Origin of the sequence: uncultured Pseudoteredinibacter sp. (assembly GCF_947500695.1) — a bacterium.
Classification (GTDB): Bacteria; Pseudomonadota; Gammaproteobacteria; order Pseudomonadales; family Cellvibrionaceae; genus Pseudoteredinibacter.
This window is the reverse complement of the sequence record NZ_CANMSS010000002.1, coordinates 287,806-345,476: the sequence shown is the minus strand read 5'-3', so window position 1 is coordinate 345,476 and position 57,671 is coordinate 287,806. Positions and strand designations below refer to the sequence as shown.

Here is a 57,671-nt window from a genome sequence, read left to right as displayed (position 1 = left end):
ATTAGGCTGTCATTCTTATCCAGTGGATTGGGCCAGACATAATGGCTGTTATTTGCAATAAGCTTCCAGTCACCTAGGCGAATCGCTTCTACATCATAATCATGAAAAAAATACAGAGGTCTCTGAGAAAATTCCTCATGGCTTTTGCTCGGCTCTTTAAACAAGGGTAAAAAGCTCTTTCCATCGATGATCCGATCTTGAGGTAAAGAAACTCCGGCTGCTGCAGCAAAGCTAGGCAAGAAGTCGATATTCATCACGGAAACATCAATTTTTGTACCAGCAGGTATCTGATTTGGCCAGCGGGCCAGTAGTGGAACTTTGAACCCGCCTTCATAGCTTTGCCCTTTTCGCCCTCTTAAGGAACCAGCGGAGCCTTCATACCATGGTCCATTATCTGAGGTGACTAATATCAGAGTATTTTTGTCGATACCTTGCTTTTTTAAGGCCTCAAGTACAGCGCCTACACTCCAGTCAAACTCCTCAACAGCGTCTCCATAGGGCCCGCCCAATGACTTGCCTGCAAAGTTTTCAGAAGGGAAAAACGGTTGATGCGGATCCTTCTGGGAGAGGAAAATAAAAAAAGGCTCTTGGCTTTCTTGCTGAATAAACTTGATGGCCTCCTCAGTAAAAAGCTTGGTGTAGTGAGCTTGATCTAAACCAATATCGCCGATCATTTTTTCTTTATTGCGGTAAAAAGCAACTGGCCAGTCATCGTTGGACATATTAAAACCCACAAAATGATCAAAGCCATGTTTATGCGGGTGATACTCTGGCCAAGCAGTAAAGTCACCTAAGTGCCATTTACCAAAAACCGCGGTTCGATATCCAGCGCTTTTCAGTAGCTCTGCAATAGTGATCTCGTCGGCTGGGAGCCCTTTTACTGCATTGCCGCCACCAATCATATCGATGGCGGCAAGGTTACTAAAGGCAACCGCTGCTTTATAAGAGGCTTTGCGGGCAAAGCTGTCGCCGGCAGCTTGAATGGGGTGAATAATACCGCTGCGCAAAGGATAGCGGCCGCTGAGTAATCCTGCTCTCGAAGGTGAGCAAATGGCCGCGCTTGAATAGGCTTGACTGAAGTTAGCGCCTTCTACCGCGAGTTGATCAATGTTGGGCGTTTTAATAGCCTTGCTGCCGTGTAAACCTATATCGCCATAACCTAGATCATCGGCCAGAATTACAACAATGTTGGGGCGCGCTTGTTCGTCTGTGTTTTTAATTGAAGTAGCTGAAATTTCTTTATTGTCTTGGCTTTTAAATATTTCAGCTTCCATACCATAATTAAGAGGCTTAGAAAGCTGGACTGCCGATATTGCTAATAGAACGATCACAAGTGAACAGGCGATAAATAGTGTGCGAAACATTATTCCTTTCCTTCAGTAATACGACTCAACAGCCGCTTTGCGAACTCTGCTTGTTTAGTTAAATTATCGTCAGTTGAGGCAATGTGGGTTTGAAAAGTCTGCTCTATAAGCTGCCAGGCCTCCGGCGATATTTCTCCGGCGGCTATAGCTTTTGGAGCGACATGTCGACATTGTTCAAATAATGCTTCTACCTGATGCCGTTCATCTCGAATTGAGCCTGGAGCTTTCGCCTGCCATTGTGCAGCATTTTCTAGTCGTAGCTGAATGGCCCATAGTGCCTCTTTTATTACTGATAAATAACTATTGGGCTTAAAGCGGCTGATACCACCTCTAGGCTTCGCCGGGCTGTGTTGATCGCCCAATATTGCCCGCCCCAATACTCTGCGAAGGGGCGAGTTGCCAACGTAAATGCTACCATCCGGAGCCGTAACTGTAGATGAAACAGAATCCTCTGCACCATCGGCGAAGTATCGAATTTTTCCAGTTTGTCTATCGAGCAATCCGGCACCTAAGCGCATAGGAAACTTTTGCTTGCCATGAATCACACCGACAGCGCCAGTAAAGGCAACTCCGTTTGCGGTTATTTCTGCCCCCAAGCCTTTGAAGTTATCCTGTAAAAATCCGCCCTGATACATATCAAGTTTTGCTTTCCAACCTAATGTGGCACGGTCGCCTTGGTCTATTAACTGAAATATGTCGGTGCGAGTATTGGCGTAAATTTCACCGTTGTCGACGGCTACATCAATTGAGCCTGTGACTTTATCACCAACTTTGTATTGCCAAATGATATCGCCACTTTGGGCATGTATTGCATAGACTGTGTCGTATGCATCGGCAATATAAATTCGTTGGCCATCAGCGCTGATAGCAGGAGTAGATGCGGTTCCACCAGGAACTTTAGTGATGCTTGCTATACGAAGCTCAGCGACAGCTCCATTGCGAACCAAGTCAATGCCATAGAGGGCTGCATAATCTGAGAAGCCATCAACTTCGCCATCTTCTTCATCAGCTATCGTGGCCGCCAACCAGATTCTTCCGCTATTGCTATCAATAGAAAAAAAGTTGCTGACTTTTTGCAATTCTCCGGCGGCACCATGAAGCACTGCGCTAATAGCATCATTGTTACCATTTATGCCTGAACTTGGCACCATGTGGGCAATATCCGCATTTGCTCTATCTAAAACACGCTTTGGTACAGTGAAATTGCTTAGGCCGGTTGGTGCCCCTGGCAGCATAAATGGTTTCTTTAAGAGTGGACTACCGGTTTTGCGATCGACGATATAGAGGTGCCCGTCTCCAATGCTGGTGATCAGGCTGTCACTGTGAATATGGTAGTTGATACCAAAGCTGTGGTGTTTGCTAAGGTAGTTGCCATTTTGGATGGCGGGTAAGCCGCTAGCACTTTGCCAAATGATGCTACCGTTTGTATCGATGGCCATAGCCGTATCGTAGCTACCTAGATAAATAATATCTTCCCCTGTTTCTGGGTCCTCCAGTACTAGTGGTGTACCGGCACCAGCTGCAGCGCTTGGGTGGGTGATCGCCCAGCGTCTATGTCCATGCTCAGGCTCTAGAGAAACAATTAAGCTGTTATCCACTGGGAAGATAGGTGAAAAATAGATATTACCTTGCTTATCGAAGACAGGCCCTTCGCTAACAAAGAGATTTTCTTCAGCATGCCAAGCAAGCTCGAAGCTGGGCGCGGTAACTCCCATAACTTCATCCGAACCATGTAAGTCACTATGCAAGGCCCTGCCAAAACGAAAAGGTCTCGCTAATGGGTGTGGATTTTTTGAATAGAGGCGAGGTGCCATAGGTCGCCAGCTGCTGAGCTTCGGCTCAGCGTAGATGGTAAACTTTGCGTTGCCAGTGAATAGTGAATAGGCTACTAGGCGCATGGGCTTATGAAATAGGATAAATACCACTAAAATGGCCGCCGTACTGAACAGCAATGTTTTACGTCTTGGCATAGGCCTACCTTATGTTGATACTCGCAAGCTTATTGCTAGTGTTGGATATGTAATTTTTTCACTAAGCATAAGATAGAACGCAAGTAGAGGGGTCCGAGCCAATTGGGGCGCACGCTAAAGCGGCTTTTTAGGGGCAAAATAAGTACTGGCGGCTAGCGCTTTGAAATTGACTTTGCCAATGTAGTCAGTGGAGTTTGAGTTGAACATCTATCATTTGTTTTTAGGCTTCGGGGCTTTGCAAGGCGGCATTATGGCTGTTTTGCTACTGGTATCGCCAAGTGGCGCTAAACTGGCTAATCGTTTTATGGCGGCGCTGCTTTTTGCGATGGGGCTGCGTTTATTGCAGCAGCTGCAAGTTTCGGCCGATTATCTAAACGACTTGCACTGGTGGACACTGTTAATAGCCAATCTCCCTTTTTGTTGGGGGCCTTTACTGTTTTTATATTCAGCTGCCTTAACAGGCAATAATCTCTCCAAATCGCATGGCTTACACTTTTTACCTTATCTACTCTTGTGTGTGGCAAGCGTTGAGTACTATTTCTATGAGCCCCAACAGCAACAGCTGTTAGTTGACTACCTTTGGTACTTTAGAGGTGAGTTAGAAATGGAGGGGCGAGTCAGTGAGTTCTTATCACCATTCTGGCAGCTCTGGTTTAAATATCGACTCAATGCCCATTTGTTCATTTTTCATTTTGGCTTTTATTGTTATCTGGTATTCCAACAAACAAGGCAACATGAGCAGCTGATGCAAGGCCACTTTTCATCTCTGGAGAGTATGAACCTTAAGTGGTTGCGTACCTTGAGCCTAGTCGGGATGGTATACCTTATCGTAATGCTAAGTTTTAATCGCTTGCCAAGGTTGATATTTGAAAGTGATATTGCGACACAGGGCTATCCTTTTTTGTTCTTGGTTTTGCTGATTTATGCAATGGCGATCTCTGCGATGTACCAGCCCAGTTTGGTACAGCGGGTTCTTGCTGCAAGGGCCAGCAGGCAGGCGCTATTGCCTACTCCAGCACAAGTATTGGCTGCAGAAGACAGCACTTCAGCCAATACCGAACCCAAATATCAACGTTCCAAGATTAGCCAACAAGATGCTGAGCAATTTAAACATCGACTAATGCATGTTATGGAAGAAAAGGAGCTTTACTTGGATAGTGAGCTGACACTGGCAGAACTTGCAAAGGAGGCTGACCTTAGTGCTCATCAGGTATCGCAGGTGCTCAATGGTCAGCTGGGCCAGAACTTTTTCACCTTTGTAAACAGCTATCGCGTAGAGAAAGCGAAAAGCTGCTTACAGGATTCATCTCTAAGCCACTTAGCCATCGTCGATATTGCAATGGAAGTCGGATTTAAATCGAAATCCTCATTTTATGATGCATTTAAGCGGTCGATGGATATGACGCCTAGCCAGTATCGTAAGCAGTTTTCTGGCTGAATTGGCTTGATAAATGTCTTTATAAAACTATTTTGATCGTAAATTTATCCGAACCAATAGGTTCGGACGCTCTTTATTATGAGTAAAACTAAGATTTTGGCCATTAATTAATAATAACAAGCATAGGGCCACATCCATGTTGCAGCAGCTACCCTTTCCTCTTCGATTATTAGCCGTTAGCTTGCCTTTGGCGGTTAATGTATATGGGCAATCCGATTCGCAAAGTAGTCAAGCCGTTCTGGAAGAAGTCATAGTGACAGCGCAAAAGCGCGATCAAGCTATCCAAGATATTCCAGCAACTGTGAATGCCATTAGCAGTGAGGCATTAGAAGATTTCAATATCTTAAGCTTTGAATCTTTGGAGCAGCTTGCCCCAGGTCTAGATACTCGCAGTGTAGATGGGCGTTCTGGGTCTATTGCTCTGCGTGGTGTCGAATACAACCCGAACTCTGCTGCCGCTCAGGCAGTGGACGTTTATTGGAATGACACCACGCTAGGCAGCAACAGCAGTGGTGCCATTTTTCAGCAACTGTTTGATTTAAGCAGTATTGAAATTGTACGTGGTGCCCAAGGTACATTGCAGGGTCGTTCATCTCCAGCAGGAGCTTTAAAGCTGAATACCGCGAAAGCTCAGCTGGATAACTTTGAAGGCTATGTGCGCAATAGCTTTGCTGAAAACGCGGCCAGTAATACTCAGCTAGCGATTAATACCCCGCTAATCGAGGGTAAGTTAGCGCTAAGACTAGCAGCGGTCTACGATGACAATGAGCTGCAGGAAACGAGAAATCTGCTAGATGGCAATGTTAGCGACAGCCAAAGTCGGGCTGGGCGTCTCTCTATGGCGTGGCAGGCCAGTGAAGATATACGTGTTGATCTAAGTTACCAATACCAAGAAAGTAACCTGGATCGTGTGACAAGGGTTCAAGGTAGCAGCAGCTTACCGCAGCAAGCCATTGCGCTTCCAGTTATTGAAAGCCAGGATAATTTAGGTATTCAGGTTGCGCCAGATATTTATCAAGGCCGATTTGAGGTGGCTACGCTGCGAGTAAATTGGGACTTTGGTAATCATCAACTTGATTGGGTATCAGGATATTCAGAGCTTCATTCCAGTGAAAATTTTGATAACAGCCAGGGTAATAGCAATCCAAATGTAATAGCGGGATTTGCTTCGCCCACCCGCTTTGTGGACGCAGGTTTTGCAAATTCACATGAGTTTCGAATCAGCTCTAGTGATAGCGATGATTGGCAATACATATTGGGTATTTACTATGGTGAGGAAAATGGACAATTCGATCGTTATCAATACTTAGGGCCTCAAGGGCCAAATCAAGGCTCAATACTATCTCCCTTAGGCGCAGAAGATATCGGTATATTCACTCATCATAGTTATCAGTTTGGTGATAATTGGAACACCGAAGCCGGTATCCGCTGGCAGCGTGCAGAGCGATTTAATGCCTCGGATATTTATCTTGCTAATGGCATGCTGCTAAGGCCGCTGCTAGCTCAAGAGGTACGCAATCGCAGCGAAGAGGCCGTTACAGGTAATTGGAGTCTTAGCTATCGAATGGATGAGCCTGATACGGTAAGTTATTTTAGTATTTCTAAGAGCTTTCGCCCCGGTGGTGTAACGGTAACGTCGGTGAGCTTAGCTGATCTGGCCACTTATGAAAGTGAGGATAGCATTGCCTATGAGCTAGGCATGAAGTTTAAATTGTTGGATGGTCGGTTGAACCTCAATACCGCAGTGTTCTATCAAGATTTCGATAATTATATTACTCGCCTCTCCAGAATTGCTGTAAATGATAGAGGGCTTGCCACTCGACCAAGATCCAGTGGTATAACAACGACGGGTGATGCTTTAGTAAAGGGTATAGAAATAGAGTGGCAGGCCCTATTGGCCGACAACTGGCAGCTTAATGGTGGACTGAGTTTTACCGAAGCTGAATTTAAAGATGGAGTAAATCTACCTTGTAACAATGGTTCGGCAATACCGAATGGGCAAATTGCAAACTATTGTGATGTCTCTGGTTTAGAGCTAGGTATTCAGCCAAAACTCAGTGCGAATCTTGCTTTGTTTAATCAGCAAGATTTTGGCTCCTTTGAGTTGTATCAGCAGTGGTTATTACGCTTTGTTGGCAGCCGAACAGAAGTGGACGCTGTGGGAGGAGAATTAGCTTCCTATTCAACAGCTGATTGGCATATTGGCCTTCGCAGCAACGACAATGGCTGGGATGTCGCTGTTTTTGCTAAAAATCTATTTGATAAAAATGCAATCAATAATATTCAACCTCAATTTAGAGCGCGTGCTGGTTTAGCGACAGGTTATCAACGGGTTGATGCCATCGACGGCCGCACTTTAGGACTTAGTTTCAAATATCACTTCTAAAGGGCGCTAGAGATGTACTTACGAAATTTCGTTTTAGTTTTAGCGTGTGTCTTGTCGGTCTGTGCTCAGGCAGACAAGCAGCCCAATATTGTTTTAATGTTGAGTGACAATCTCGGCTTTGGAGATTTGGGCAGTTACGGTGGTGGCGCCCAACGCGGCGCAGCCACACCACAGCTAGATCAATTGGCGCAAGATGGCTTTCGCTTCACCAATTTTATGGTGGAGGCTGAGTGCACGCCATCACGTTCGGCTTTAATGACGGGGCGTATGCCAATACGCTCTGGCACCACGCGTGCCGTTCCTGTACCGGGTTTGCCTCAAGGCTTGTCGCCTTGGGAGGTCACTATTGCCGAGGTGTTGCGCGAATCGGACTATCAAACGGCAATGTTTGGTAAGTGGCACTTGGGTTACGACCAAGAGCGTTTACCGACAGCGCAGGGGTTCCAGCAGTGGTGGGGTTTTCCATTTAGCACTGGTATCTCTGATTTTCCCAATCATGTGGGTTATGAGCATAGCGGTTTGAAGCCCGCTAGACTCTGGCAGGGAAACGACCGCGATGGCGCTCATGCTGGCGAAGTTTATGACCGCGACATGAGGCCACTGATTGATGAAAAAATTGCTCAAAGGGCCGTAGAATTTATTCATCAAGCTAAAAAAGACAAACCGTTTTTCCTCTATCTACCTTGGTCTATACCACACCATCCTTCAATACCGCACCCTGATTTCCAGGGCAAAACCGGTCATGGACGGTACGCAGATGTTCTAGCTGAGCATGATCATCGCGTTGGTCAGGTTTTAGCGGCGATTGAATCGGCGGGTTTACGTGAAGACACGATTGTTATCTATGCCAGTGACAATGGCCCTGATCGTGCTGAATATCCTTGGATAGGTGATACCGGCCCCTTTCGCGGCTATCTAGGTACAGTTCATGAAGGTTCGGTGAGAACGCCATTGATCATGCGTTGGCCCGGAAAAATCGAAGCGGGTCTCAGCAGCAATGAAATGGTTTCTATGGTTGATTTGTTTCCGAGTCTTGCAAAATTAGCGGGTGCTTCAAAACATGTGCCAGGTGATCGTGTAATCGATGGAATAGAAATGAGTGAGTTCTTCCTCGGCAAGCGTGAATCATCAGGTCGAGATAGTGTAATTCTATTTTCCGGCGAAGATCTTAGAGCCGTGAAATGGCGTCAGTTCAAAGTGTACTTTCAAGGCGAAGGAACCGCGCCAGGTGAGCAAAAAATAGATCAATTATGGGCGCCAGAAATATACAACACAGTGGTCGACCCCAAAGAAGCCAACAATATCGGTGTCAATCGCCTTTGGGTTATGTACCCCATATTTAAAACTCTGATGCCCTTTGCCTACTCTATCGATAAATATGGAATCGTCGAGGCTGGTGGTGAGAAGCCAAGTCGCTATGAGGTTAATATCCCATTTTTTCGTTGGGAGCAAATAGAGAACAGTTTGGGAGAGCTAAAAAAGCAAAAGCTCAAGCAAATGCTTAGTGAAAAACTAAATTCCATAAGCCAGCAGATTAAAGGTGAGGCACAAGACTGATGAGATTGAAATCTATTATTTGCACTGTGCTAAGTTTGATAGCGCTTCTTGGAAGTCAACACAGTATGGCTCTATTTGAAAAAGAAAAGCCGAAAAATGTTGTTGTAGTTATTTTGGATGATTTGGGTTATTCGGATCTGGCAAGTTTTGGATCTGATATTAAAACAGACAGCATAGATGCTTTAGCCAACGATGGTGTGCGCTATAGCAACTTCCATGCTACTCCAACCTGCTCACCAAGCCGGGCTGCGTTGTTGACAGGCAGGGATCCTCATCGAGTAGGCATGGGCTTAGTTTCGCGCTTTGATTTCGGTGAGCGTTATCCCGCGTTTCGTGGTCGTATCAGTGAAAATGCCGTAACCATGGCTGAGTTGCTTGCTGAAAATAACTATGGCACATACGGAGTTGGTAAGTGGCATTTACTACCCCCCTCTGATATGAAGCCATCTGGTCCATTTACACATTGGCCATCGGGTAAGGGGTTTCAACGGTTTTACGGTTTTCTTGCGGGTTCAACTGATCAATTTAAACCAGAGTTATTTGAGGACAACCATTTTGTAGAAAGAGAGTTTGACGAGGATTATATTCTTACTCGAGATCTTATGGATAAGGCGATTAAAATGTTGCACAACCATGTGAGCTATTCGCCGGAGCGACCTTTCTTTATGTATATCGCTACTCCGGGCATGCATGCGCCTCACCAAGCCTCTAAGCCGTATTTGGAAAAGTACCGTGGGGCATTCGATCACGGTTGGGATGAAGAAATTCTGCAACGTTTACAGCGGCAACAAGATATGGGCTTATTGCCTAAGTCCATCACGCTACCAGAAAAAGATAAGCGCGTTAAGAACTGGTCTACTTTGACTGCTGAACAGAAAAAAGTTTATGCGCGGCTACAGGAAGTCTATGCTGCATTTCTCGAAGAAACGGATGTTGAGCTTGGTCGCTTCTTTGAGCAGCTGAAGCGACTGCAGCAATACGATAACACCTTAGTGGTTTTGTTATCAGATAATGGAGCCAGCCAAGAAGGAGATGTTAATGGAAATATCAATCATAGCAGCCACTACAGCGGCAATATAGAAACAGTCAGCGATATCTCTTCGCGTATTGAAGAAATAGGTGGCCCGCGTACTGCGAGTAACTATCCATTGGGTTGGGCGGCTAGCAGTAATACGCCGTTTCGATATTTCAAACAGGATACTTATAGTGGTGGTGTGAATGTTCCGTTAATTGTTAAACCAGTAAAATCACAAGCGCGGAAGCTTGAAGCCAACAGTGTCCGTCATCAATACCATTTTATTAGCGATATATTTCCGACCGTAATGGATTACTTGGATATTAAAATTCCAGATCAATTTGATGGTCGCAGACAGCTTCCATTTGATGGTATATCAATGCGTTACAGCCTAGAAAAGCCTTCGGCAGAGGACCAACGTGAGACACAGTTTTATCGCATGGGTTTTCATCGAGGTATTTATGCCGATGGTTGGTCAGCTGTTTTTCGTCATCAACAAGGTGAAGGAACTGAGAAAAGCCAATGGCAGCTGTTCAATCTAAAAGAGGATATTGCGCAAGCTAAAGATTTATCGAAACAGTTTCCCGATAAGCTGAATAAACTGAAGGGTATTTGGGAGACAGAGGCAGAAAAAGTCAATGCCGATGGCATGCTCAATCCCAAGGCACTTAAAGTGCTGCGCACTGCTAAACAATTGTTCGCCCCCAATAACAAAAGCAAGACGTATCGTTTTTACCCTGAAACAAGCTATGTGGTTGAAAAGTCGGCCCCACAAATTGTTGGAAAATCGTTTGATATTCGAATAGATATTGAGTCCGGGGCAAATGCAGCAGATGGTTTGTTGTTTACCTACGGCAATCGAGACTCTGGTTTCATTTTATACATGGATAAAGGGAAGCTTGTTTTCGAATACAACTACTTTGACAATATTGCCAGTTTTGGCAAGCAAAGCCGATTTGTTTCATCCAGTTCTCTTGATAAGAGCGTGTCAAAGTTTGAGTTGCAGTTTCGTCAGCAAGATAAAGACCAAGCAATAGTCAAAATTGTCCAAGCAGGCAAGGTGCTCGCCGAGGGCCGGATTCCCAATACTATTAGTGGGCGCCTGTCCCATGAAGGTGCCAGTATCTTGAAGGAGTGGGCGGTATCGGTATCCGATCATCCTAAGGCCAAAATTCCTTTTAACGGCCAGCTTAAATACATTGAAGTAGAAGTTCTGTAGAGCGGTAGGCATCACCGTTACTTGGGCCTTCTAGGTCCTTTTTTTCTTTTTACCTACTGTAGTAATCAAAATTCCTATTTTGATTACTACGTCGCCCTCTCCGAGCTGGCGCCGTTGTGTGAAACGGCTTGCTCGAAGTGGGCTGGCATCAATGTGAGCGCCTAGGTCGGCTTTTTTGACTAAAAACGGTGCAATTTTGCCAATAAGACAAATGTGGCCATTTTTCTGATCTTCATCTCGGAATTCCTCTCTGCTTGTCATAAACTGAGGCCATATGGATTGCCATAATAACAATAGAAAATAAGCCTATCGCCACACACTCGTGGCTGACAGCTACCGGAGACTGCCATGCCTTTTGCTGCAAAGTTAAAACTTGCTGTTCGTAAACTCGCTGTTTCTCTTATCGCTCAACCCAAGCCTATTACCTATGTTGGTGAAGGATCTTCCTTAAAGCTTTGTGAAGCCGTTGATCAATTTGACGTGCGCAAAGTTCTTATCGTAACTGATGCTATGTTGTGTGAGTTGGGTTTGATAGATCCATTACAAAGAGCCTTGAGCGATGCAGGTGTGGAAAGTGTTGTGTACCAAGGTGTGACCCCAGATCCCGTGTGGACGGTCGTCGAAGAAGGCCTCACCCTACTCAATGGTGAGCAGTGCGATGGCGTGATCGGTGTCGGTGGTGGTTCATCAATCGATGCTGCGAAAGTGATTGCTTTGGCGGCCACGAATACCAGTATTCCTCCACGCGAGTTGGCAGGCTTTAAAAAGGCCAAACAAGATGGTTTGCCTTTATTTGCTGTTCCGACCACAGCCGGTACTGGCTCGGAGGTGACTATCGCTGCGGTTATTTCAGATCCTGAGACTCACAAAAAGGATCTCATCGGCGATACCCGAGTTATTCCGAAAGTCGCCGCCTTGGATCCTTCACTGATGTTGGGCTTGCCGCCAGCCGTTACGGCGGCCACCGGTATGGACGCCCTAACCCACGCTATTGAATCTTATATTGGCGAGTGGGCTAATGAAGAAACCGATGCATTGGCCAAAAGCGCGATCAAATTGATTTTCGACAACTTGCCAAAGGCTGTTGCTGAAGGAAGCGATGTTAAAGCACGTGAAGCTATGGCGCTTGCTTCTTACTACGCTGGTTTGGCTTTCACCAAGGCAATGGTGGGTTATGTCCATGGTATTGCTCACCAGCTGGGTGGGAAATACGGTATACCTCATGGTCTTGCAAATGCCGTTGTGCTTCCTGAAGTGCTTAACTTCTCCAAAGATGCTGCTTCCCACCGCTTAGCAGAGTTAGCTATTCACACCGGCTTAGGTGAGCACTATGAAGGTGATGCAGCGCTCAGCCAGAAGTTTATTGATCATATTAAAGCAATGAATGAAGAAATAGGGATTCCTGTGGGCTTTGAACAAATTCAAGCCGCCGATATTCCTGAGTTAGCGACAGCGGCATTGGAGGAATCCCACGGTACCTATCCAGTACCAGAATATATGAATCAAGCAGAGTGTGAGGCGATGATTGGGCGTTTAATTTTACGTCCTGCCTAGCCCACTCTCATCAAAAGCTCTGTTTGAATTCTTCCAGAGACTGGACGCCCAATTAGGGTGTCCACCTTTCATGATACGCAAATTGCTTCACCCTCTCTTACTTTGCATAGTTCTTTTGGCTTTTGGGGATTAGCTTCTTGGCCTAGTTAGTTGCGCGCCTCTAAAAATTTCATACTTGCCATTGAGGCGGTTCTAAATAATAATTTTCAGCTGATGTTGAATGCTGAAATGGAATAACATTAAAACTATGAATAAGGATGTCCAGGAGTTTATTGGGGCTCGCCAATCTACAGCCTATATGATGGTGATTCTTTCTCTGGGTTCGGTCAGTGTTTGGGCCCTTCCCCAGATTGTAGAAACCTTTCAAGAAGGGGGCTTTGTCAAAGCACTGTCGCTAATAGCTATTTTAGCTTTCATCTCTGGATTAGCTTACTATTTTGCACCAAAACTGAGCCCCAAAAAATCAATTCGCGTTAATCAAAAGACCTTGAGCATGAGGCAAGATGGAGCAATTCACTGGCGCATTGAATTGTCTGATATCGGCCAGTGCGATATCAGTAGGCGTGAGGAAACTGCCTTTAAAGATCGATCAAAAATGCTAAACGTTCATAATAAAAACGGTGAAAAGCTGATAGAGCAAGAAGTTGAATTTCTAGCTGCTGAGCAGCAGAGGTCACTACTGAAGCTGTTGCTACATCGTGTAGAAAAAATCTAAAGCTTAATCTTCTGATTTAAATGGTAGATAGCTTTCGGCGTCTTCTTTGTAGAGTTCTATATGCTCACTTTCTTGCTTAAGAAAATCCTCAATTGCAGGGCGAAACTCCTCAGATGCAATCCAGTGAGCTGAATGAACATAGCTGGGTTTAAAGCCGCGTTGAATTTTATGTTCACCTTGAGCACCTGGATCAAAACGTTTTAGTCTGTTTTCAATAGCATACTCGATACCTTGGTAGTAGCAGGCCTCAAAGTGCAATGCATCGAAATCATCTAAGCAACCCCAATAACGCCCATACAAGGTTTCTGAATCTTTAAAATATAATGCGGCGGCGACCATCTGTCCATCGTAATGAGCTTGCGCCATCATGATGGAGTTTGCGCAGTTTGTTGCTAAGCGTTTAAAAAAGTCGTGATTTAAGTAACCCTGTCTACCACTGCGTTTTAAATAGGTTAAATGGTAGCAGTGGTAAAATTGCTGCCATTGATCGGCGCTTATATCTGCACCTTCTACGCACTGAATTTTTACACCTTGTTGATCCACTTTTCGTCGCTCACTCTTTAAACTCTTTCTCTTGCGTGATTTAAAGCTGGCAAGAAAATCATCAAAGTTCTTATAGTCTTCATTTATCCAATGAAACTGTACGGCATCGCGTTGCAGTAGTTGGTGATCAGTTGTTAGGCAGTTTAGCTGATGAGAGCTTGGGAATAGGCTGTGAAAGCTAGAAGCTTCAAGCCTTTGGCACTCTTGCTGTAACTGTTGCAGCATGATTTGACAAAAAAGAGCTTCATCTAGGCCTTCAGCCAAAGCATAGCGTGGCCCGGTAGCTGGAGTAAAAGGGATGGCATTTAGCAGCTTGGGATAGTATTCAACGCCATACCGATGATAAGCATCAGCCCAAGCCCAATCGAAAACGTACTCCCCATAAGAGTGGTTTTTTATATAGAGGGGCATGGCGGCTAATAACTCGCCTTTATCGTCTTCCCGGTCTTCAGACCACAATAAGAAATGATGGGGAATCCAGCCGCTGTCTTTGCTTACACACTGGCTTTGCTCTAGCGATTGCAAAAACTCATACTGAATAAAGGGGTAATCACTTGCCCAAATGCTTTGCCAGCTATCTCGATCGATAGCGTCAATAGAGGGAATAAATTCGACAAGCATTATAAGGCACTTTTTCTAATTGGCCTCACATCATAACGGCTCAGGAGTGCTTGGCAAGCCCAATTACTATTGGGCCAGACCGCTTGCTTATGTCAGTTGCTCAGCAGGTTCTTCTTGCTTGTCCTTGTCTAATATTTGTAGACGATCTCTTGGGAATATACAGCTAAATGTACTTCCCTTACCCGGTTTGCTTACGATACTTAAATGCGCATCGTGGCGTAACAAAATATGTTTAACGATGGCGAGCCCTAGGCCAGTTCCGCCTGCATCTGAGTTGCGGCTGCCATTATCTACACGATAAAATCTTTCGGTTAGGCGCGGTATATGAATGGGGTCGATACCATCGCCTTGATCTTTCACAGAAAAAGTAATGGCTGATTCGTCAACACTGATGCTGAGCTTGATTTCGGTGTCGGGGCTGGAGTATTTAACGGCATTAAAAGCAAGGTTTGAAAAAGCGCTGTGCACTTCCTTTTCATTGGCGAGCAAGGCAATATCACTCTTACATTTCACAGTAATATGATGTTGGCCGTCACTTAGTGCAGTAGCGTCGGCGGCTATCATATCCAGTAGCGGTTTCAATGCCACTGGCTTTTGATTACGCTCATTGTCTTCGGTTTCTAAGTTAGAGAGCGTCAGCAAATCGTTGATCAGCAGATTCATGCGATCGCTCTGCTGTTGCATTTGCCCAAAGGCGCGTTCCATTACTGGGTTTAAGTCGGGCGCCATGCTTAAGGTTTCGATATAGCCGCGCAATACCGTTAGCGGTGTGCGCAACTCATGAGAGACATTGGCCACAAAATCCTTACGAACCTGTTCCAATCGGTGCACGCGAGTTACATCACGGACAACCACTAAACGCTCGCCTTTACCAAAACGATTGATTTGGTACTGTAGTTGTTTTGATTCATTGCGCGGAGATGGCAAATCTAGCGGGTCTTCATACTCGCAGGCATCAAAGTATGCAATAAAGTCTGGGTGGCGAATAAAATTAACCAGTGGGTGCCCTTGGTCGATAGGTTGTAAACCCAGCAAAGTTTCGGCAGCTTGGTTCCACCAATTTAGGCAGCCATTGGCGTCCAGTAGCACCACAGCATCACGCAGAGCAGCAGTAGTTTGTTGCCCACGTCGAATCATACCTTGCAGGCGGCGGCGTTCTTTTTCATGGCGCTTTTGCATGCGATAAATATTATCGAAAATTTCGCCCCATATACCGACGGTATCAGGGGGTGGCTCGCGGCGCTTAGAGGTTACCCATAAATAGAGCTGACGGATTTGTAATAGCACCCAGCCCATATATAGGCCGCCGCCAATAATCAGCGTCCAGCTGATATAGCCGTTCAGCCAGCCAAAAAAGAGGCAAATCAGAGTAAAGAATGCAATGCGCTTGAGTTCAGCGCCTAAGCCCTGGTGCAATAAAGTATCCGCCCTAGGTGATGGGAGTTAGTAGCCTAAAGTGTAACAGGCTCGATGTTACGACAAGAAGACGGGGTCTTAATTGACCGCCGTCACCTTGGTAGAGAATCGGTAACCGGTTCCTCGCACAGTTTGGATGAAGCGGTCGTGATCGTCCAGTGTTAGCGCTTTGCGCAGACGGCGGATATGCACGTCGACAGTTCGCTCTTCCACATAAACGTTACCGCCCCAAACATGGTCCAGTAATTGGCTACGGGTGTACACGCGCTCTTGGTGGGTCAAAAAGAACTCTAACAAGCGATATTCTGTCGGGCCCATTTGTACAGGAGAATCGCCGATAGTGACTCGGTGGCTAATTGGATCTAGGCACAAGTCGCCAACCACAATTGGCTCAGCATCTTGGTGATTGTCGGTGCGACGCAAAACAGCTTTTAATCGTGCAACCAGCTCGCGGGGTGAAAAAGGCTTAGTGATATAGTCGTCAGCACCGATTTCGAGGCCTTGTATTTTATTATCTTCCTCGCCTTTGGCGGTCAACATAATGATTGGGGTGCGGGCTGTTACCTCATCGCGTTTGAGGCGGCGAGCAAGCTCAATGCCACTGGTGCCGGGCATCATCCAATCTAACAGTACTAAATCGGGTTTCTCGTCGATGATTAAGCTGTGTGCCTCTTGGGCATCTGCGGCTTCCAGGCACTGGTAGTCGGCCATCTCTAGGGCGATACGGAGCATATCGCGAATGGCTTTCTCGTCATCGACGATCAAGATGGTTTTATTAGGCATGGTAGCCCCTCTATCAACGGCGGGGCCTTACACAAAGGTAATGCCCTAGGGTCTGTTAAGAAGGCATTATTAAATAAAGGTTTTGTTGCAACTTTATGACAATTTCTTGTCTGCTTATAGCCCTCTGGTCAAATAAACTCCAAATAGGCCTTAAAGTGCTAATTAATATAGCTAAGTGCAACACCCGCAAATATTGCTGCGCCCACATAATTATTGCTCAAGAAGGCCTTAAAGCAGGCTTGGCGCTCGCGCCCGCGAATCAAAACCTGTTGGTAAACAAACAGGCCTGTGGCCACAGCTAGGCTTATATAAAAAGCAAAGCCAAGATCAAAGCGATTGGCTAAGACAATCAAGGACATGATCGTAAGGCCTTGTAAGCAGCCGATAATCATCTTGTCTTGCTCGCCAAATAAGATTGCTGTCGACTTAATGCCAATCTTGAGGTCGTCATCCCTATCGACCATGGCATATTGGGTGTCGTACACCACTGTCCACAACAGATTAGCGGTAAAAACTAACCAGGCTGTAGGCGGCAGCTCGTTCAGGCTGGCGCTAAAGGCCATGGGAATGCCCCAAGAGAAAGCGGCACCCAATACCAGCTGTGGAAGATGGGTATGGCGCTTCATAAAGGGGTAGCAGGCGGCCAGCGCAATACCGCCAAATGAGAGTGCGATGGTAAAAGTGTTCGTGAGGCAGACCAATACAAAGGCCAGTATTCCTAAGCCCGCGAACAAAATAAGGGCGTTACGGGGCGCTATTTTGCCCGCCGCTAAGGGGCGGTGTTGGGTACGTTCTACGTGGCCGTCAAAGTTTCGATCGGCATAATCGTTAATGACGCAGCCTGCGGCTCGCATAATGAAGACACCAGCGGTGAATATCACTAGCAAATGCCAAGGCGGCATCCCTTCATTGGCCAGCCAAAGTGCCCACAGCGTAGGCCATAACAGTAGAAGCGTGCCAATGGGGCGGTCAATTCGCATTAATTGAGCATAGGCATAAAGCTTATCTTTCAGGCTTGGTTCTGGGCTGGCATTGCTGCTCATAAATGATCCTTAATGAAAGGTTGCCCTTGATAAAAGTGCTCGAAGCTAGGTAAAAACACCTCAGCAACTAATAATGGCTTTTGATCCAAGCGAAATACCGATCGCCTAGACCAGCAGGCTGTAGTGCTGGGGTAATTAAAATTGTGCGGCTCTAAACGGCTAATTTCAATGGCGCTGCGCTGCATTGTTGGATCTTTGAACAACAATGCTCCCAAGGGCCGGTTATCCAAGGTTTTGAGCTGCCTTAGGCGACCTGTCAGTGTGCTTAGTGGCAGCACTGAGCGGGCAAAAACCCAATCTTGCCCTGCTCCGGACATCACAATCTCGCGAATAAGCGCCTGTTGGCGTGCTGGTAGCTTTAAAGCTTTGGCTTCGTCGACTCTGGGAGTGGCGAGGCCTTGTCGCAATATCCGTAAAGAAAAGTCCCCTTGGCTGGCTTCTATCAATTTTTGGGTCAGGGAGCCTGTGCCTAACAGCCATTGCTTTTGTTGCTGACTAAGATCAGGGCTGGCTTGCTTGTGCCAGCGCGGGGCATGTGTTCTCAAACGGGGGATTCCGAAATCTTGCGGGCAATAGTCGCCGCATCGTTATATTACAAAGGCGCTATTTTAGTGCTCATTGACCTATGGTGCCAACACCGCATTTGTTTATCGGCAAGATATTCTTTCAAAGCTTGGTTTATAGGCCGGGCCTTGGTTTAATGTGGGGCCAATCCAACAGCAATAACAATAGGATAATAACTATGCACAAAACTGATTTAGTGGCTGCAGTGGCCGATCAGGCGGATCTACCCAAAGAAAAAGCGGCTGATGTGGTAAATGCCATATTGGATGAAATCACCAATGCAATGAGTCGCGATGATACCGTGAGCCTAGTGGGCTTTGGTTCATTCAGTCAGCGTCATCGCGCTGCCCGCACTGGCCGCAGCCCAAAAACTGGAGCCAGTATCGAAATTGCGGCCAGTAATACCGTTGGCTTCAAGCCCGGTAAAGCGCTAAAAGATGCGGTTAACAGTTAATTTACAATCCCCTTCGTGCCCTCGCGGGCAAAGTAGTATTTACTCTGTAATTATTTATTACTAGCTTGGAGCTAACAGCGCTCTAAGCTAGTATTTAGTCTCATAGGTTTTTTATGACGTTAACAACACGAATCCTCTTAGCCATGGGGCTGGGTTTGCTGGTTGGTATCAGCTTTAAGATGATCATTGACGGCGGTGGTGACTTTGGCCTGTGGTTGCAGGCCTATATGGTTGAAGGGCTTTTCGATGTTGTAGGTCAAATATTCGTCAAATCCCTTAAGCTGCTGGTGGTTCCTCTAGTATTGGTCTCCCTTATATGTGGTTCAGGTGCCTTAGGTGAGCAAGGTCGCGTAGGCCCAATGGCGGGCAAAACGGTTGGCTTATATCTCTTAACTACCTGTATCGCAATCACTTTTGCGCTGTTTGCCGCAATGATGATAAGCCCTGGAACGGGTATGGACCTGCCGACGACTTCTGATTATGTCGCTAAGGAAGCGCCGCCGTTTAAACAGGTATTGATCGATATTTTCCCAAGTAACCCCGTCGCTTCGATGAGCGCTGGTAATATGTTGCAAATCATCGTATTTGCGCTGTTGTTTGGTATCTCAATGTCTCGCGCTGGCGAGGCCGGCAAGCGCTTGCTGTCATGGTTTGAAGATGTGAATGAAGTGATCATGAAAATGGTCATGATGTTGATGAACTTTGCTCCTTACGGCGTATTTTGTTTGTTGGCCAAGCTGTTTTCCGGTTTGGGGTTTGACGGCATCAGTAAACTTGCGGCCTATTTCTTTACGGTATTTGGCGTGCTGGTACTGCATGGTATTGTGGTTTATCCGACCTTATTACGCGTATTTGGCGGTCTAAATCCGGTTATTTTCCTGTCCAAACTGCGCCCTTTAATGATGTTTGCCTTTAGCACATCATCGTCGAATGCCTCGATTCCAGTGACTCTGCGAACCGCTGAGGAGCGTTTAGGTGTTGATAACCGTATTGCCTCATTCACTGTTCCTTTGGGGGCAACAATCAATATGGATGGCACTGCGGTAATGCAGGGTGTTGCTACCGTCTTTATTGCTCAAGCATACGGCATTGATATCGGCCTAACAGGCTATTTGATGGTGATTCTGACAGCGACTATGGCTTCGATTGGTACCGCGGGTGTGCCAGGCGTTGGCTTAATTACCCTGGCTCTGGTTCTGGAGCAGGCTGGTCTGCCAGTAGAGGGTATCGCCTTGATTATCGGTGTCGACCGTCTATTGGATATGGCTCGTACTGTGGTGAATGTAACAGGTGACTCCGCAGTTACGGCTATTGTTGCCAAAAGTGAAGGCGCTTTAGACAAAGAGTGCTTTGATGGTCCGGTTAAGCCAATGCAGGATCACTAAAATTAGTGAGATATAGAAAGAAAAAAGGAGAGCTAATGCTCTCCTTTTTGGTCCTTTGGGCTTCATTACGAACTAACGTGCCCTAAAAGTTGCTCCCTGCACCCTTCCTTGAAAAGTTTTCGTCACGGTCCTTGTGACAGACCTTTTCCTTTAGGACGAAAACTAATTCACAATCTGTGGATTTCCATTTCAGATAAAGCGCAAAAGCTATGTGCCTGCCGAGCAATGCACTGCAAACTTCCTGTATCGTGCGTCTTCCTTGTAGCTGCGCTCTACTGAATGTTTTGATCGCTTCCGAAGAAGAGCCGCTTCCTTTTGGCTAGGTGATCACAGCAGATTGTGAGGATTGAATATAGAACAACTGGCGTTTTTTCTGTATTACAGCATATTACAACTGGGCGTGTATTGTGGTGTAATAAAGCTTCTTAATGACTTACATAGCAGCCATCTTACTCGTTGCAGATAACCGACTGAGGATGAAAATGTAAGCTGCTTTAATCAGTCCGCATTGAATCAGTAGTGCCTTATATTAATGGGCCCAGGCTGAATGGAAGCTGACTGTAACATTGCTGGTATTTCAAGCAATAAGGTTTAGCTACATCATAAGTAGCGAACCAAAACACTACCAAGGACTTCGGGAGTTATTACATGGCGCAAATGCGGGATCTTGGATCTGGCCGCGTTCAGCCTTTGCGTGCTCATCACACATTTGGTCGCTTGCAAGATCAAGTAGACAGCTGTGTTGATTTGGCCGCGGTATCAAGAATTCATGCCGCCATCGAATGGAATGGTGTCTCTTGGTTGCTGCGTGACTTAAGCCGAAACGGCACATGGTTAGATGGTGAAAAACTATCTACCGGGCAGCCCTGTGCGCTTAAGTTGGGGCAGAAAGTTCACTTTGGTTCACCCGATCAAATGCCTTGGGTCGTAGAAAGCCTCGAGGCTCCACAAGATATTTTGTTTTCCTTGCAAGATAATAACAGCTATAGCTTACAGAACTATCACTTATTACCTGATGATGATAAACCAGAGCTAGCACTAAGTTTGAGCGCAGAGGATGGTCAGTGGCACCTTGAGGATATTGCTACAGGCGAAACTCGAGTACTGCGCCATGATGATAAATTCCACTGTCAGTCTCAGCTTTGGCAGTTGTTTCTGGTTGAGCAAATCGCCGCTACTGAACAAGTTAGCATTAAGCCAAGCCATTTTTCGGATTTCGATTTTCGTTTTGAAACAAGTTTAGATGAGGAAAATAGCCGCCTGAGTTTATGTACGGGCTCAGGGGATATAGATCTAGGTGAACGTTCACATCATTATGTATTGTTGCATCTAGCACGGCATAGGGCGGAAGACGCCCAGAGCGGCTTAGATATTAATAGCCAGGGTTGGGTAGATACTGAAATCTTAGCAAAAGAGCTTGGTTTAGATGCTGGACATTTAAACATTCTAATTTTTAGAGCTCGCAAGCAACTCGCAGAGGCTTTACCTGCAGTGACAGGTTTAAATAAATTAATTCAACGAATGCGAGGCCGCCTGCGCTTTGGTGGCAGTCGCTACAGTGTTTGCAAAGGGGTAGAAGTTACCCACCGTTTGGACGCTACTGTCGACTTGTGATTTATGAACAGCAGTGAACACCCTAAAACAATAGAAAACTACCGTGTTCATAATGTCATTGGACAGGGTGGCATGGGGGTGGTGTATCTTGCGGAAGATGATCGCTTGCAAAGACAAGTGGCCATTAAGTGCATCAATGAACACATAGCTGATGAAGTCTTGACGGAGCGTTTAAGACATGAAGCGCAATTGCTGGCTCAGCTGAACCATCCCAATATTGTTCAAGTTTACGACTTTATTGATAACCAAGATAACTTAGCCTTGGTGATGGAGTATGTTGAGGGGCGTACTTTAAGGCAATATCTGCGTGAAAATCTATGTGATCAAAAACAGAAGCTGTTATTTCTAGCGCAAATAGCTGATGGTTTAGCGGCCGCGCACAACGCAGGAATTGTCCATCGAGATCTTAAGCTGGATAACATTTTAATAAACCGCCAAGGCTTATTAAAGCTTACCGATTTTGGTATTGCTAAATCCCAAGATCCTGATGTAACAAATCTTACTCAGCATGATGCTGTATCTGGAAGCTACAGCGCCATGTCACCCGAGCAAATTCGTGGCGAGAAGGTTGGCCCTGGCAGTGATTTGTTTGCTTTTGGCATTTTAGCTTGGCGCATATTACTGGGCAGGCACCCCTTTGGTGATGAAGCGGGCCAGCTATTAATGATTGAGAAAATACTCAATAACACGCCCCAGCGCATGTCCGAGACTGAGGCAGATCTCCCCGCCGAGCTATGCCAGCTAATCGATAGTTTGCTTATAAAAGATCCTAAGCAAAGACCTTCCAGTGCGACTTGGTTGGCAAGGCAGCTGCAAGTGTTATTGCCACAGGTTTCCGATGAGCTAAGTGGAGAAATGACGGCGCACAACATACTGCGCTCGGATTTCAATATTCCCTCCCCCAAAGTTAGCTACTGGGGGCGATTTTCCAAAATAGTCGGGTTTAGCCTTGTGTTGGCTGTAGTTGCTTATATTGGAATTCGATTCAATCCGTTAGAGTTTCTCTTTAAGCACCCAGTAATGCATATTGCCGTGGTGGAGCCAGAGCTAGAAGCCCGCGACCCTGCACAATTTGAAGATTTGAAAGCATCTGTGTTTTTGGCACTCCAAGATGGCGTTAGAAGTCTGCCAAATAGCCATTTGATTTCACCAAGTGAAGTTAATTCTGCACGCCGAAGTGGTGGCAAGCTAGGTACTGCTGTAGGTGCCGATATAGTTTTAAGCAGCCAGTTAAGTTGTGAACAGCAAAGATGTCAATTAACGCTATCGGAATTATCAGGTGATCGCTGGGCCGTTCAACAGCAGAATCGTCAGGCATTGCTGAACAAGAAGTTATTGGAAGTACATGGTCGCGGCCAAGAGGCGGTTAGGAAGCTGATGAATGCGAGTGGCACGGCAATGCCGCTTGTGGAAGTGGTTTCCGAAGCGGATTATCAACAGTTTCTAGAATTAAAGCAGCTGCAAATAGACGACTCTAAATCTGCACTTGAATTACTTGATAAATTAGAAGCGATGCAGCGCCGGGCGCCACGGTTTTGGCAGCTTTACCAACTTTATGCCGATGTGAGCTTGCAACAGTACCGCGCTCAGAGCAGCGAAGTGATCTTGAGCAAATTGCAAGAAATACTGAAAAAGGCAGGGCCGCTATTTTCACAAAGTGTTGATCTTCATGAGATCTGGTTTGATATCTATTTGCTGCGTAAAGACTACACCAAAGCTGTAGGTAGCATTGAATTAATGTCAAAACTATCCTTAGACCCATGGGATAGTGAGCGAATGTTGGCCCAAGTTGAAATGGCCCGAGGTGATACCACGGCGGCAATAGAAAAATTTAGTAAGCGATTGCAGCTGCGAAGCAGTAGCCAAGCGTACAGAGACTTGGCCGAGGCATACTGGAAGGCGGGTGACAAAGAAGAAGCGGTAGCCAATGTTCAAGAAAGCTTAAAATACAGCCCTGAAGACATGCAGAGCCACAGCTTGTTGGCGAGCATTTTTATGGCCAGTGGTGATTTCTCTGCTGCTAAAGAAATGTATCTAGAAATATTAGCAAAACATCCGGTTGTTAGCGTTTACGAAAGTCTTGGTCTATTGGCTCTGTTAGAAAGAGACTATAGCTCGGCAATAGATTACTTTTTAAAGGCAAAACGACTAAAGCCAAAGGAGCGTTTATATTCATTGTACCTTGGCGACAGTTATCTCTTGTCTGGCAATCTGCAAGCTGCGCAAGCAGAATTTGAAAATGTAGCATCTTTCGATGTTGCAGAGAGGAATGCTAGCGAATTGAGTTATCAGGCTAGGTCTTTGATTCAAATGGGTGAGACTATGGCTTCCTTGAGAATTCTTCAAAAAGCACAGGCGGTGGATGCTTCCAATAAAAGCGTAGCTTTTGCATCGGCGCTTATCTATAGCAAAGTTGGTAACTTAGATTCTGGCCTGTTATGGATTGAGTCAGCGATAGACATTGGCGTGCAAAAAAACTGGTTCGCTCTTCCGTGGTTTGATGTTTTCTGTGAAGCAGAAAAATCAAGTGTCGAATTTGAAAAAATCACTAATCTAAGTTGCCCTCTTCAGAACTCTTCAAAGGCTGCCCCATAATTCGTTCCATTAGTAAGGCCTAGAGAGCCAGAAGTTTGATATGAACCATATAGAGCGCCCTGATAGTATTTCCCACTATAAAATCTTAGACACGCTAGGCCGCGGTAGTATGGGTATTGTCTATTTGGCCGAGGACAGCCGCCTAAAGCGTAAAGTGGCCATCAAATGTTTATACAAGCAGCAGTCAGATGCCCTACTGGAGCGTTTGAGGAGAGAAGCAAAAGTCCTCGCTAAGTTGAACCATCCTAATGTTGTAAAGATTTACGATGTGGTCGATCAGGAAGACGGTTTTGCCTTGGTGATGGAATATGTGGGGGGAAGATCTCTTCGCCACTATTTAAAAGAGAATCACCTTAGCCAGCGGCAACAATTGGCATTGCTGGTGCAGATTCTCGATGGAATAGCCGCAGCACATAGCGAGGGTATTATTCATCGTGACTTAAAGCTGGATAACATTTTAATTGATGCGCACGGGCGCGCAAAAATTGGTGATTTTGGTATTGCTAAGCATCAAAGTGGAGATACGGTTGAGCTGACCAAACACAATAATATTTCCGGTAGCTTGGCGGCGATGTCTCCCGAGCAAATTCGTGGTGACAAATTGTCGCCGGCCAGTGATGTATTTTCTTTTGGTATTCTGGCATGGCAAATATTAAGGGACTGCCATCCTTTTGAAGCTGACAGTGACCTTTTAAAGGTCGAGAAAATTCTTAATTCAGCCGCCCCCTCATTGGCTGACCATTCGTTGCCGGCAGGTTTTAGCGAATGCTTAGATCGATGCCTAGAGAGAGACCCCAATAAGCGCCCAAGTGATATACCAGGGCTTATTCGAAACTTGAAGTCGTTTGTAGCACAATTGAGTGACGAAATAGATGACCCTACCCTAACGGTTTATGGTAACCGTTTTAGATCAAGCTCTGATTATGGGCCCTGGTTTAAACTGGCGGGCTTTTTGGGAGCTTTGCTGTTATTTGTCTTTGTGTGTACCGAAGTTTACCGATGGGCTCAACCCAAACCTAAAGCAGTTTATGTGGCTGTGTTACCGACAAAATTAACGGCTTCAGATGATCTCAATTATGATGATGTTAAAAAAACCGTTAACTACGCGCTTCAAGAAGGTGTTATAGATTTAGAGGGTATCTTTTTAATTCCCACGCAAGAGGTGGAAGATTATCTTGGGGAAGAGGATCAGCTATTTTCTGCTTTGGGTGCAGATGGCGTTTTGAGTAGCGAGTTGTCTTGTCGAAACTTTCGCTGTGATCTACATCTTTTCTTAAAAAACTCTTCCGGGGATAAACTGAAAATAAATGATCATATAGTAGACCACAAGCTTTTGGAGATTTACCGATTAACACAGCTAAATTTGGCGGAGCTGTTTCCAGGGCGTGAAGGTTTGCTTGCATTGAGTGATGTAATTAGAGAATCTGATTACAGTGAATATGTAAGACTGAATGCATTCGTGCAAGAAAGTGAGAGCAATTATGCGGAGGTGGTTTTTGAGCTACAGGCCCTAATTGCCAGGGCGCCGAATTTTGAGCCTCTGTATGAATTGTTGATAAAGATTGGACTCGATCAGTATTCAGAAACTAAGGATGAGAAACTGATGGAGGCCATTTTCAAGTCTTTGGAGATTGCGGAAGACTCTAAAATTAACCGCAATAAATTGCGATTATTACGTGTGGAAGCCCTCGCAGAGCTTGGTCAAGCGGATAGAGCCTGGAATGAAATCAGTTTGCTAGAGGAAGGTTTTGGGGATGCGAGAGAAATTTATGTTTTAAAAGGAATTGTAGAGGAGAAACGCGAAAATTATAGGGCAGCAATTGCTCACTTCCAAGCGGCCAATGAGCTTCGTCCAAGTGTGCGTTCTTATAGAGATACCGCTATTAACTACTGGTTTCTTGGGAATGTAGACGAAGCTATAGCGACACTAAAAAAGGCTTTGAAAATCAACCCTAGAGATATACATGCAGGCTTATCTTTGGCAACTTTTTATATGACCAAAGGACAAATTGATAAGGCTGAAGAATTGTATCTTCGCTATGAATCGAGATCGCAAATTGGCACGACTCTCAGTAACCTTGGCTTGATTTACATGTTAAAAAGAGACTATAAGAAGGCAGAAAAGTACTTTTTATTGTCAGCCGAAAAGAAAAAAGACAATCGGTCTTGGTATCTTAATCTTGCGGACAATTACCTTTTGCAAGGTGATATGGAAAACGCTAAAAAGAATTACGAATTTGCTATAGAGGACTTGCGAGAAAAACGAGATTCAAAGAGTCTCGCCTTATTGGCCCAGGCTTATATTCATACTGGTCTGAAAAAGCAGGCTTTAGAGGCTCTTAGAGGTGCTAAAAAAATATCTCCGAATAATTCAGATATCCTTTACGCTGAGGCGATCATCTATACTAAGCTCTCAGATTATCCTTCGGCATTAATCGCTGTAGAAAAATCAATTGAGATGGGATTAGGTAAGGTATGGTTTTTGCTGTCTTGGTTTGATCCAATTTGTAATGATAGTAACTATAGAGCCCAGTTTATTGAGCTTACAGCGAACACATGTTCAGCATAATTCAGGCCTTTGACGTAAGGCCTGAAGCTCTTTGGGTGCGAGAGTTAACGTCTATATCCCTGCCGGGATCCGGTAATTGGTAGGCTGTGGTGGTACCGTCTTCGGTAACATGTGCGGCCACAAAAGAACAACCAACTTTTTCATCTGGGTTATCAAGAAATTTTGATAAATGATGTTATTACTTTCCTGTTGTTGCTAATTTCAGGGGTAATGTCATACGTCGAACCTGCATATTTGAATCGCTACTACCGCTCTATATTCATTTGACTAGTTGCGTTATATAAAGAGTGCAACAGGTATAGAACCCTACATTAGCAAGATTTATGAAAAGGGCTTGGCGTGGCTAGATAGCAATACGTTAACTGAAGCAAATGTTCGGCTCCCAATTTAGGCTATATATGTCGGTGTTTGTGATCAGGGTTTATAGTAAGATCAACTCTTCTGGCGTCTGTGGTGCTACAGTGCCTGAGTATTTAAAGTACATTTGTGTGAAATAACTCACAATAAGAAGAAACTATGAAGCACGCTGAGCAGCCTGAATATATTTCCCACTACAAAATTCTGAAAACCCTTGGCCGCGGTGGTATGGGGATCGTGTATCTGGCCGAAGATGGTCGTTTGAAACGCCAAGTGGCCATCAAATGTCTATACAAGCAGCAATCAGATGCTCTACTGGAGCGTTTGAAGAGGGAAGCAAAGGTCCTCGCTAAGTTGAACCATCCTAATGTTGTAAAGATTTACGATGTGGTCGATCAGGAAGACGGTTTTGCCTTGGTGATGGAATATGTGGGGGGAAGATCTCTTCGCCACTATTTAAAAGAGAATCACCTTAGCCAGCGGCAACAATTGGCATTGCTGGTGCAGATTCTCGATGGATTAGCCGCAGCACATAGCGAGGGTATTATTCATCGTGACTTAAAGCTGGATAACATCTTAATTGATGCGCACGGGCGCGCAAAAATTGGTGATTTTGGTATTGCTAAGCGTCAAAGTGGAGATACGGTTGAGCTGACCAAACACAATAATATTTCCGGTAGCTTGGCGGCGATGTCTCCCGAGCAAATTCGTGGTGACAAATTAACGCCGGCCAGTGATGTATTTTCTTTTGGTATTCTGGCATGGCAAATATTAAGGGACTGCCATCCTTTTGAAGCTGACAGTGACCTTTTAAAGGTCGAGAAAATTCTTAATTCAGCCGCCCCCTCATTGGCTGACCATTCGTTGCCTGTAGGTTTTAGTGAATACTTAGATCGGTGCCTAGAGAGAGACCCCAACAAGCGCCCAAGTGATATACCAGAGCTCATTCGAAACTTGAAGTCGTTTGCAGCACAATTGAGTGACGAAATAGAGGACCCTACCCTAACGGTTTATGGTAACCGTTTTAGATCAAGTTCTGATTATGGGCTCTGGTTTAAGCTGGCTGGTCTTTTAGGTGCTTTGCTGTTATTTGTCTTGGTGTGTACCGAAGTTTACCGATGGGCAAAACCCAAACCTAAAGCAGTTTATGTGGCTGTTTTACCGACAAAATTAACGGCTTCAGATGATCTCAATTATGATGATGTTAAAAAAACCGTTAACTACGCGCTTCAAGAAGGTGTTATCGATTTAGAGGGCAGCTTTTTAATTCCTACGCAAGAGGTGGAAGACTATCTTGGGGAGGAAGATCAGCTATTTTCAGCTTTGGGTGCAGATAGTGTTTTAAGTAGCGAGTTGGATTGTCGTAGCTTTCGATGCGATTTGAAACTTGCTCTAAAAGATTCCTCTGGAGAAGAGATTGAAAAGGAGGATCATATTGTTGATCCGAAGCTGCTGGAAGTTCATCGATTAACTCAGCTGAATCTGGCTGATTTGTTTCCAGGGCGCGATGGATTATTGGCACTGAGCGAGGTGATAAATGAGGTAGACTACAAAACCTATGTGGCCCTAAACTCTGTTGCACATGAGAGCGAAAGCGACTATGCCGAAATTTTTGACGATCTTCAGGTCCTCATATCTAAAGCCCCGAACTTCGAGCCACTTTATGAGTTGCTTATAAAAATTGGACTTGACAGATACTCAGAGACAAATGACTACAATCTGGTCGATGTTATATTTAGCTCTTTGGACGTTGCGGAAGAATCAAAGATCGATCGCGATAAGTTACGACTATTGCAAATAGAAGTATATGCAGAGTTAGGGCAACTGGATAAGGCTTTAGTAGAGTTAAAAAAACTAGAAAAAGGATTTGGTAATGCAAGGCAAATTCATGTTTTAAAGGGGCTTTACGAAGAAAAGAGGGAGAATTACAAAGAGGCAATTACACATTTCAAGGCAGCAAATGAACTTCGTCCGAGTGTACGCGCTTTAAGAGATGTGGCGATTAATTATTGGTATCTAGGCGATGTAGAGAAGGCTATTGAATCTTTAAATAGAGCTTTAGAAATTAATCCTAGAGACATGAGGGCGGGCTTGTCCCTGGCAACTTTTTATATGACCAGTGGAGATCTTGATAAGGCGGAGCAAATTTTTCTTAGCTTAGAGGCTAATTCTCAGGTTAGTTCGACAGCAGCTAACATCGGCCTTGTCTATATGCTTAAAAGGGACTATGAAAAAGCAGAAAAATACTTTTTACTGGCTGGTGAAAGAACTCTTAAAGAAGGAATTTGGAGGTTGAACTTAGCTGACAACTACCTATTACAGGGTGACTTAGAAGAGGCTAAGAAGAACTATTTGTCACTGATAAACACATTAGATTCTAAAAGAGATATTGATAGCTTGCCTTATTTGGCACAGGCTTATGTTCACACTGGTCAAACAAAAAAAGCTCTTGAAGCGCTTCATGGCGCAAAACGCATTTCCCCGAACAACTCAGACGTGCTCTATGCAGAAGCCATCATTTATATCAAACTGAGGGATTTCCCTTCAGCATTAATTGCCATTGAGAAGTCGATTGAATCTGGGGTTGGGAAAGTTTGGTACTTATTATCTTTATTCGATCCAATTTGTCAGGAAGAAGAATACCGGCCTAAATTTACCGAGCTTACTGAAAATCAATGTGGTAGATAATTCAGATCCCTCAAGAGATCTGAATTATTTACGTATTAACGTCGGATGGTAGTACCAGGGTCTGGTGACTGAAAGATAGTTGTTGTTCCGTCGTCTGAAACATGCGCTGCCACAAAAGAGAAGCCAATGGTCTCATCTAGGTTGCCGAGACTCTTAACGAATGAAGTCAACACCTTTCCATTACCGCTAATTTCCGAAGTAACATCATGTAACACATCCGCTGTGTTTGAGTCATTCTTGCAACTCTTAGTTCCACCCAAAGCAAAACGCCAACCGGGCTTGTTCATAGTGACAACCAAAACACAGGTTTCAGATTGGCGTTGTAGCCAGTTTGAGTTTTTACTAAAAACAATATCTAGGTTTTCAATCTCCTGCGTGTTTCCATCGCCATCGATTGTTTTAAAATGCCAAGTACCTGGCTTGCCATTTTGGGGGAGATTAGGTTCTAAAACGAAATATTGAATGCTACCTTGGCCTTGAGGTACATCAATGGTTAGGCTGTCTGATACAGACATAGCAGTCTCCTTTTTGCTGTTGTAAAAATTTTGGGAGCAGCAGGGAGCCTACTTAGACGGCTTCCCTGCGGCCATTACGAGTTATTACAGCCCCTTACAGTGGGCTGTAATAATTTGAGGAATAGTTATAGTTTTTAACAAAGCTCTTTCACTATTGAGAGCAGCTCGTCTTTTGATTCGGCGATGCTTTCAACGGCTTCTTCGATTTGTTCTCGCGATAAGTGCAGCTCTTTTAATAAGCTGTCCTCAACCGGCAAGTTAGGGCCGTGGATAAGATTCTGTTTACACAGCATGGCTCTAGCGACATACACCAATTGAGCGTAAACAATTTGCTCATCTTCGGCTTGTGGCATGCCTTGTAAGCGTAAAGCGGCGACCACTTCAGGTGGCATATTCCATAAATCCATCAGCCAAGAGCTCAGCTGATCACGGCTGATTTTCAATACGTGGCGGTCAACGGCTTGATAAGGAATGTGTGGGTTGGCTTCTTGTAGGCGGCAAATGTCGCTGTAGTGAGGTGAAAATACTTCAGCCATTACCAGTGTGCCAAAGTTGCTGAGCAATCCTGACAAATAAGACATGCCAAAGCCAGGTCGATGCTCTCTCGGGATCTTGGTGACTAAGGCCTCGACCATGGCCGCGGTAAATACAGACTGATGCCAATAATGAGTAGAACCAGCAGGCCCTTCTTGGGGCATGTTTAAGGTTTTTCCAAGCGCAAGGCCAAGTGCTAGGTTTAACACCATATCAAAGCCTAAAACTCTGACTATGGCATCGTGAATCGATTTAATTTTTCCGGGTGCTGAGTAGTAGGGTGAGCTGGCCCAGCTGACTACCTGTGCCGCTAAGCTTGGGTCCATCTCGACGATACTGGCTAGATCGGAGATGTCGGCATTAGGGTCTACCCGTAAATTGATAATGCGCTGAGCTGTTTCAGGCAGCGAAGGCAGTTCAAGTGTTTCTTCTAAACGCTGCTCGATGCGTCGCTTGGTAAAAGACTGCACGGATTGAGTTATTGCCGCTGCATCATCGACTAGAGCATCTGCGCTTATCGGCAAGCTTATATCACCAATTTCGGCATCGTTCATGGCCAATTTGAAATCGGAGGTGCTGACGGCCAAAACTTCACCTAGGCTGCCAGAAGCTAGCAATAGCTGATCGGTTTGCAGCAAGCTGGCATCAACGATAGTGGGCATTCCAGCGAGCTTTGGTAGTGCTGGAATATTCTGCAGCTTGTATTTATCGAACAGTAACTGCAGCTCCTTTTGCTTGGTAGCGCGTAGATCTCGACCTAATATCTCATTGACGAGGCGAAGGTCTAACAATCGATCGGCTGGCAGGAGTGCTTGCAGCTGGCCAAGATTATCCTGCAAGATAGTGGCGCGCACTCGGCGACCGCTACCTGGGGGGAATTTGGCGCTAGCAATTTGATAGCCGATATTTTGAGTGTCCAGTTGTTCCATAACACTGGTAGGTACGCTAGACAATCTGACCTCCTTACGTCGTTGTGCAAAGCTGGCTTAGTAATGCATAGCCTGTCTTTAGATTTCGGCCTAAGTCCCTTAAACCTGAGCATATTCTTCAACTTGGCCTAACCATCGTTGAATAATGGGATCTATCAGCTCGGGGTGCTCGGCGCTAATTGCCCTGGCTGTGTCGCGAATTCTCTTAATTAAGTTAGCATCTCGTTGTAAATCTGCCAGTTTAAACTGCATTTCACCGGTCTGTTTTGTGCCGAGAACTTCGCCCGGGCCCCTTAACTCCAAATCACGTTCTGCAATCTTAAAGCCATCATTGGTTTCGCGCATAGCGCTGAGTCGTGCGCGGCCATATTCTGAAAGTGGTTGCCCATACAACAGTACACAGTGGCTGGCCGTGCTACCACGGCCAACTCGGCCGCGCAGCTGGTGTAATTGGGCCAAGCCGAGGCGCTCTGGGTTTTCAATGATCATTAGGCTGGCATTAGGAACATCAACACCCACCTCAATTACGGTGGTGGCCACCAGCACCTTAATCTCCCCAGCTTTGAACTGAGCCATTACCGTTTCTTTTTCGCTAGGCTTTAGGCGCCCATGAATTAGCCCGACGGCTAAACCACTGAGTTGCTGCTGAAGATCGTTGGCGGTAACTTCCGCGGCCTGTGCTTCCAGGGCTTCTGACTCTTCAATTAAGGTGCACACCCAATAGGCTTGCCGCCCTTCTGAACATGCGGATTTGACTCGGTCGATCACTTGCTGACGCCGCTCATTGGCTACTAGGGCTGTGCTGACTGGGCTACGCCCGGGCGGCAGCTCATCAATCACCGAGATATCGAGATCGGCGTATGCACTCATGGCCAAGGTTCGTGGTATCGGAGTTGCGGTCATCACTAGCTGGTGGGGGCGGCCTATACCGTGTTGCCCTTTGGCTCTTAAGGCCATGCGCTGATGCACGCCAAAGCGGTGTTGCTCGTCAATAATCACCAGGCCTAAATCCGCAAATTCGACCTCGTTCTGGAATAGTGCATGGGTGCCGACAATGAGTTGGTTTTCACCGCTTACTGTGGCGGCTAGCTGTTCTTTGCGGGTGCTGGCTTTCTGCTTTCCGTTCAGGTGCCCTACTGTTACCCCTAAAGGTTCGAACCAGTGGCTAAAGTTTTGCCGATGCTGCTCGGCTAAGATTTCTGTCGGTGCCATAAGAGCAACTTGGTAGCCATTGGCAATTGCTTGCAGAGCCGCTGCCGCTGCAACCAAGGTTTTACCCGAGCCAACATCACCTTGCACTAAGCGGAGCATTGGCACGGGTTTATTAATGTCGTGGCTGATCTCTTGAATTACACGCTCTTGTGCCCCGGTTGGCTTAAAGCTTAGGCTGCTTAGGAAGCGTTCATGGCTTAATTCGTTGTCAGGGAGTCTTGGGGCTTGGCTAGATTGAATCTTGTCTCGTACGCGCAGCAGGCTTAGGTTATGGGCGAGTAGCTCTTCAAAGGCAAGACGTTGCTGGTACGGGTGCAGGCCGTCCATGAGTAAATCTACGGCGGCGTCTACCGGCGGCTGGTGCAGATATTGAAGCGCTTCGGCTAAGCTGATATCGGCATTGCTGCTTGGCAATAGCTCCGGCACATTTTGTTTGTTTACTTGCGGTAATAGCTGGCTGATTAGGCCTCTTAATCGAGATTGGGTAATACCTTCGCCAACCGGGTAAACCGGGGTTAGGCTGTCCGGTAATACGAGTTGAGACTGCTCATCGTAGAACTCGTACTCAGGGTGATACATCTCCAAACCCGAGGAGCCTCGGCGCGCTTCACCATAGCAGCGCACATGGCTACCGGGGGTGAGCTTAGCCTTTTGGCTACCAGAGAAATGATAGAAGCGCAGGGTTAATGTGCCGGTGCCGTCTTGCAGGCGGCACATTAGGCTTCGTCGCCGTCCATAAACTACGTCGCTGGCTTTGATAATGCCTTGAATTACAGCGTTCTGGCCAGGTTGAAGGGCTCCGATAGGGGTGATTTTAGTGCGATCCAAATAGCGGCTGGGCAAATGGAACAGCAGATCTTGCAGGGTGTAGATATGCAGCCGGGCCAGTTTTTCGGCCAGTTGCTTGCCTACACCTTTTAGTGCCGTGATATCGATTTGGGCGAGGCTAGGTAAAGCCTTCTCACTCATCGCCTTTAGCGCTCCAGAATTGTGCAAATGCCATGACCATCACAGATGGCACTGCGCAAGGCATCAATAGCTTGATGGCGCGGAAAGCTCGCACGCCATGCAAGCCCAACGGTCCTAGTGGGTGCTGGGTCGGCGAATGGTCTTGTGGTTAATACGCCGGGTGCATAATAGCTGGTCCCAGCCGCTGATTGCGGTAGTACCGTAATGCCTAACCCAGAGGCAACCATATGGCGTAAGGTTTCCAGCGAGCTACCTTCGGTGGCCGCTTGTAGAGTATTACTGCTGTTATCGAATTTGGCTTGCAAGTTGGGGCAAGCTTCCAATATTTGATCGCGGAAACAGTGGCCCTCGCCAAGCAATAAAACATTATATTCGTCTAGGTCACTGGGCTCGATATGAGTCTTTTCCGTGAGTGGGTGGTCGGTAGGCAGCAGAACTTCGAATGGCTCGTCATAGAGCGCTTGGGTGACTACATCGGCCTCGGTAAAAGGTAGCGCTACGATGATGACATCCAACTCGCCATTACGTAAGCGATGGCGCAAGGTGGCGGTGTACCCTTCTTCGATATACAGCGGCATCTGCTTTGCACTGCGCTGCAGCTCGGGAATAAAGTGCGGGAACAGATAGGGCCCGATGGTAAAAATTGCGCCAATCTTTAGCGGGCTGGCCAACTGATCTTTACCGGCTGTAGCAAGATCTTTAATGGCCGCGGTTTGCTCAAGGGCTATTTGTGCCTGGGCGACGATTTTCTCACCCAAAGGTGTTGGGTGGACTCGGGTCTTGCTGCGCTCAAATAAGGCAACATCTAACTCTTCTTCAAGTTTCTTTACTGCGATACTCAAGGTGGGTTGTGATACAAAGCAGCGTTCGGCAGCGCGCCCGAAGTGTTCTTCTTGCGCTAAGGTCACAATGTAGCGAAGTTCGGTTAAAGTCATGATTAAATCTCGCAGCAAACAAATAGATGATTTAGAATTTAACTATTAATGGTTTAAAGTCAATAGCTTTGTTTAAAGCACCGCAATTGATTCTGCATTCTTGGAACTAAAATGAAAGAAACTCCTGAGCCTATTCGCCTCGCCGTGCTTGGCTGTGGCGATATTGGTCTACGTCTCATCAATAAGCTGCAAGGCCAAGCCCGTGGTTATGCTTTCAGCCGCAGCCCAAAGAATTTACCTGATGGCTTTGAATGGCATCAGGCTGATGCTGGAGATGTGCATAGCTATGGCCGGCACCTTGCAGCGCTTGATGTGCTGCTAATTACGCTTACCCCAGCAGATCGAGGAGATGAAGCTTATCGCTTGGCTTATGTAGAGCCTATACGCCAATTGGTGGAATATGCATCAGCTCTTGATCGATGCCCGCTACTGTTGTTTGTTTCGAGTACTGCCGTTTACGGGCAAGATGAAACAACAACACTGGATGATGATTCAGTGGCTGTGCCTACAAGGTATAACGGTATACGAATGCTGGAGGCAGAGAATTTATTGGCGAGCAGTGGTTTGCCTCACTGTTGTGTGCGCTTTTCGGGTATTTATGGCCTGGAACGCAAGCGCTTATTCTCAAAACTCGTGCAAGAAGTACGTGAACAGAAAAATTACACAGATAATGATGCCCACTGGGGCAACCGTATTCATATTGAAGATTGTGTGGCAGTGCTAGAGCATGTATTAAAGATGCCGAATGCGCAGCGTGAGGCCATGTATTTAGCCAGCGATACCGAGCCATCTTTGCGTGGAAATATTAAGAGCTATTTAACGTCCTTATTACCCTCAGAGTTGCCGGCGACATACAGCTGCAATTCGGCCACAGGTAAAAAACTCTTTCCAAAACGCTTATTAGCCTCGTCATATGAGTTTAAATACCCAAGTTATCGCGAGGGTTATCAAGCTCAGCTTGAAGAGTACTTAGCACCTTAAAAATAAGCCCACACCTAAAAAGGAAGTTTTAGTGAGTAACAGCATTCGCCTGAGTGAAAGAATAAGCAGTATCGATACTATTCGAGGTTTTGCCTTACTAGGCCTTTTGACAATGAACCTAGTGGGCATGTCGATGCCGATGGCTGCGTATTTAAGCCCTCTGGCTTTTCGGGCGGACGAGCCGCTCAATGATGTTATCTTTTCGGTGTTTTTTATTTTTGCTGACCAAAAATTTATGGGAATGTTTTCGCTATTATTTGGGGCGAGCATTTTGCTGCTGATTGAAAGGTTACAGGCGAAGGGTGAAAAAACACTGGGCTTACATTATCGCCGTAACTTTGTGTTGCTGTTGATTGGCCTACTACATGCCGCATTTTTGTGGGAAGGCGATGTGCTCATGATTTATGGTTTTTGTGCTCTATTGCTATACCCCTTGCACAAAAGCTCCCCCTGGGTGTTGGCCACTATTGCTTTTGTTCTACTGGCTGCGGCGACCTATAGCGCAGGGGGAATAAATGAAACAATGGTGCATATGGATGCTGAAGCGCTGGCTAATATCAAAGCCTACCTTCGCCCTACTGCTGAGGTTATTGCCGAGCTAAAACAGAATTACTCGGGAAGCTTTCAGGAAGTTTCAGATTATCGCTTAGGCTTAGATGAAGAAGATGTTGCAGGCACTATAGAAATTGATTTGATCATTGTGCTTTCTAGCTTTTATCGTGCACTCGGCATGATGTGCCTTGGGATGGCGCTTTATAAATGGCAGTATTTGCAAGGCAAATTGGCGCTTGCTACCTATAAAAAAGTATCTATAGCCGGGCTGGCTGTTGGTTTGCCTTTGGCCTTAATGGCTTGGTACTTGGGGCAATCAACGTCATGGAGTGTGGAAAGTTACTTTGCCTATTGGGGCATTATGCCGCTCAATATTTTGGCTTCAGTAGCTTTGGTGATGGCTTATGTTTCCGCAATTATCTTGCTGTGTCGATATCAGTGGGCTATGCCTTTTCAGAAGAGGGTTCAGGCGCTGGGTCAAACCGCTTTAAGCAATTACTTGCTGCAGTCTTTAATAGGAACCACGATAATGTACGGCTATGGTTTCGGCATGTGGGGTGAACTTGCTCGTTGGCAGTTGGTATTGCTGATGCTTGCTATCTGGTCGCTACAACTTTACTTGGCGCCGCTATGGTTACGTTACTTCCGTCAGGGCCCGGTGGAATATATTTGGCGATGTTTAAGTTATTTATCTATCCCAGCTATACGTCGATAGATGATGTTTCAAGTTTGGCTGGTTCATTGTACCAGCCAAACTTGAATATTTGATAAGATTGAAAACAGAAAAGGCTAGCTAGTTAACTACCACACGGTGCAAAATTCTCTCGTGTCCTTCGTAGCCACCGTTGGCTTTGTGTAGCACAGATCGGTTGTCCCATATAACAAGCATGCCAGCTTCCCACTCATGGCTGTACTGAAATTCTGCTCGAGTTTGCCAGTTATATAAATCTTCCATGAGTTTCTGTTCTTCCTCTGGATTAGTGTCTTCGATTCCCACAATGTAGCCAAAGATAGTACCGAATACCCCTTCTTTACCGCTTTCTGGATGCTTACGAATTATGGGGTGAGTCTCCACATCATAGGCATCTTCGGAATAGAGGATCTTCATACCCCGCTTGGCATCTTTTTCACGTTCGCCATATAAACCATCTGGAGCATAGGCCAATTTGGCGGAATGCTGAGCAATCTTACCTTCAAGGCGTTCGCGCAAATCAGCCGGCATATCCTCTAGTACTTTGTGTAGGTTAATGAAGTCTGTATTGCCGCCCACCGGAGGAATTTTCAAACCGTATAATATAGTGCCCGCTGGAGGTTCAGCTCGAAAGCTCCAATCACTGTGCCAGGCATCTGCAAAAATAGGTGTGGTTTCGTCGGCTGCTCTGCGTAACTCCGCAACGTATTTGCGGCCTTCAATGGGAGGGAAATAGGGGTCGCCCGCAAAGCTGCCAAAGTATTGGCTAAAACGCTCTAAATCGTCGTCGCTTAGCTCTTGCTTTGGAAATACAAGAACATGATGTTCTAGCCAAGCTGCCCGTAATTGTTCGACTTGTTCTTGGCTTAATTCCTGGCTGAGGTCCAACCCTTCTACGCTTGCTCCACAAGCGCCATTGGATTTAGTGATCTTCATGCTTGTTCCTGTTTATTGTTATTAAGTGGCTTCTATTGTTGCCAAAAACTTTCGAAAATCCATTGACAGCTAATGTACATAATTGACATTTTGCGACTAAAATACAGGCGTAATAAGTAATTTACGGCCTAGAGGTAAATCAGTGCGACATTCCCATATCAACAGCTTGTGGATCAAGGGTATCCTGGCGAGCTTTGAGCAGCTTGGGCTTCCTATGGCTAAACTGCTTGATGGCCTATACTCGAAGAACCTCCTGCCCGAAGATCAGCTGGGCGCTTTGGAATTAGGGGCAGCGCGCACTTTGTGGCACCGAGCTGAAAAACTCACAAATATGCAAAGCCTGGGGGTGCATATTGGAATGCTGCAAAGTGTTAGGGCCAGTGGGGTGCTGATGCCTATTTGCCTTCATAGCCCAACCCCCTTAAAAGCATTTGAACATATCGCCAAGTTCCAGGGTTTAATCAGTGATAATGGTATCTATAGAATTAGAACAGAAGCGCAAGAGGGGCTGATATCCTGCGATTACATCCCCAGCGCACATAGCGTCCCTTCAAATAGGCAGCAGCTGCTTTCCATTCTCACCGGGACGGTAATGTTACTACGAGCGATCAGTCCTGAAGATCCAGTTTTGGCCATTGAAGTTCAAAACGATCTCGCTCTGGATGATATAGCAGAGTTGTTGCAGCTCAGTGTGCAGCCTGCTGGAGAGTATCCTTCCATCAAACTAAGCATGGAGAAAATGCAAGTAGCGATCGAGGGGCGTGATGAACACCTCTATGAAATCAACTTGGCTTACGCTGAAGGGATGGTGCGGGCAAAATTAGAGAGCCAGTCTATCAGGGAGCAAGTAAAGCAGTTGATTGAGCAGAAAGCGCCTGCAGAAGTTAACCTTGAACAGGTGGCTGAAAGGCTTGGGGTACATAAGCGAGTACTGCAACGCTCATTAGCGGAACAGGGGAGTAGCTTTAGACAATTAAAAGAGGGCCTATTGAAAGAAACAGCTCTTAAGCTTTTAGTCACAGAACGGCAAGAAATATCAATGATTGCTCAAGAGTTGGGATACTCAGAAGTCAGCGCTTTTCAGCGGGCGTTTAAATCGTGGTTTGGGGTCAGTCCAAAGCGGTTTCGAGATGCAGCGGTTACTTAATTTAGGCTTTCATAGTCCTCCGCAGTGGGTAATTTTTCGAGTACAGGCTTTGCCGCTAAAGGTTTAGCGGCCGGTAAGTTTAAGTGTTTTCTAAAGAAATCATCGAGATGAGAATATAGTTCGTAGTAACTCTGTAGTCGGCTAAACCCATGAACTTCTTCAGGGAGAAGAAGGTATTGGGCCTCCTTATCGTGCTCTTCAAGTACATGGCGCATGCGATAAAAATGTTCTTTATCTACGACTCTGTCTAATTCTCCCTGAGCGAGAAAGATGGGAACTTGCAGTTTTTCGGCGAGATAGACGGGTGAATGTTTAGCTAGCTCTTCTTGCTGCTGCTGTGGGTCTCCAACAAAGTCTTTTCGCCACTTTAAGATACTTTCAGAGTTATTAGCATCATTGTTATACATCAAACTGATATCCGTGACGCCTACATAAGAAGCAGCACACTTAAAGAGTTCTGGTGAGCGAATTGCACTCATTAACGCAGAGTAGCCGCCATAACTGCTACCATATATACAAACTTTGTCACCATTGACTAGCCCTTGATGAATCACTTCACGAACTGCCGATTCGATATCATCTTCGATTAACTTTCCCCATTGTTGCTTCCCAGCTTCGATAAACTTTTGGCCGTAACCAGATGAGCCTCTAAAATTGGGGCGTAAAACAGCGTATCCTAAGCTGGCAAGGAACTGCACGTGAGGGTCGTAATCGGCCGACGATCGAACGGAAATCGGCCCTCCATGAGGCATCACAATTAAAGGAGCCTTAACTTTTTTATAATTTGCTGGCAGGGTTAGGTAGCTTTCTATCTCTAGCCCGTCACTGGACTTGGAACTGATAGCTAAAGTGTCGCCGAGCTGAAACTGGCTGAGCCATGGCTGTGTGTCAGCAAACTCAGTTAGCTCCCATTTCCTGGTGTCAAATAGATAAAATATCCCGGGGTTTTTGCCATCTCTTTTTAAAGCAATAACTATCTTGTCATTTAAGCTGCTATCTACAACCCAGATGTTGGGGGTGTTGAGATCTCGCTTTAAACTCTCACTGAGAAAGTCCCCCAGCTCATTCATATAGTGTCGCCGATGATTGCCATCTTGGGTATAACTTGCAAACAGAATTCCATCGCGCTTTTTATTGAGCTCGACTGATTCGATATCATAGCCCGGAATCCTCAGTAAAACGTCCGTAAAACTCTGACTGGCTATATCAAATTTCAAAAGTTCTACAAAATCTCTATCATGATTACTTAACACCATAAGTTGGTCATTTTTGTCATCAAACAGGATCGGTCTGAACGTGCTATGCTTTTTCCCTTTCCAGATTAGTTTCCAACGTTTACTTTCATCGGGGCGGAACCAGACCATTGTGGCCCGGTGCCGGGGTGAGGAAAATCCAACACGAAGCTTTCCGGAGGTATCGCTTAGCCAGTGTTCTGCATTTGGTGCGAGTCGATTCAGCTTGTAACGGTTGCGAAGTTGTCCGCTAATGTTTCGAGCTGATAAATTTAAGTTGTACAGATAAGATTTTTTTTCAAGAAACTGCTTTACCAATACCCTGTCTTCTTTGTACGGAAGTGTGTCTACGACTATGGCATCAGTAATTAATGGGCGCTGATAAATGTCATTAAGTCGATTGTCAATAAAGTTAAGGGAAAGCTGTGACAGTGACTGCTGATAGCTTTCATTGGTTTTATTGATAACAATGGTGTCGTTATCTATCCAGTTGTAGTGATTTATTTCACCTGTGCTATCGTTCAATAGGATTTGTAAGCTGTCTTCTTGAAGGTTCAATAACATCAAACGTTGGCCTTCATCTAGCCGTTCTATATAGGTAATTAAAGACCCTTCTGGATTGCTGTCTATAGAATAGTAAAGTGAGCTTTGAAATATATCTTTGGCGTGTTGATAGACAGTGCTGTTGGCATGATTTGCCTGTGCGGAGTGAAATTTACAAGAAAGCACAAAGAAAATTAAAATGCCGAAAGCAGTACATTTATTCATTTCCGGTGAGCCGCCTATTCTCTAATTAGTAAATCTAAAAAAGGATCAGGATAGGACCCTGTAAAAGTTAAAGGGTATTTTTTGCTTATAAGTTCGCAGCATTCCTTTAGGTACTTGTAAGCTCGGCTGCTTCGATTGCGAAAGTTAAAATCAGTGTGCTGATCACTATACATTTCGCTGATTAAATGCCCCGCATAAGATGTTTGATTTTCTTGAACATCAATGTAGTAGTCGAAACTAAGAATTTCCCAGTAAGCAGAGCTTTTTTCTTCGTCGCTATAAACTTGACTGTAGTAATAACGCCCAATGGGTACTTCAAGTATTCGGTAATTATCGCCAATTTTAAGTTTGTCAATGCTGAGGCTCGAAAATACCTTTGGGCCCTTTAACAGAATTTTCTTCGGAGGTGTTCCGAGTGACTCTACCGCTAGTAACAAGTAGCCATGCCCGTTTTTGAGGGTAGCTTCGGGGGTAAGCCGTTGTGCTTCGAGGTCTGAGCTTAGTGCTGCTCCCAAAAGGGCTAGGCTAAATATGGTCTTGCATAAAGATATCATTAGGGCCGGTTAAGCAGTGACAGAAGCCTTGAGTTTACCGCGATATCTTTACAGGGGCAATTTACCTGTTGAGGCGGCTGTAGGCCCCGTATGGGGCCGTTGGAAGGGCTACTTTTGAAGCACGACAGGCTCAGGCAGATTTAGACTTTTCCGGAAAAATGTATCCAGAGAGCTGTATAGCTGCTCATAGCTTTCTAAGTACTTAAAGCCATGTCCTTCTTTTTCCAAGAAGAGTGTTGTGGCTGAGTTTCCAGCCTTAACAAGCTCTGACTTCATTCTATAGTAGTGCTCAATATCAACAACATCGTCTCGCAAGCTATGTGCTAGAAATACCGGCTGCTTTAGCTGCTTTGCTAAATATACTGGCGAGCGTTGCAATAAGTCGGCCTGCTGTTTTCTATGGTCCCCATAATACTTTTTAATCCATTGTAGGTTTCCTTCCCCTAAGGAGCGAAAATCGTTTTCAAGCATTAGGTTGATATCAGTTACGCCGACATACGATGCGGCGCATTTGTAAATATCTGGTCGGCGAATCGCGCTTATCAGTGCTGAATAGCCTCCATAACTGGCGCCATAGATGCAAATTTTGTTAGTGTCGATTAAGCCGCTATCGATTACGGCTTGGGTAGCAGAGTCAATATCATCTTCAATTAGTTTGCCCCACTGTTGTTTTGCGGCTTCTTTAAACTCTTTACCATAACCAGCAGACCCGCGGTAATTAGGGTGCAAGACAGCGTAACCTAGACTGGCTAGGTATTGAGTTTGCATACTGAACTCTCTGTTTGAGCGGACATTAACGGGCCCTCCATGTGGAACAACGATCAATGGTGGCTTGCTTTCTTTGCTATTTGCAGGAAGAGTTAAGAAGCTTTCGATTTCCAATCCGTCACTGGAAGTGGATGTTATTCTTTCACTCTTGCCCAATTGAAACTTTGACATCCAAGGCTTGGTCTCAGTTAAAATGCTGAGTTGAACCCTGTCGGACTCAAACAAGTAATAAACACCAGCTTGGCGGCTGTTAGTTTTCAAGGCTAAGACGGTTGAGTTGTCAATACTCTTATCGACCACCCAAAAATCTCGAGCATTTAAGTTTTTATTTAAGTGTTTCTTTATGAAACTACCAAGATCGGTAAAGTATTTTTGCCTAACTATTCCGTTTTCAGTGTAGGAGGCGTAAAGGATGTTGTCTCTTTGCTGATTACGAACGACATTGTCGATATCTCTACCTTCGACTTTAAACACTGTTTCGCCGAAAGTTTTGTCTGCCAAATTGAACTTGGTGAGCTCTATAAAGTTCTTTTCGTGATTGTTAAGAACTAGTAATTGATTTTTATCTTCAAGAAATAATACAGGCTTGAATCGGGCTTCTTTTGTCTTGTTCCAAATTTCGACCCAGCGACCCTTCTTAGGCTCCTTGTACCATACTATGTTTTTACCTTCTTTTATTGCCTGCATTACCTGAAGCTGACCGTTTGAATTGAACAGCCAGCTATCTGCATCTGGGGCCAGTCGATTCAATTTCTTTTTTCCGCCTAGCTGACTACTGGTGTTTTTCGCAGATAAATCTATTTTGTAAATATTGGGGTAGCGCTCACCGACACTAAAGTAGGCTATAGCTATTTTATCTTGTAAATTGCTCAGTGGATCAAGTAGGTAAGCGTTATCGAGAATTAACTTTTGCTCAACTTCTTTTAGGAGCCCGTCGCTGTATATAAAGTCAAATTTGTAGAGTGATTGACTGTGCTCCTGATAACGGACAGTCAACACCATAGTGTCTTGGTCAATCCAGTCGTAGCTTATTACTCTGTCGAGCTTATCAACATACACGATTTGCATATTGTTGCTGTCTAAATCGAGTAGGCTAAGTTTCTTATCTCCGTTTTTGTCATGTTCAAAAAAGCTAACTCGCCTTCCGCTTGGATCGATTTTGGGTGACGAATACTGAGGATTTTGGAAAAACACCTGTGCATGCTTATGGGATACAGAAAGCTCTTTTTGTTCGCTAGCATGCGCTACAAGGCACAAGCACAAAAGGAAAACGGCAAATATATTTTTCATGCTTAGTTGCTCCCTTTTTCTTGTGCGAATTTTAGGTAAGGGTCTGAGACCAAGCCGGTGTAATCCAGTTTGTATGAATTGAGTAGCTCGGAGCAGCAATTTGATAAGTACTCTAAGGCTAGGCTAGAGCGGTTTTTCATTCTAAAGTGGGCAATATCACCAAAGCCCAGCTCAGTGATCAAGTGCCCGCCATAATTAATCACTCCAGGCTTCACTGTAATAGTGTGCTCTTGATCTTCTATATTCCAATAAGCATCTTTTAGCAGTTTATTTTGATAGATCTTGCTAAATGTATATTTTCCTGGAGCTACACTGATTAATTTGTATTGATCCCCGGGGATAATATCGGTCATGCTTTCGCTTGATAATAGGCCGTCACCTTTGAGCATTATTTTGTGGGGCACGACATCGTGTACATGTACGGCGAGCAATAAATACGCTTCATTGCTGCCAAGATTCGGTACGATTTCTGAGCTGGTGGAATTATTTGAGTAGGTGAGCAATATACTTGTTAGAACAAGACATAACTTCTGTGCAGACATAAAACATCCTTATTGTGTAAAACAGCAGGAAAGCTTGCTTGGAGCACTAGACTTCCCTGTCCAGAGAAATACTTATACGACTAAAATGCCATCAGCTTCGATCAAAGAATCTTTTGGTAGCTGGCTAATGCCGATAGCTGCACGCGCTGGGTAGGGCTGTTCAAAATACTGTGCCATCACTTCGTTTACGATTGGGAAGTTGCCCAAGTCTGTAAGGTAGATATTTAGCTTAACAATTTGCTGAATGCTGCCGCCAGAAGCTTCGCATACTGCGGATAGGTTTTTAAAAACCTGATGCGCTTGGGCTTCAAAATCACCCTCTACCAAAGTCATGGTTTCGGGGATCAACGGGATTTGGCCTGATAGGTAAACGGTGTTGTTAACCTTTACGGCTTGCGAGTATGTGCCGATTGCTGAAGGCGCGTTACTGGTTTCTACAATAGAACGATTTGGCATGGTCTTTCTCAAATGGTTTTTAACTTACTAATTTTTGCTGCGAGTCAGCTTAATTACCGAGTGCATATTGCGCACCCGGCGAATAACGTTGGCGAGGTGAACACGATTTTGCACACCGATACAGAGCTCAATCACGCTGTTGTGGGCATCGCGTTCATCCACATTGATGCGTTCGATATGGGCGCCGGCTTCAGCCATGCGATTGGCAAGGCTGGCAATGATTCCGCGCTGGGATTCTACTTCCACCTTAATATCAACTAAGAATTCGCCACTGACATTAGGAGCCCAGTTTACCAAACTGATTTTTTCTGGAGAGTGACGCAGTTCTGCAATATTGTTGCAGTCTTCTACGTGCACCACTAATCCTTTACCGGCACTTAGGTGGCCAATAATTGGGTCGCCCGGAATTGGGCGGCAGCAGCGGGCGAAGCTAATCAGCATGCCTTCATCGCTGTCGATCATTAGTGGTGAGTGAATATTAGTGGCTTTATTGTCCTCGGCGTCTTGCTGCAGGATATTGGCGACAGCATTCGCCAAGCGGTTACCAAGGCCTATATCTTCTAGTAAGGCTTCCATATTGTTCATATGGGTTTCGTCTAGAAGTAGTTGAATCTGATTTTCAGAAAGCTCGTCTAGGCGGGTATTAATATTTGCCAGAGCTCGGCCTAATAAACGCTCACCCAGCTCGATAGATTCGTGGTGGCGCTGATTCTTCAAGAAGTGACGAATAGAGCTACGTGCCTTACCCGAAGTTGTGAAGTTCAGCCACGCAGGGTTGGGTTGTGCGCCTGCGGCGGTGATGATTTTAACTTTTTCACCGCTCTTTAATGGCTGTGATAAAGGCGCAAGGCGATCATTAATTCGGCAAGCGACACAGCGATGCCCTACCCCTGTGTGAACTGAGTAGGCGAAATCTACCGCTGTTGCCCCAGAGGGTAAGCTGATAATTTTGCCTTTGGGGGTAAATACATAAACCTCATCTGGGAAGAGGTCGATCTTAACGTTTTCAATAAACTCTAATGAGTTACCGGCCTGTTGTTGAATTTCGAGTAGACCTTGCACCCATTGCCTTGCCCTAGCCTGGTTACTAACAGGGCTATCTTCGTCGGCTTTATAGAGCCAGTGCGCAGCAATACCTGTATTGGCTAGCTCGTCCATTTCCTTGGTGCGAATTTGCACTTCAATGGGCACACCGTGCATGCCGACCAATACCGTATGTAGCGATTGATATCCATTGGCCTTGGGGATAGCGATATAGTCTTTGAATTCGCTAATTACCGGTTTATAAAGATTGTGCATTACCCCTAGTACGCGGTAACAGGTGTCTACATCTTCAACAATAATGCGGAAGGCATAGACATCCATAATTTCGCGGAAAGATTTCTTTTTGGCGCGCATCTTTTGATAGATGCTGTAGAGGTGCTTTTCTCGCCCGAGTACTAATGAGGCGATGTCTTCTTTTTCAAGTCGTGTTTCAATCGCGCTTTGGATATTCTCGACCAGCTCTTTGCGATTGCCTCGGGCTTCTTGCAGTGCTGCCTGCAAGCGTCGAGCACGTAGCGGATACATCGCCGAGAAGCCGCGATTCTCGAACTCGATACGCATATCGTTCATGCCCAGGCGGTGAGCGATAGGGGCGTAAATATCTAGGGTTTCGGTGGCGATGCGCCGCATCTTTTCTGAAGCCAGCGCTCCCAAGGTACGCATATTATGTAAGCGGTCGGCCAGCTTCACCAATATCACGCGGATATCGTTGGCCATGGCCAGGGCCATTTTTTGGAAGTTCTCGGCCTGCTTTTCTTCGCGGGAGCCAAACTCGATTTGGGTTAGCTTACTCACCCCATCGACCAGCTCGGCAACGGTATCGCCAAATTGGTTGGCAAGTGCCTTTTTGGGGATGCCGGTATCTTCGATAACGTCGTGCAGCATGGCGGCCATCAGGCTTTGATGGTCCATATGCATTGAGCTTAAAATTGCTGCGACAGCCAGTGGATGAGTTACATAAGGCTCACCACTACGACGGGTTTGCCCGTCGTGGGCCTGCTCGGCATAGTAGTACGCGCGTCGGACAAGGTTGATCTGCTCTGGATCAAGATATGATGAGAGTCGATTGCTGAGGGACTCAATGGTTTGCAAATTAGGCTCCAGTAACTCAAGAACCCCGTAGATAGATCACATCACACGGCGGCCAGAAAACAAAAAAGCTAGGGCGTTAGCTCTTGCTAACGTGCCTAGCTTTAAAAGTAACACATTCTGTGGCTATTAACAGCCGGAGGTCAGTGCCAAATTACGCTTTTGTTTTACAGCTCGATGCCTGGCTCTTGCATAGGCATGATTGGCATTTCATCTTGCTCATCTTCTTCAACATCGAACATGGCAGGATCAATCAAACCTTCTTCGATTTCGCGCAGTGCGATAACGGTAGGCTTGTCGTTTTCCTCTGGAACCATAGGCTCTTTACCCTGCACGGCGATTTGACGCGCGCGCTTGCTGCCAACAATTACCAGTTCAAAACGGTTATCAACGTGGTTGAGGCAATCTTCAACGGTGATACGGGCCATTAGTCTTTCCTATTCTCAAATTTGCCCAACATTTGGGCCTTTAGCAAAAATCATCTACCGCTGAGTTATAGCCTGAATGAGGTATTTTTGCAAAATACCTAGCTAAGTTAGAGCCATAGATATAAAAAGGGGCGCTAGTGTACGCATTTTGACCAGGCCAGGCAAGGGCTGGCCTGTATTTGCACTTATTTTAGCAATTCTTGCAGTAGCTCTTTGTGGCGATGCTGTTGTTTCGCTTGGCGTAGTCTTTGACCGCGCAAAATAGCCTTAAATTCGATCAAAGCTTCATCAAAGTCGTCATTAATTACCACGAAATCCGACTCTACATAGTGGCTCATTTCGCTAACAGCCTCGGCCATACGGCCATCAATGATGCTGTCGTCGTCTTGTCCGCGGCCGGTTAAGCGTTGGCGCAGTGCTTCCTGGCTTGGCGGCAAGATAAAAATGCCCAGCGTGTCCGGCATTAGGCGCTTTACTTGTTGAGCGCCCTGCCAGTCGATTTCTAAGATTACATCACCGCCTTTGGCTAAGGTTTCTTCCACCCAGGCTTGTGAGGTACCGTAGTAGTTACCGAATACTTCGGCGTGCTCCAAAAAGGCACTTTCGCCTAACATCGATTGAAAATCATCTTGGCTAACAAAGTGGTAGTTGACGCCATTTTCCTCGCCAGGGCGCATTGCCCGCGTGGTGTGGGAAATGGATACCTGAACATCGGCCAAGGAATCGATTAAGGCCTTTACTAGGCTAGTCTTGCCAGCACCTGAAGGGGCGGAAACGGTGTATAGAGTGCCGCTCTTGCTCATGTAAAATCTCGTACTATTAAGCGTGGGTAAGGTTTTATAAGGTATATTGCCATTTTAACCTAAGCCTTAGAGCCTTGCTCGCTTTGTTGAGGGCTTAGCAGCCAATTAGAGATATTGAGGGTAGCTCATGAAATGGCGAGACAGTCGTCGCAGCGATAATGTTGATGATCAGCGCAATAATTCACCATCCCAGTTTGGCGGTGGTGGCTCGATAGCGAACTTCTTGCCCATTATTCGTATGCTGATCGGCACTAAGGTGGGCAGAATCGTGTTGGCTGTTGGCGCGATTGCTTATTTTCTAGGCTTTAATCCTTTGAGTTTATTGCAGCCGGGTCAACAAGGCCTTAGTCAGGCTAAGGTACAAAACAGCCAGGAAGATAATTTGCGGGCTGACTTTGTGACCGCAGTACTCGGGCAGACCGAAGATGTTTGGGGCGCAATATTCCAACAGAGCTTCGGCAAAGCCTACCCGCAACCGCGCTTAGTATTATTTCGTAATGGAGTACGCAGTGCCTGCGGCCAAGCCTCCTCGGCAATGGGGCCCTTTTACTGCCCAGCCGATGATAAAGTGTATTTAGATTTGGGTTTCTTTGATGAATTGGCTCGTCGCCATGGCGCCCCTGGTGACTTTGCCCAAGCTTATGTTATCGCTCATGAAGTAGGCCATCACTTGCAAAATGTGTTTGGTATTCTTGATAAAACTCATCAAGCTAAACGCCGCCTCAGCAAAACAGAGGGCAATGCCCTGCAAGTTCGTGTAGAGCTGCAAGCTGATTGCTATGCTGGTGTATGGGCTCACCATGCTCAAAAGCAGCAGCAGATATTGGAAGCCGGTGATGTGGAAGAGGCTCTGCAAGCGGCCAGTGCAATAGGTGATGATACCTTGCAAAAACAAGCTCAGGGTTATGTAGTACCCGATGCTTTTACCCATGGCTCATCCGAGCAAAGAATTCGCTGGTTTAAAAACGGCTTGCAGCAAGGTAACTTGCAGAGTTGCGATACTTTTAAAGCGGCGAAGTTGTAGTCATTTTCTTGGGTCAGAACCGAAGAGGTTCTGACCCGCTTGTAGTGTTATTTAAAGGTGCGATTCCGCGTACTCGGCTAAGATCGATCGAGGTACGCCCTGCAGTTGAATATTCCCGCCCTGTTGAAAGCCCTTAAAACGCTCACTCAGATACGTTAAACCCGAACTGGTCGCATTGAGATAGGGGGTATCGATTTGAGCAAGATTACCCAAGCAAATTACTTTCGAGCCTGAGCCTGCACGAGTAATAATGGTTTTAATTTGATGGGGCGTTAGGTTTTGGCACTCATCAATCAAAATCAAGCTATGTTGAAAGCTACGGCCGCGAATATAGTTCAGAGACTTAAAATGCAAAGGTACCTTGTTAAGCACATAATCAACGCTTCCCGAGCAATCTTCGTCATCACAGTGCAAGGCTTCTAAGTTGTCGGTAATGGCACCCAGCCAGGGCTCCATCTTTTCAGCTTCGGTTCCAGGCAAAAAGCCGATGTCTTCGTCCAAGCCTTGAGTGGAACGAGTGGCGATAATCCTGCGATAGTATTTATTTGCAACGGTCATTTCGATTGCCGCTGCCAAAGCCAAAATGGTTTTTCCTGAGCCCGCCGAGCCCGTTAGGTTAACAATATGCACATCAGGGTCGAGTAATAAATTTAAGGCGCAGGCCTGATAGATATCCCTAGGCTTTAAGCCCCAAGCCTCGGTTTCCATTAATTGATGTTGATCTAGATGTAATAGTTGTACTTCTTCTTCGCTTACCTCGAGCACCCTGCCAACAAATCCCTGCTCGTCTAAAACAAACTGATTGGGTGTGCATTCTTGCAAAATTTGGCAGCGTTTTAGGTGATGGGTGGTTCGTCCTAATTCTTGCAGAGTGTCGACTTGCTGAATTTGATCCCAGAAGCTGCCCGAGAATTCCAAGAAACCTTTATTCAGCTTTTCAATATCGGTAACAAGTTGATCGTTATGGTAGTCCTCAGCTTCGATACCGCAACCTTTAGCTTTTAAGCGCATATTGATGTCTTTACTGATAAGCACTATATGTTCTTCTGGGTTCTGGCGCTGTAAAAAATAGATGTCGTTGAGTATTTTATTGTCGTTGAGATGGGTGGGTAATGTGCTGACACCTTCTGGTGTTTTCTGCATGATTATGGATAAGCTACCAAGCTCTGGGCTTTTTTCACCACGCTTGATGGGCACGCCAGCTTCAATTTCATCCAAGTCTGCACGGCCTAAAATTTTGTCCAGCTCTCGAATAGCCTGCCGGCAATCAGCAGCGACAGCATTGCGACCACTTTTCAAAGAATCAAGTTCTTCAAGTACGGTCATGGGGATGGATATTTTATGTTCTTCAAAGTTCAGTAAAGCAGTCGGATCATGAATTAAAACATTTGTATCTAATACATAGCGAGTGCTTTTTGTTTTTTGTGTATTCCTAATGGTTAACAGCGATTCACCCATATGTAATCCCTTTTTTGGTGGAATGGGAATGACTGAGCTAGTTCGGCAGTTTAGCTTGCTTAGCAAAGCCACCTTTGATTTTTATAACAGTATTGGATGATTAAAACTAGGGCTTAATCGTTACGATTTTTTTAAATTTTGGCGCTTTAATCTAGAGTAGATGCGCGGCGTGAACCCACAATATTTTCACCTTTAGGTCTCTTTGGCAAGACTTTGTGGAAATTTATTTTTTAGAAATTTTGTGGCTTGTAAATATCCCAAACAAATCAGGCGCTTAGAATTTTAGTGTTGGTGATCTAAGTGGTGTGCAAGTGGTAGAAACTATGAATAAATCAGCGCTTTAAAAAGCCACTTTTAAAGGAAAGTTAATTGAGTAAACAGTTGAACTGACAGGCGGCTAGAGCATCTAGTTCCGCCTGAACGGTTTTTAGGCGCTGAGCGCAGCGGTGTTTTCTTGACCGAGTTTGTACATCGCTTCTTCAGTCACATCATAAACTATGACACAGATATGATTAACCTCTCCAGTCGTTGACACCAATGGGATGATGGTAGTGTTCTGATACATATGAGGCGCTGTACAGGTAATGGGGCGATAGGTTTTGAATTTAAACAGATAGGGCCTTTGCTCCCAACTACTAAACGCACTACTTTGCAGAAGAAATACCGACTCGGCTTTGCTACGAAATCGGGCCTCATCAATTTCTGGAAATAGTTCAAAGAGGTTTTTGTCCTTAGTGGAATTGGGGTGCTGACCGCTATGGTTTTCCATAAAGCCGTTCCACAACTGAATATTGTAGTCTTTATCCAATACCGCAAGGCCGACATCGACATTTTGTAAAATATCGATGTACCAATAGAATTCTTTTAATTGATCATCTTGTTCGATCATGGTGTTTAGTCGTCCAATAAGTAAGATGCATGGTGCGCCAAATGAGGGATGCTATCTTCGGTAAAGAACAGCAAGAGATCGCATTTGATTGGATAGTCTTCTATGGCATAGCTTAGTTCGATAGCTAATGTTCGTTGCCAAGCCTGGTTATTGGTTTCCAAAAGTTGGCTTACGTCGCAATGCTGCCCTAAAACTACTGGAGCACCGCGGCTGAAATGAAGGTCTAGCTGTTCGGCCAAACCTTTTAGATAGGCGCCTACAAGAATATTTGAAATATCCATGAGTACTTCGAGTTCAGCACTGTCGTCAAGCTGCCCTTTATAGTTTAAGAGGGCTGCCATATCGCCAAAACTAGAGTCGTTTAAAATCAGTAATGCCTCACCACTGATGCCAGAGCCGATGAACCCCTGGCAAACCCCGGAGGTTTCGTCAAAATCCTCAACTGAGGCAAAAGCCATGCATAGTTCACTGACTTCAATAAGATTGACGTTGGGAATTGGGAGCTCTACAAAGACTTTAAGCAAGCGAGCTAGCATGTCGCCCGCTTGCCCCATGGCAACATTTGAAATTTCTTGTAAGCAATCGCGAAGCTGGGGGTCTAGCTCCTTAATGCTATTGTCGCTTTCGCTCTTGTTAAGCTCCAAAGGTTTACTAGGCTTCTCTTTGACTACTTGAGGCTCAACGACCTGCTGCTCATTATTTGCGAGCAGCTCAGCATCAATTATGCCGTACTCAAGCAACATACTGGTTAGCTTGTCTTTATCGACAGGCTTCTTAATGAAATCGATAGCCCCAAGCTGTCTTACCCGGCTGCGGGCTTCTGGTTGAATGTCACCAGAAATGACAACGACCATCGTCTCGAGATCTTGTGCGCGGATCGCCTCTAGGACTTCATAGCCGTCCATAACGGGCATATTGAGGTCTAGTAGTAGCAATTCAGCCTTGCCTTCTTTGATCGCGTCAACGCCTTCTTGGCCATTTGTCGCAAAGCTAACATCAACAGGCCAGCCATCAGGCAGAGAGCGGGCGCATTGTTTACGCGCCATATTGGAATCGTCACAGATTAATACAGGAGTGGACATGGTTTGCTCTTATTTTTGAAACTACTAATAAATGTAGCAGAGAATTTCCAGCTTTCTGCCTGATATCGATGACTTGGTGATTCCTGCGCAAATTTTTAGAGGGCTTGTTCGCTAAGCATCCAGTTTGTGTGATTTATTTCCTCAAAATACTTGTAGTTATTCATTTGAGGTTCAACTTGGAAAAGCATAATGTTTGGCTCTTTAGTGCCAGTAGGCAAATAAAACCATCAAACTAACTAATTAACTTCGGTTTGGGGTCCAGGTATTACCCACAGGGAAGAGTAATGAGTGAGCATAAAATTGTTTTCGTAGGCCCCTCTGGTGCAGGGAAAAGCACGGCTATCAAAACCATCAGCGAGGCTCGATCAGCATTTGATGATCACGGTTTAGGCCTAGCAAATCCCCAGCATAATGTGCTGTTTGGGGACTCGATCGACTATGAATTGATCAATATGCGTGATGGGCAATCTATGCATTTGTTGGGCACCCAAGGTAGCCAAAACAGTGAAACTATCCAAGTTTTGCTCCGACGAGGAGTGGCGGCGGTGGTGATACTGATCAGCAATGCGGTGCACAACCCTTTAGCGATGTTAAGGGAGCAGCTATTACAAATAGGAGATTTGGCGAAAAGCACTCACATTGTGGTGGGTATCAGTCATATGGATGTTAAACCCGATCCTGGTGCGACGGTTTTTAGCCGCGAATTACATAAGTTTCAGGTCTTCGAATGTTTAGATCAGAATATCCCCTTGCTAGTTGTTGATCCGCGAGACCACCAAGATATGGGCCTGCTGCTTGAAACGGCGCTGTACATCAGCCGTCAAGATGAGCAGCAAGAGTTGGCTTAAGTTTTTGCTGAGATTGTTAAACTAGCCGTAGCAAAGAGGCCGCCTAGCGCAGGTACTAGGCGGAGAATCCGAGTATCGCTTAGCTAGGCTCAGATCCCTTCCATAAAATCTAACATCGCTTGGTGTCTAACCGTCTTACGATGCTTGGCCCATAACTCTTTGATTTTGTCAGTGTTGCAAACCTTACGATCCACTAACACTCGGGTTTTCAGTTCCCCCACGGCCTGTGTGGCAGGGCACTTGCTGAAAATAGTTTGATGGCTGATCAGATCCATAAATGGCCCAGATTTACTGGTCGGCATAATAAACAACAACTGCAAGCCAAGTGATTCGGTAAGATAATGGATCACCTGGCGAGAGCGCGTTTCGTCCATCTTGGAGAAGGCTTCATCCACAAGCACCATGCGACAATGGGTATTACCTTCATTAAAGCGAAATGCTGAGGTTACCGCCGCCGCGCGAATAATGTAGGCAGGAGTCTCCAGTTGTCCACCGGAGCCGGTGCCGTAGGTGCTAAGGGCAATTGCCTCTTTGTTGAGTGGCTCTTTATAAATCTCGTAATTGCGATAATTACGATAGTCACTGATGCGATTGAGCTCACGTAAGGCAGTCTGTTCATCCTTATCTAACAACATGGCGAGTAATCTATCGCGAACCTGTTGTGATTTTTTACTCAGCTCGGCATCAAATAGAGAGTTGCCATCACCGAGGTCTGGGGTATCAATAACTTCCTTAAAGAATTTATAGTATTCCTTAAATTCTGGAATCCAATCGTAGCCAAAGAAAAAGCGTTCTCGATCGTCACCAAAACGGTGATGTTGAAGTTCAAGGTTTAAAACTTCGAGTTGCTCCTTACCATCACCAATTGCTTGATATATCGAATGACATAAATTGCTCACAAAGGCCGTATTAAAACTGTCTTTGAGGGTTAGCAAATTTTCATGTTTTCCAACAAGAACGTTGTTTTTTAGCGAATGATAAACGCCATCAATGTTTTGCTGGGCCTGTTGAACCTGCTTGTACATCTCAACACTGTCGCGGCTATCACTGCTGGAGAAATAAGGAATAACACAGTGACTATTACATAATTGGTTGTGTTGGCTCAGTTGTTGATCAAGGCGACGCTCAATTTGTTCGAGCTGCCCTTTTAAATCATTGCACTGAGGCAGCAAACTGTCGCTGGCATTGCTGGCGATATGTTCCGCTTTACTCAGCGCTTCTTGGCTATCGAAGTTGCTGCTATGTTTGGCAATATCATCGACGGCAGCCTCACCTTGTTCGAGCTGCAGCTGTAAGCTGTCTTGCTCGTCGGCTAATTTATCAATGGCAATTTCAAGTTGCTGAGATTTGTTTTTATACTCGCCTTGGGCCTGATGCTGTTCATTGATTTGCTTTTCTAAAGATAGATGTTCACCTTTTAACTGTTGTAACTGCGCCTCGAGGTCATCAAACTCGCTGAGATCAAGGTTGCTAATGTCTTGCTCGGCTTGCTCCAATTCGCGATAACAATCTAGTAACTCATGAACGATATCTACCGACTTAGGCGCAGTAATCTTGTCGCAGGCGTCTAAGCAATTAGCTGCTTCTCGATAAGATATTTCTAAATGCTTGCTCTGCGCTAAAAGCTCGTCAATTTGTTCACGTTTGGCAACTACCGCGCGATCACGAGCGCCCTGGCCAAACAGCAGATCGCCTGCATCAATATCGCAGCGGAACATGGCATAGTTGCCTGCGCCAATGCCGTTGGCGCATAAGCCGCGATGGAGGCCTCGAAGTTCTTTTTCATCTTCCGCACGCACCACGCTGCCGTAAGAAGCACGAATATAATATTCGGCGGTTTTATGGCTGAACTCCATTAACTCTACAATAGAGCCCTTGGGTGTGTTGAGTCGACTCGCATCTCGAGCTGCTTTGTGGCCTTGAATCACTCGAGCTCTATTCTGAGCGCCTCGCCTACCGCCAATGTTTCGAACAATGGCGATTGCCTCGGCCTCATAATTGGCCTCTACGATAATGCCAAATCTGGCGCCGCCGATATATCCTTCGATGGCCATCTGCCACTGTGGATTGCTGATTTCAATAAAATCACAAAGTACGGCCGGTTTGGCCTCTGGGCACTCTTGCTCAATGGCGTTTAAGGCCTGCTGTATATATCCAGGGTAAGAGATTTTGCTTTGACCAAGGCGTTGAACTTCAAGCTCACGAGCATCGATTTGTTGGCGATTTCTATCTTGTTTTTCTCGGCGTCTCTGAGCCAAAGCAAACAACTGATCTCGCAGGCTGTCCTGGGCTTCTTCACTATGGTGCACCACTGAGTAAAGATGTTGATGGCTATTATCTCGCTTGACGAGTTCCTCTAACTTCTTTTCTAGGTCACCGCTGCCAAGGAAATCGATGGTCATCAGTTTTTGAGCATCGATGCCGGTTTCATCTCCAAGGGATATCACTTGCTTTAGCGCTTTTTGGCATGGGCTGTGGCCTATGCTTGGGCACTCTAACTCCAGCGAGCTTTGCTGGATGGTTTTAAGAAGTTTCTGGGCCTGTTTATAGTTTTCGCTAAAGTTGTGCAGTTGTTGCAGCAGTAGTGGTGCTTGGCTGCTGAGTTGTTGCTGCGATCTTTCCGCCAAAGCTTGTAGCTCATCTTTGTCTTTTAGCGCAGAGATGCCCTTTCGTTTAGCGGTAAGCTCGGTGATTTGATCGAACAAGATGCTTTTTTTGCGCTCAGCCAGCTCGATTCTGTGCAAGCCATCTTTGGCAGACAGCTGATTTTGTTGCTGCTGATCTTTCTTAGCGAGGTAACTTTTTTGCAGGCTGCGTTGTCTGCGGTAGAGCTCGGCATATTCCAAGACTCGAATTTGTTGCCAAATATCCAAAAACTCAAAGGCGTTGCCATTAGCGTATTCCAAGCGATCAATGGATTCATTGAGGGCGCGGGTTTCTTGCTCCATGCCATGAATTGTTTTCATGAGTTCTGAAACCTGGCGGATATCTTCGCTTAGATCCTTAGGTTCGAGAACTTCTCTGGCTACAAATTCATTGATACTTTTAACTGGCTTATAGGCCATAAAGTTGGAAAATGTCTTGGCAGCGTGTTTCGCTTCGCGATCTGAAACCGCACCGCTCTGTCCGCGAAGAGCGCCATATAGGCGGCGCAAATAGCTGCTTTTTTTATCGTAGCTCTCTACCGCTTGCTGGCCGAACTCAATGCGCAAGTTTTTGGCAAGGTTGCCCATAGGCAGGATATATTTTCCGCCCTTATCTTCTTTTACAAAGGTGGCAAGGTTGATAGCGCCAACAGGGATATGCTCGCTAGGGGCAATTAAAAAAAGCAATTCATCTTGGCGGGCCTGGCGCTGTTTTCCGGCAGTTTCCAGGCTAGCTTGTACCGCCATTATTGCCCAGAACGCCTGCCCGCTTTCGCCTTGAGTAGGGTGAAATAAAGCGGCTATATAACCTTGGCATTTTGCAGGGCGGGCATAACTCCCGTCGTCACAGCCTAATATATAGGATGCTAGAGTTCGAACCTGCTTTCCGCCACGGCCGCGCTGACTGGTTTCGTCTTGCCCCGGGTTGTAATTAAATAAGTTTTCATGTGCAGCGGTCATTAATGTTTGCAGCGCATCCGCCGCTGTGGTTTTGCCAGATCCATTGCCGCCAGAAAATAGATTGACGGGGCCGAAATCAAATTCGATCGGGGGTATATTGCCCCAGTTAACGAGGATAGCCTTCTTACAGAACATTAGTCATCTCCCGCGCTTTGGTTGAGACCAGTTTGACTTTCCGGATCTAGTTGTGCGAGCACCTCATGGCTGACTAAGCTGCTAATGCCGGGCTGAATGCTGATCCAACTCTCTGCATCGTCATTGCCGGTTTCGCCGTTGAAACGAATAATACGCAGCTGTCGTAAATTGCGAAAAAGTTGGCGACGCTCTTGCTGAGCTTCTGGCAGTTTGCGTTTGAGGAGATTGTTTAAACTGATGGCAATTTCTTCCATAGAGATCAAAACACAACCTTTGTCGTCAACTAAGCCTTCACGCAGAGACTTTTCATACTCCACACGCAATACCAGTATCAAGGCCATTTCCATCTGATTGGGGCGATGACGAAAGCCTTGATTGAATGGGCTATGCTCGTCATCTTGAAGG

The 57,671-nt window shown here is 45.7% G+C and carries 42 protein-coding genes (2 of these 42 only partly in view); 17 read left to right on the top strand and 25 right to left on the bottom strand.

Features of this window, described 5'->3' with window-relative positions; genetic code table 11:
* Together Q1A08_RS05225 and Q1A08_RS05220 are read right to left on the bottom strand one after the other, a co-directional pair.
* Window positions 1-1,364, bottom strand: the 5' portion of a protein-coding gene (locus Q1A08_RS05225) for a sulfatase (RefSeq protein WP_299770515.1). The gene continues 235 nt to the left of window position 1, outside the view; the window shows 1,364 of its 1,599 coding nt (coding positions 1-1,364); its start codon is at window positions 1,362-1,364; its stop codon lies beyond the left edge, outside the window.
* Window positions 1,364-3,334 carry a PQQ-binding-like beta-propeller repeat protein gene (locus Q1A08_RS05220; RefSeq protein WP_299770513.1) on the bottom strand — a complete coding sequence of 657 codons (1,971 nt, stop codon included), beginning with the start codon at window positions 3,332-3,334 and terminating at the stop codon, window positions 1,364-1,366. The genes Q1A08_RS05225 and Q1A08_RS05220 overlap by 1 nt, the downstream gene beginning before the upstream one ends.
* Before the next feature lie 199 nt (window positions 3,335-3,533).
* On the opposite strand from Q1A08_RS05220, the gene Q1A08_RS05215 reads away from it, so the two are divergent.
* The 4 genes from Q1A08_RS05215 (at window position 3,534) to Q1A08_RS05200 (ending at window position 10,949) form a co-directional block, all read left to right on the top strand.
* Window positions 3,534-4,772, top strand: coding sequence for a helix-turn-helix transcriptional regulator (locus Q1A08_RS05215; protein WP_299770510.1), 1,239 nt, complete (start codon window positions 3,534-3,536; stop codon window positions 4,770-4,772).
* A 136-nt stretch (window positions 4,773-4,908) separates the two neighbouring features.
* Window positions 4,909-7,158 carry a TonB-dependent receptor gene (locus tag Q1A08_RS05210; RefSeq protein ID WP_299770508.1) on the top strand — a complete coding sequence of 750 codons (2,250 nt, stop codon included), beginning with the start codon at window positions 4,909-4,911 and terminating at the stop codon, window positions 7,156-7,158.
* 12 nt (window positions 7,159-7,170) lie between these two features.
* Entirely contained in the window at window positions 7,171-8,715 is a 1,545-nt protein-coding gene (locus Q1A08_RS05205) for an arylsulfatase (protein ID WP_299770506.1), read from the top strand.
* 65 nt (window positions 8,716-8,780) lie between these two features.
* Window positions 8,781-10,949 (top strand): arylsulfatase, encoded by a 2,169-nt coding sequence (locus tag Q1A08_RS05200; RefSeq protein ID WP_299770505.1) that lies wholly within the window; start codon window positions 8,781-8,783, stop codon window positions 10,947-10,949.
* Between the two features lie 30 nt (window positions 10,950-10,979).
* On the opposite strand, the gene Q1A08_RS05195 is transcribed toward Q1A08_RS05200, so the two are convergent.
* Window positions 10,980-11,210: a hypothetical protein gene (locus tag Q1A08_RS05195; RefSeq protein WP_299770503.1), complete on the bottom strand. Its 231-nt coding sequence runs from the start codon at window positions 11,208-11,210 to the stop codon at window positions 10,980-10,982.
* Between the two features lie 87 nt (window positions 11,211-11,297).
* Here Q1A08_RS05195 and Q1A08_RS05190 point away from each other — a divergent pair, with 87 nt between their 5' ends.
* Window positions 11,298-12,503: an iron-containing alcohol dehydrogenase gene (locus Q1A08_RS05190; protein WP_299770501.1), complete on the top strand. Its 1,206-nt coding sequence runs from the start codon at window positions 11,298-11,300 to the stop codon at window positions 12,501-12,503.
* Window positions 12,504-12,750: 247 nt separating this feature from the next.
* Window positions 12,751-13,218 carry a hypothetical protein gene (locus Q1A08_RS05185; RefSeq protein ID WP_299770499.1) on the top strand — a complete coding sequence of 156 codons (468 nt, stop codon included), beginning with the start codon at window positions 12,751-12,753 and terminating at the stop codon, window positions 13,216-13,218.
* 3 nt (window positions 13,219-13,221) lie between these two features.
* On the opposite strand, the gene Q1A08_RS05180 is transcribed toward Q1A08_RS05185, so the two are convergent.
* From Q1A08_RS05180 to Q1A08_RS05160, 5 genes are all read right to left on the bottom strand, one after another.
* The gene (locus Q1A08_RS05180; protein WP_299770497.1) at window positions 13,222-14,382 is read right to left on the bottom strand and encodes a GNAT family N-acetyltransferase; all 1,161 of its coding nucleotides are present in this window, start codon (window positions 14,380-14,382) and stop codon (window positions 13,222-13,224) included.
* Window positions 14,383-14,469: 87 nt separating this feature from the next.
* Entirely contained in the window at window positions 14,470-15,798 is a 1,329-nt protein-coding gene (phoR, locus tag Q1A08_RS05175) for a phosphate regulon sensor histidine kinase PhoR (RefSeq protein ID WP_299770494.1), read from the bottom strand.
* Between the two features lie 78 nt (window positions 15,799-15,876).
* Window positions 15,877-16,581 (bottom strand): phosphate regulon transcriptional regulator PhoB, encoded by a 705-nt coding sequence (phoB, locus tag Q1A08_RS05170; protein ID WP_299770492.1) that lies wholly within the window; start codon window positions 16,579-16,581, stop codon window positions 15,877-15,879.
* A gap of 158 nt (window positions 16,582-16,739) precedes the next feature.
* On the bottom strand, window positions 16,740-17,624 hold the full coding sequence (gene ubiA / locus Q1A08_RS05165; RefSeq protein ID WP_299770490.1) for a 4-hydroxybenzoate octaprenyltransferase: 885 nt from the start codon (window positions 17,622-17,624) through the stop codon (window positions 16,740-16,742).
* Window positions 17,621-18,169: a chorismate lyase gene (locus Q1A08_RS05160; protein WP_299770488.1), complete on the bottom strand. Its 549-nt coding sequence runs from the start codon at window positions 18,167-18,169 to the stop codon at window positions 17,621-17,623. Before Q1A08_RS05160 ends, ubiA begins: the two co-directional genes overlap by 4 nt.
* 197 nt (window positions 18,170-18,366) lie before the next feature.
* Between Q1A08_RS05160 and Q1A08_RS05155 the strand changes: the two genes are divergently transcribed.
* From Q1A08_RS05155 to Q1A08_RS05130, 6 genes are all read left to right on the top strand, one after another.
* On the top strand, window positions 18,367-18,642 hold the full coding sequence (locus Q1A08_RS05155; protein ID WP_299770486.1) for an HU family DNA-binding protein: 276 nt from the start codon (window positions 18,367-18,369) through the stop codon (window positions 18,640-18,642).
* Window positions 18,643-18,755: 113 nt separating this feature from the next.
* A complete protein-coding gene (locus tag Q1A08_RS05150) occupies window positions 18,756-20,027 on the top strand; it encodes a dicarboxylate/amino acid:cation symporter (RefSeq protein WP_299770484.1) in 1,272 nt (423 codons plus the stop codon).
* Window positions 20,028-20,675: 648 nt separating this feature from the next.
* Window positions 20,676-21,641: an FHA domain-containing protein gene (locus tag Q1A08_RS05145; RefSeq protein ID WP_299770483.1), complete on the top strand. Its 966-nt coding sequence runs from the start codon at window positions 20,676-20,678 to the stop codon at window positions 21,639-21,641.
* Between the two features lie 3 nt (window positions 21,642-21,644).
* Window positions 21,645-24,236 carry a serine/threonine-protein kinase gene (locus Q1A08_RS05140; protein WP_299770481.1) on the top strand — a complete coding sequence of 864 codons (2,592 nt, stop codon included), beginning with the start codon at window positions 21,645-21,647 and terminating at the stop codon, window positions 24,234-24,236.
* Between the two features lie 40 nt (window positions 24,237-24,276).
* The gene (locus tag Q1A08_RS05135) at window positions 24,277-26,805 is read left to right on the top strand and encodes a serine/threonine-protein kinase (protein ID WP_299770479.1); all 2,529 of its coding nucleotides are present in this window, start codon (window positions 24,277-24,279) and stop codon (window positions 26,803-26,805) included.
* 516 nt (window positions 26,806-27,321) lie between these two features.
* The gene (locus Q1A08_RS05130; protein ID WP_299770476.1) at window positions 27,322-29,850 is read left to right on the top strand and encodes a serine/threonine-protein kinase; all 2,529 of its coding nucleotides are present in this window, start codon (window positions 27,322-27,324) and stop codon (window positions 29,848-29,850) included.
* A gap of 35 nt (window positions 29,851-29,885) precedes the next feature.
* Here the strand turns inward: Q1A08_RS05130 and Q1A08_RS05125 are convergent, their stop codons facing one another.
* The 4 genes from Q1A08_RS05125 to Q1A08_RS05110 all read right to left on the bottom strand — a co-directional run bounded on the left by Q1A08_RS05125 (window position 29,886) and on the right by Q1A08_RS05110 (window position 34,944).
* Complete coding sequence (locus Q1A08_RS05125) at window positions 29,886-30,365, bottom strand: DP-EP family protein (protein WP_299770474.1); 480 nt, start codon at window positions 30,363-30,365, stop codon at window positions 29,886-29,888.
* A 134-nt stretch (window positions 30,366-30,499) separates the two neighbouring features.
* The gene (locus Q1A08_RS05120; protein ID WP_299770472.1) at window positions 30,500-31,852 is read right to left on the bottom strand and encodes an HDOD domain-containing protein; all 1,353 of its coding nucleotides are present in this window, start codon (window positions 31,850-31,852) and stop codon (window positions 30,500-30,502) included.
* 75 nt (window positions 31,853-31,927) lie between these two features.
* The gene (recG, locus tag Q1A08_RS05115; protein ID WP_299770470.1) at window positions 31,928-34,009 is read right to left on the bottom strand and encodes an ATP-dependent DNA helicase RecG; all 2,082 of its coding nucleotides are present in this window, start codon (window positions 34,007-34,009) and stop codon (window positions 31,928-31,930) included.
* 5 nt (window positions 34,010-34,014) lie between these two features.
* Window positions 34,015-34,944, bottom strand: coding sequence for a hydrogen peroxide-inducible genes activator (locus tag Q1A08_RS05110; RefSeq protein WP_299770469.1), 930 nt, complete (start codon window positions 34,942-34,944; stop codon window positions 34,015-34,017).
* A 111-nt stretch (window positions 34,945-35,055) separates the two neighbouring features.
* On the opposite strand from Q1A08_RS05110, the gene Q1A08_RS05105 reads away from it, so the two are divergent.
* Together Q1A08_RS05105 and Q1A08_RS05100 are read left to right on the top strand one after the other, a co-directional pair.
* Entirely contained in the window at window positions 35,056-35,925 is an 870-nt protein-coding gene (locus Q1A08_RS05105; protein ID WP_299770467.1) for an NAD-dependent epimerase/dehydratase family protein, read from the top strand.
* 31 nt (window positions 35,926-35,956) lie between these two features.
* Window positions 35,957-37,192 carry a DUF418 domain-containing protein gene (locus Q1A08_RS05100; protein WP_299770465.1) on the top strand — a complete coding sequence of 412 codons (1,236 nt, stop codon included), beginning with the start codon at window positions 35,957-35,959 and terminating at the stop codon, window positions 37,190-37,192.
* A 78-nt stretch (window positions 37,193-37,270) separates the two neighbouring features.
* Here the strand turns inward: Q1A08_RS05100 and Q1A08_RS05095 are convergent, their stop codons facing one another.
* Entirely contained in the window at window positions 37,271-38,104 is an 834-nt protein-coding gene (locus Q1A08_RS05095) for a TauD/TfdA family dioxygenase (RefSeq protein WP_299770463.1), read from the bottom strand.
* 142 nt (window positions 38,105-38,246) lie between these two features.
* Here Q1A08_RS05095 and Q1A08_RS05090 point away from each other — a divergent pair, with 142 nt between their 5' ends.
* Window positions 38,247-39,251, top strand: coding sequence for an AraC family transcriptional regulator (locus Q1A08_RS05090; protein WP_299770460.1), 1,005 nt, complete (start codon window positions 38,247-38,249; stop codon window positions 39,249-39,251).
* On the opposite strand, the gene Q1A08_RS05085 is transcribed toward Q1A08_RS05090, so the two are convergent.
* The 7 genes from Q1A08_RS05085 to gmk form a co-directional block, all read right to left on the bottom strand.
* The gene (locus tag Q1A08_RS05085; protein WP_299770458.1) at window positions 39,248-41,251 is read right to left on the bottom strand and encodes a prolyl oligopeptidase family serine peptidase; all 2,004 of its coding nucleotides are present in this window, start codon (window positions 41,249-41,251) and stop codon (window positions 39,248-39,250) included. The genes Q1A08_RS05090 and Q1A08_RS05085 overlap by 4 nt on opposite strands.
* 662 nt (window positions 41,252-41,913) lie before the next feature.
* Window positions 41,914-43,863: a prolyl oligopeptidase family serine peptidase gene (locus Q1A08_RS05080; RefSeq protein ID WP_299770456.1), complete on the bottom strand. Its 1,950-nt coding sequence runs from the start codon at window positions 43,861-43,863 to the stop codon at window positions 41,914-41,916.
* Between the two features lie 2 nt (window positions 43,864-43,865).
* A complete protein-coding gene (locus Q1A08_RS05075; RefSeq protein ID WP_299770454.1) occupies window positions 43,866-44,405 on the bottom strand; it encodes a hypothetical protein in 540 nt (179 codons plus the stop codon).
* A gap of 72 nt (window positions 44,406-44,477) precedes the next feature.
* Window positions 44,478-44,861, bottom strand: a complete 384-nt coding sequence (locus tag Q1A08_RS05070) for a RidA family protein (protein ID WP_299770452.1) — start codon at window positions 44,859-44,861, stop codon at window positions 44,478-44,480.
* 27 nt (window positions 44,862-44,888) lie between these two features.
* On the bottom strand, window positions 44,889-46,997 hold the full coding sequence (spoT, locus tag Q1A08_RS05065; protein ID WP_299770450.1) for a bifunctional GTP diphosphokinase/guanosine-3',5'-bis pyrophosphate 3'-pyrophosphohydrolase: 2,109 nt from the start codon (window positions 46,995-46,997) through the stop codon (window positions 44,889-44,891).
* Between the two features lie 164 nt (window positions 46,998-47,161).
* Window positions 47,162-47,422 carry a DNA-directed RNA polymerase subunit omega gene (rpoZ, locus tag Q1A08_RS05060; protein ID WP_299770448.1) on the bottom strand — a complete coding sequence of 87 codons (261 nt, stop codon included), beginning with the start codon at window positions 47,420-47,422 and terminating at the stop codon, window positions 47,162-47,164.
* 185 nt (window positions 47,423-47,607) lie between these two features.
* Window positions 47,608-48,225, bottom strand: coding sequence for a guanylate kinase (gene gmk / locus Q1A08_RS05055; protein ID WP_299770447.1), 618 nt, complete (start codon window positions 48,223-48,225; stop codon window positions 47,608-47,610).
* A gap of 127 nt (window positions 48,226-48,352) precedes the next feature.
* Here gmk and Q1A08_RS05050 point away from each other — a divergent pair, with 127 nt between their 5' ends.
* Entirely contained in the window at window positions 48,353-49,249 is an 897-nt protein-coding gene (locus Q1A08_RS05050; RefSeq protein WP_299770444.1) for a neutral zinc metallopeptidase, read from the top strand.
* A gap of 51 nt (window positions 49,250-49,300) precedes the next feature.
* Here Q1A08_RS05050 and Q1A08_RS05045 read toward each other — a convergent pair whose 3' ends face one another.
* From Q1A08_RS05045 to Q1A08_RS21490, 3 genes are all read right to left on the bottom strand, one after another.
* A complete protein-coding gene (locus Q1A08_RS05045; RefSeq protein ID WP_299770442.1) occupies window positions 49,301-50,707 on the bottom strand; it encodes a PhoH family protein in 1,407 nt (468 codons plus the stop codon).
* A 427-nt stretch (window positions 50,708-51,134) separates the two neighbouring features.
* Window positions 51,135-51,596, bottom strand: coding sequence for a PAS domain-containing protein (locus Q1A08_RS05040; RefSeq protein ID WP_299770440.1), 462 nt, complete (start codon window positions 51,594-51,596; stop codon window positions 51,135-51,137).
* 5 nt (window positions 51,597-51,601) lie between these two features.
* Window positions 51,602-52,678 carry a response regulator gene (locus Q1A08_RS21490; protein WP_363323489.1) on the bottom strand — a complete coding sequence of 359 codons (1,077 nt, stop codon included), beginning with the start codon at window positions 52,676-52,678 and terminating at the stop codon, window positions 51,602-51,604.
* 284 nt (window positions 52,679-52,962) lie between these two features.
* Here Q1A08_RS21490 and Q1A08_RS05030 point away from each other — a divergent pair, with 284 nt between their 5' ends.
* Window positions 52,963-53,526, top strand: coding sequence for a hypothetical protein (locus Q1A08_RS05030; protein WP_299770438.1), 564 nt, complete (start codon window positions 52,963-52,965; stop codon window positions 53,524-53,526).
* Between the two features lie 89 nt (window positions 53,527-53,615).
* On the opposite strand, the gene Q1A08_RS05025 is transcribed toward Q1A08_RS05030, so the two are convergent.
* Together Q1A08_RS05025 and Q1A08_RS05020 are read right to left on the bottom strand one after the other, a co-directional pair.
* Window positions 53,616-57,266: an SbcC/MukB-like Walker B domain-containing protein gene (locus Q1A08_RS05025; RefSeq protein ID WP_299770436.1), complete on the bottom strand. Its 3,651-nt coding sequence runs from the start codon at window positions 57,264-57,266 to the stop codon at window positions 53,616-53,618.
* Window positions 57,266-57,671, bottom strand: partial view of a DUF4194 domain-containing protein gene (locus tag Q1A08_RS05020; RefSeq protein WP_299770434.1) — the 3' portion only. The gene runs 257 nt beyond the window's last position; only the last 406 of its 663 coding nucleotides appear in the window; its start codon lies off the right edge, out of view; it ends in the stop codon at window positions 57,266-57,268. The genes Q1A08_RS05025 and Q1A08_RS05020 overlap by 1 nt, the downstream gene beginning before the upstream one ends.

Coding starts and splice junctions, on each gene's coding strand:
- Q1A08_RS05145 (WP_299770483.1), top strand. CDS start 20,676: ATGGCGCAAATGCGGGATCTTGGATCTGGCCGCGTTCAGCCTTTGCGT.
- Q1A08_RS05185 (WP_299770499.1), top strand. CDS start 12,751: ATGAATAAGGATGTCCAGGAGTTTATTGGGGCTCGCCAATCTACAGCC.
- Q1A08_RS05195 (WP_299770503.1), bottom strand. CDS start 11,210: ATGACAAGCAGAGAGGAATTCCGAGATGAAGATCAGAAAAATGGCCAC.
- recG (WP_299770470.1), bottom strand. CDS start 34,009: ATGAGTGAGAAGGCTTTACCTAGCCTCGCCCAAATCGATATCACGGCA.
- Q1A08_RS05095 (WP_299770463.1), bottom strand. CDS start 38,104: ATGAAGATCACTAAATCCAATGGCGCTTGTGGAGCAAGCGTAGAAGGG.
- Q1A08_RS05025 (WP_299770436.1), bottom strand. CDS start 57,266: ATGTTCTGTAAGAAGGCTATCCTCGTTAACTGGGGCAATATACCCCCG.
- gmk (WP_299770447.1), bottom strand. CDS start 48,225: ATGAGCAAGAGCGGCACTCTATACACCGTTTCCGCCCCTTCAGGTGCT.
- Q1A08_RS05155 (WP_299770486.1), top strand. CDS start 18,367: ATGCACAAAACTGATTTAGTGGCTGCAGTGGCCGATCAGGCGGATCTA.
- Q1A08_RS05140 (WP_299770481.1), top strand. CDS start 21,645: ATGAACAGCAGTGAACACCCTAAAACAATAGAAAACTACCGTGTTCAT.
- rpoZ (WP_299770448.1), bottom strand. CDS start 47,422: ATGGCCCGTATCACCGTTGAAGATTGCCTCAACCACGTTGATAACCGT.
- Q1A08_RS05080 (WP_299770456.1), bottom strand. CDS start 43,863: ATGAAAAATATATTTGCCGTTTTCCTTTTGTGCTTGTGCCTTGTAGCG.
- Q1A08_RS05040 (WP_299770440.1), bottom strand. CDS start 51,596: ATGATCGAACAAGATGATCAATTAAAAGAATTCTATTGGTACATCGAT.
- Q1A08_RS05220 (WP_299770513.1), bottom strand. CDS start 3,334: ATGCCAAGACGTAAAACATTGCTGTTCAGTACGGCGGCCATTTTAGTG.
- Q1A08_RS05130 (WP_299770476.1), top strand. CDS start 27,322: ATGAAGCACGCTGAGCAGCCTGAATATATTTCCCACTACAAAATTCTG.
- Q1A08_RS05205 (WP_299770506.1), top strand. CDS start 7,171: ATGTACTTACGAAATTTCGTTTTAGTTTTAGCGTGTGTCTTGTCGGTC.
- Q1A08_RS05210 (WP_299770508.1), top strand. CDS start 4,909: ATGTTGCAGCAGCTACCCTTTCCTCTTCGATTATTAGCCGTTAGCTTG.
- Q1A08_RS05125 (WP_299770474.1), bottom strand. CDS start 30,365: ATGTCTGTATCAGACAGCCTAACCATTGATGTACCTCAAGGCCAAGGT.
- Q1A08_RS05180 (WP_299770497.1), bottom strand. CDS start 14,382: ATGCTTGTCGAATTTATTCCCTCTATTGACGCTATCGATCGAGATAGC.
- Q1A08_RS05030 (WP_299770438.1), top strand. CDS start 52,963: ATGAGTGAGCATAAAATTGTTTTCGTAGGCCCCTCTGGTGCAGGGAAA.
- Q1A08_RS05105 (WP_299770467.1), top strand. CDS start 35,056: ATGAAAGAAACTCCTGAGCCTATTCGCCTCGCCGTGCTTGGCTGTGGC.
- Q1A08_RS05110 (WP_299770469.1), bottom strand. CDS start 34,944: ATGACTTTAACCGAACTTCGCTACATTGTGACCTTAGCGCAAGAAGAA.
- Q1A08_RS21490 (WP_363323489.1), bottom strand. CDS start 52,678: ATGTCCACTCCTGTATTAATCTGTGACGATTCCAATATGGCGCGTAAA.
- phoB (WP_299770492.1), bottom strand. CDS start 16,581: ATGCCTAATAAAACCATCTTGATCGTCGATGACGAGAAAGCCATTCGC.
- Q1A08_RS05085 (WP_299770458.1), bottom strand. CDS start 41,251: ATGAATAAATGTACTGCTTTCGGCATTTTAATTTTCTTTGTGCTTTCT.
- Q1A08_RS05050 (WP_299770444.1), top strand. CDS start 48,353: ATGAAATGGCGAGACAGTCGTCGCAGCGATAATGTTGATGATCAGCGC.
- Q1A08_RS05150 (WP_299770484.1), top strand. CDS start 18,756: ATGACGTTAACAACACGAATCCTCTTAGCCATGGGGCTGGGTTTGCTG.
- Q1A08_RS05135 (WP_299770479.1), top strand. CDS start 24,277: ATGAACCATATAGAGCGCCCTGATAGTATTTCCCACTATAAAATCTTA.
- ubiA (WP_299770490.1), bottom strand. CDS start 17,624: ATGAGCAGCAATGCCAGCCCAGAACCAAGCCTGAAAGATAAGCTTTAT.
- Q1A08_RS05200 (WP_299770505.1), top strand. CDS start 8,781: ATGGCTCTATTTGAAAAAGAAAAGCCGAAAAATGTTGTTGTAGTTATT.
- Q1A08_RS05075 (WP_299770454.1), bottom strand. CDS start 44,405: ATGTCTGCACAGAAGTTATGTCTTGTTCTAACAAGTATATTGCTCACC.
- Q1A08_RS05190 (WP_299770501.1), top strand. CDS start 11,298: ATGCCTTTTGCTGCAAAGTTAAAACTTGCTGTTCGTAAACTCGCTGTT.
- Q1A08_RS05045 (WP_299770442.1), bottom strand. CDS start 50,707: ATGGGTGAATCGCTGTTAACCATTAGGAATACACAAAAAACAAAAAGC.
- Q1A08_RS05070 (WP_299770452.1), bottom strand. CDS start 44,861: ATGCCAAATCGTTCTATTGTAGAAACCAGTAACGCGCCTTCAGCAATC.